Consider the following 57,671-nt stretch of genomic DNA (forward strand, 5'->3'; position numbering starts at 1 on the left):
TGACCGAAGCCAATATTTTCGTGACGGTCTTTTCCTGCACCACGGACATTTTTTGAGTCATTGATATGCAGGACTTTGATACGATCAACACCTATTAGTTTATCAAACTCATTTAAGACGCCATCAAAATCTTCTACAATATTATAACTAGCGTCATGAGTATGACATGTATCAAAGCAAACTGAAAGACGTTCATTATGTGTTACACCATCAATAATTTTAGCAAGCTCTTCAAAGGAACGACCACATTCAGTTCCTTTCCCCGCCATTGTCTCTAATGCGATTTGTACAGGGAAATCCTGTGACAACACTTCGTTTAAACCTTCAATAATCTTGGCAATACCTGCGTCTGCTCCCGCACCTACATGAGCACCAGGATGCAAAACAATTTGTGTTGCTTCCAATGCTGCTGTTCGTTCGATTTCAGTCTGTAAAAAATCTACACCTAGACGGAAAGTTTCAGGTTTTTCTGTGTTCGCAATATTTATAATGTATGGAGCATGGACAACAATATTTGTCATGCCATGCTCTTTCATGTGTAGTAAACCATTCATAATATTAAGATCAGCAATTGCTTTACGACGAGTGTTTTGCGGTGCACCTGTATAAATCATAAAGGTATTTGCCCCATATGAAAGGGCCTCTTTACTTGATCCAAGCAGCATCTCTTTTCCGCTCATTGAAACATGTGATCCAAGTAGCATTTGAATGCCTCCTTATTTTTTACCGCGAGCTTTTAAACGACGTTCACGTTTTTTAATTTTTTCCATTTCCCATTTCATATTACGCTTATAGCCTGGTTTTACTTTTTTCGGCTTACGCACTAATGCTTTAGCCTTCACATCGATTTCATTTTCTTGCTTCACACGATTTTTACGTGCATGGCGCTCTTTTAGTTCAGACCATTCGCCATCTTTTACATCTTTTTGAACAAATGGAATGCCCATTTTTTCAACACGTACTACTGCATCCTCATCTGATGGCTCAAACAACGTGATAGCCGTTCCTTTATTCCCTGCACGCGCTGTACGTCCCACACGATGAATAAAGAATTCTAAGTCCTCTGGAATTTCGTAGTTAATGACATGTGAAATTCCTTGAATATCGATACCACGTGCTGCAAGGTCTGTTGCAACGATATATTGATAGTCCAATTCTCGAATTTGCTTCATCATCCTCTTACGATCACGTGGACTTAAGTCACCATGAATTTGACCACAGCGAATTCCATTTTCATTTAAGTAGCCAGCAACGTGCTCTGCTGTTTTACGTGTGTTAGTGAAAATTACAGCTAAAAATGGATTGATCCCTTCAATAACTTCCAACAAACGTTTGTTACGAGATTTAGAACGCACTGGGACAAGCACAAAGTCAATTCCTTCTGCGACCGGTCGTTTATCGTTCATATGGATATGAACAGGTGCTTCCATATATTTTTTCAAGAAAGGCTGAAGCTTTTCTGGAATTGTTGCTGAGAATACAAACATTTCAAGGTTTTCTGGCATTTGGGAAGCAAAACCATCGATTTCCTCTATAAAGCCCATATCGAAGGCTAAATCTGCCTCATCGACAACTAAAATTGGCGCCGTATGCACAAATAACGCTTGCTCTGAAACGAGATCACGAATACGTCCTGGCGTTCCGACAACAATTTGTGGTTGCGTTTTTAACTTATCAATGGAGCGTTGTTTGTCCGTACCTCCAATAAATAGTTTCGCTTGAATAGTTGTTCCTTCTATTAATTGATTTAATGCATCAAAAATTTGTTGTGCAAGCTCACGTGTAGGTGACGTAATAACAGCTTGTACTTCCTGCTTATCAACATTAATTCGTTGCACAATCGGAATTAAAAAACTATGTGTTTTTCCCGTCCCTGTATGCGCTTGACCGATTGCACTCTTTCCTTTTAATAATAGCGGAATGATTTCCTTTTGAATCGGCGTTGGTTCTGTAAAGCCAAGTCTTGCAATTGCGTCCTGCAAAAATGGCTGAAAATTATAATCAGTATATTTTGACATAATTCGTTCCTCCTAACATCTTTCCCATTGTATCATGATTCAACTTTTAGGTATATTAACGTCCTATTATCTAAGCATGAACATAATTTTATATTTTTATCATAGCTGTAGCGAAGCCCTTATCAAAGTTACTCGAAATGCTGTAAATATGCAATAAAAAAAAGCATTCAGACCTTTAGACAAACGCTACTCCTAATTGCATAAAGCTGTTTAATAATGTAATCGAAAGACCTCGACATTCCCATTTTGTGAGGAACATCGAAATTGACTCGTTTTCTTCTAGGATGAGTTTCCAATATAATTTAGTCGATATTACTAAAAACTAATACTATTTTGATTCAGTTTGCTACTTATTATAATGATGAACTCACGGAGAGTGTCGACTCCTTCGGGATGAGCTTGCGCGAAAAACACTACTCGGAGTGAAAATCAACATTTGTTTTTTCGATACACTTTATTTATATTTTGTCGAAAAGAAGGCCAAGAATTAGTATTTTTTATGGCAATTTATTGTTAACTAATGCCTCGTAGAATTACCATATGATACGATAAAAATGTAAGATACTAGAGGAGGTTGACTTATCATGAAAGCAGCAAGATGGTATAAAGCAAAAGACATCCGAGTAGAAAACATTGAAGAACCAGTAATTGCATCAGGAAAAGTAAAAATCAAAGTACATTGGACAGGAATTTGTGGAAGTGATTTACATGAATACGCAGCTGGCCCAATTTTCATTCCAGTGGAACAACCTCACTTTATAAGTAAGGATATTGCGCCAATTGTTATGGGACATGAGTTCTCTGGTGAAGTAGTAGAAGTTGGTGAAGGTGTTACAAAAGTACAAGTTGGTGATCCTGTAGTTGTAGAACCTATTCTTGCATGTGGCGAGTGTGCTGCTTGTAAAAAAGGAAAATACAATATTTGTAAGCACTTAGGATTCCACGGTCTTTCTGGCGGTGGCGGAGGTTTCTCTGAATATACAATGGTAGATGAAAAAATGGTACATAAAATGCCAGAGGGGCTTTCCTATGAACAAGGTGCACTAGTTGAACCAGCAGCAGTAGCATTACATTCAGTTCGTCAAAGTAAATTAAAAGCTGGTGATAAAGCAGCGGTCTTTGGTACAGGTCCAATCGGTCTTCTTGTTATCGAAGCATTGCGTGCTGCTGGAGCATCTGAAATTTACGCAGTAGAACTTTCAGCAGAGCGTGCTGCCAAGGCTTTAGAGTTAGGCGCAACAGCAGTTATTAATCCTAAAGACGAGGATGCAGTAGCACGCCTACACGAATTAACTAATGGTGGCGTAGATGTTGCATTTGAAGTAACAGGTGTCCCTGTAGTATTACAACAAGCAATTGATTCAACAACATTCGAAGGTGAAACAATTATCGTTTCTATTTGGGAAACTGAAGCTTCTATTCTGCCAAACAATATCGTGCTGACAGAGCGTTCTGTAAAAGGGATTATTGCTTATCGCGATATTTTCCCAGCAGTTATGGAATTAATGAAACAAGGTTACTTCCCTGCTGAAAAACTTGTTACGAAACGAATTGCTCTTGATGAAGTCGTAACAGAAGGCTTCGAAGCACTAATGAAAGAGCGAAACCATATTAAAATCCTTGTAAATTCACAAGCGTAAAATAAAGTCAGGTAGAGAAAATAAAGAAACTTTTCTCTACCTGTTTTTGATTTGTTCATTGTTATCCTTTTTTACTCATCACCATAACATGGGGGCGACTACGCTTTAACATATGTCATCCCAACTTTTATTGATGGGCCTCATTTCCCTCCATTTTTTTCATAATATCTAGATTGGCCATTAGGAAGTTCACCTTATTTTCTCCAAAAACCCCAAATGACCGTTTTTCGGTATTTGCATTTATAATTTTTTCAACCTCTTCCTCAGAGAGTCCACTTGCTTGGGCAATACGTTTTACTTGTATTTGTGCAGCTTTTACACTGATATGGGGATCTAACCCTGAACCAGAAGCAGTCATTAAATCTGCAGGTATGTCTTGTCGTTCAACGGTTGGGTTTGCTTGTAAAAACTTCTCGATATCTGCTTCTATTCGCTTCTTCAATTCTGGATTTGATGGTGCATAGTTAAAAGTCCCTGAGCTAATGCCGCTATAATTCACCTGGCCATTTTCATCTGGTATCGTATCCTCTTCCGTATAAACATTGTAATTAACGGATGAAACACGTCCCCAGAAGTACTCGGGTGCTGTAAAAGCTTGACCTATTAATTCTGAACCAACAGCTTCACCATTCTTTTCTATTAAACTCCCATTTGCTTTATGATGAAATAACCCTTGAGCTAATGCAGTCACAGCAAACGGGTATATAAAACCGCATAGAACAAACATGGTCATTGTGATTAATAATGCTTGCTTTGAGTTCTCAAAAAATTTCCGCATATACTTTCCTCCTATAACCCAAACGTTCGGAATAATGGCCCAACTAGTAAATCAATTAACTTAATGCCAATAAAGGGAGCTATTATTCCTCCTACACCATAAACAAGTAAGTTTTTATTTAATAATTTTGCAGCACTCATCGGCTTATATTTTACGCCTTTCATTGCAATTGGAATTAACAATGGGATGATGACCGCATTAAAAATTAATGCAGATATAATAGCACTTGAAGGTGAATTGAGATTCATAATGTTTAATGCACTCATCTCAGGTACAGCGACCATTAGCATAGCAGGGATAATGGCAAAATACTTTGCAATATCATTGGCAATACTGAAAGTCGTTAGTGCTCCCCGAGTCATTAGCAATTGTTTCCCAATCTCTACAACTTCAATAATTTTAGTTGGATTTGAATCTAAATCGACCATGTTAGCAGCTTCCTTCGCTGCATTCGTACCTGAGTTCATAGCAAGCCCTACATTCGCCTGTGCTAGTGCTGGCGCATCATTCGTACCATCACCAGTCATAGCTACGACTTTCCCTTGTGCCTGCTCATCTTTAATGACTTGAATTTTGTCTTCCGGCTTACTTTCTGCAATAAAGCTGTCCACTCCAGCTTCCTTTGCGATAGATGCTGCAGTAAGTGGGTTATCTCCTGTACACATGATCGTTTTAATACCCATTGCACGAAGCTGTTCAAAGCGTTCCTTAAGTCCGGCCTTTACAACATCCTTTAAGTAAATAACACCTAAAATTTTGTCGTTTAACGTTACTACAAGCGGTGTCCCGCCAACAGAAGATACTTGATGGATCAGCTGTTCCAAATTTGCAGGAATGCTATAACCTGCTTTCATACTTTCTTTTTTTATCGTATCGTAGGCTCCTTTTCTAATTTTTGTGCCATCCTTCATATCCAATCCACTCATCCGTGTCTGTGCAGTAAATGGGATATGTTCACTTGACTTGATAATATTTTCTTCACCGTCAGTATTTACTCCTAATTCGCAAGCAAGTGATAAAATAGACTTTCCTTCAGGTGTATCATCTGTTAAGGAACTGAGCCATGCAGCTCGGATTAAATTTTTACTTTCCACGCCTGTTACTGGCAGAAATTCAGCTGCCATACGATTGCCATAAGTAATCGTTCCGGTTTTATCTAATATTAATGTATCCACGTCTCCACACGCCTCTACGGCTCTTCCAGACATCGCAATTACATTAAACTGTGTAACCCTATCCATTCCTGCAATTCCGATCGCCGACAATAATCCACCAATCGTTGTAGGAATTAAACAAACTGTCAGGGCAATTAACGTTGCGATAGAAATCGGTACATTTAAATAAGTTGTCATTGGATAGAGTGTCACAACAACTAATAAGAAAATAATTGTTAAGCTTACTAAAAGTGTATTGAGCGCTACTTCATTTGGCGTTTTTTTACGACTAGCTCCTTCGATGAGCGATATCATTTTATCTAAAAATGATTCACCAGGCATTGAAGTAATTTCGATCATCAGCCAATCACTTGTAACTGTCGTACCACCTGTAACTGATGAAAAATCACCGCCCCGCTCCTTTACAACTGGTGCAGATTCACCCGTTATCGCAGATTCATCGACGGTAGCAATTCCATCAATGACTTCTCCATCGTTCGGAATAACCTCTCCTGCCTGAACTAAAACGATATCGCCCTTTTTTAACTCATGTGCCTGTTTAAGTATTTCAGTGCCATCACTAAGCAAAACGCGAGCCTGTGTCACTGTTTTCGTCTTTTTTAACGTTTGAACCTGTGCCTTCCCTCGTCCTTCCGCAATCGACTCAGCAAAATTAGCAAATAGAATCGTTACAAAAAGAATAACGGCGACGATCGTATTATACAATCGGTCATGTCCCCCTACTTCGTTACCAAATATATTCGGAAAAAAGGTTAATAACAGGACAAACATAAATCCGATTTCTACTACAAACATAACAGGATTTTTCACCATATAAACTGGGCTAAACTTCTTTAAAGCGTCTATTATCGAGCTTTTAAACATTTTGCCCGTAATAAAACTTTTTCTTGTTGTTTCCATAAGTGTCTCTCCTCATTAAAAATCAAATTCACCTTGGCGTAATTGCCGCTGTCGCTTCGCTTTCGCGCAGAAAACATTTGTAGCTGACGCTTCGCTTTCGCTACAGAAAACATTTGCCGCTGTCGCTTTGCTTTCGCTAAAGAAAACATTTGTAGCTGTCGCTTTGCTTTCGCTACAGAAGACATTTGTAGCTGTCGCTTTGCTTTCGCTACAGAAAACATTTGCCGCTGTTGCTACATCCGTATTCATCTCACCACACTAAAAGGTGGGAGTCTTAAGATGAATGAAGATAAAGTTGTAAGTGCTCTGTAATTGGCCCAAGAGCTAATGCTGGTAAAAATGTAAGAGCACCAATCATTAAAACGATAGCAACAAGTAAAAATGTAAAAATAGTATTGTCCGTTTTCAATGTCCCCACCGAATCACTATGAAACATCTTTTTAGCAAGTAAAGACGCTATAGCTAGTTGAATAATAATCGTTAAATAACGTCCAAAGAACATGGCAAGACCTGTCGTCACATTCCAAAATGTTGAATTGTCAGCTAATCCTTCAAAACCGGAACCGTTGTTTGCAGAGGCCGATGCAAATTCATATAGAACCTGTGATAAACCATGTGCACCTGGATTCGTTATTCCCGCTACCCCTGCTGTTGTTGCAACTGCAAGCGCTGAAAATAGTAGAATAATAGCAGGGTGGATCAATATACAAAGAGCAATTAGCTTCATTTCCTTCTCTTCAATTTTCTTACCTAAAAACTGAGGTGTTCGACCAATCATTAAACAGGCGATGAATATCGTTAGTAACACATACATCATCATGTTCATCAGGCCAACTCCCTTGCCTCCAAACACAACATTAAGCATCATATTAAACATCGGTACAAGGCCACCAAGCGGCGTTAATGTATCATGCATATTGTTGACAGACCCCGTTGTAAAAGCAGTAGTCACTGTTGTAAATAACGCTGATTGCGCTACCCCAAAGCGCATCTCTTTGCCTTCCATACTTCCCAGCTCCTGCGATATTCCGAGCTCACTAATGATTGGATTACCAGCTTTCTCCGCTACATACACAGTCGCAAGTCCGACTAGGAACAGCACACCCATTGCCGCAAAAATGGCTAGCCCTTGTTGCCCAAATATAGTTTTCTTTTTTCTATATGCGACCATTAAACTAAATGCAACTACACAAGCACCTGGTAATAACATCATAGATAGCATTTCCACAATATTAGAAATGACCGTTGGATTTTCAAAAGGCGTCGTTGAATTCGCTCCATTAAAACCACCACCATTAGTGCCTATATGCTTGATGGATTCAAGAGAAGCTACAGGTCCAATGGCAATATCTTGTAATTTACCTTCTATTGTTTGGACAGTTTTATTCGCACTAAGGGTCTGCGGAGTACCTTGTGCTACTAAAAAAATGGCAACAATAATAGATAGGGGCATTAACACACGTGTAATAACACGAATGAAATCCACAAAGAAATTTCCTAAAGTGTCAGTTTTAGCAACTAGACGACGGCAGAACGCCATACACGCGGCATAACCAGTAGCTGCAGATGTAAACATCATAAAGATAATGACTAGCATTTGTGATAAATAACTGAGTCCTGATTCGCCACTATAATGTTGAAGATTCGTATTCGTCATAAATGAAATAATGGTATTAAATGAAAGTGTTGATTCCATATTGTCAATATCGTTTGGGTTTAAAAACAGCATCGTTTGAATGCGTAATAGAATATATCCAATAAACACCATAAAAGCATTTGAAAGAATTAATGAAAATACATACTGTTTACCAGTCATATCGTCTTGTTTAATACCGCATAACTTATAAATAACTGCATCAAATCTATCCATAATTGGATCAAGCCATGTTTTTTGTTGCATCATCACCCGAAAAAGATAGTGCCCAGTTAAAATCACGAGCGGTAAATAAATAATTAATACAATGGCGATTTGCCACATACTGTAGTACCTCCTACCAGCCTATTAATAGTTTTCAGGATATAGTAATGCATGCCCTAGATAACCGAAAAGGAACACAAGTACAATCCCCATAATGATCCACATTTTTATTCCCCCTTACTTTTCTTCGACAAGCTTGAAACACCAAGCTGTCAACGCATACAGACATGCAAAGCTTATGATGAGTAAGCCAATCATATAAAAGTCCATCAATCGAAACACCCCTCTTCCAATTAGGATGCTCTCATCATACTGACTTTCAAATTAATGTAGTGTTAGGAAATCGCTTTTTCTATTAAGAAATTATAAAGAGCGAAAATCTTAACACTTTCTTAATGGCAGATAACGCTATAATACAAATGAGGTGAAAGAGGATGGAAAATACACGTCCAACTCCAGAGACGTTTTTAGCAAGGCTTCAACAGGAGGAACAATTTGCAGGAAAACTAAAGATCTTTCTCGGTTATGCTGCTGGAGTAGGTAAAACTTATGCAATGCTAGATGCAGCACATCAAGCACAGAAACTTGGTAAAGATGTGGTAGTTGGCTATGTAGAACCACATCCTCGTCCAGATACGTTAGCTTTACTCGAAGGGCTTGAGCAAATCCCTACGAAAAAAACAATTTATAAAGGGAAACCTTTTCAGGAATTAGATATTGATGCAGTGCTGAAGCGCAAGCCGGAAATTATCCTTATTGATGAATTAGCACATACCAACGTTCCAACGATGCGTCACAAGAAACGTTTTGGAGATGTAGAGGAATTACTTGCAAAAGGTATTCATGTCTATACAACAGTAAACATTCAACATATTGAAAGTCTACACGATTTAGTAGAGGAAATAACCGGAATAAAAGTACGAGAGCGTATTCCGGATTATTTAATTGATCAAGCTGCACAAATAAAGATTGTCGATATTGAACCAGATGAGTTAATCCAACGCTTACAAGAAGGGAAAATTTATGTAAAACAACAAGCTGAAAAAGCGTTGCAATCTTTTTTTCGTAAACAAAATTTAGTATCCCTTCGAGAAATTGCACTACGGAGAGCTGCAGATACGATTAACTATAAGCAGGTTAACAGCAGTGAATCTATGAAGCAATCTGTACAAATCGAAGAGCATTTACTTGTTGGAATTAGTAGCTCTCCTACTAATGCCAAGGTTATTCGAACTACCGCGCGACTTGCACAGGCATTACATGGGAAATTTACAGCTCTTTACGTTCAAAACGTACAGGAGCATGATAGGAATAACGCTAATTCTGAACGGCTTCAGCAGCATATAAAACTTGTTGAACAGCTTGGCGGCCATGTCGTAATAGTTCAGGAAGATGATGTAGCTGCTGCTCTAGCCAATTATGCACAAATTAGTGGTGTCACTAAATTTGTCATTGGTAGAACTAGCATGAGAAAAAAATGGTGGCAATCAAGCACAAAAATCAGCGATCGACTGAACGAATTAGTACCGAATTTAGCAATACACATAGTACCAGATCAGGAAAATGAACAATTTTACTTTCCTAATGTGAAAAATAAGTTGTCAATTGAATGGCTTGATATATTTAAAATGATCATTGTGTTTGCGATAGCATCAATTATCGGGTTGTACTTCTATACAATTGGTGTAAGTGATTCGAATATTATCACGATCTATATTTTAGGTGTCTTAATTCTTGCCATTTGGTCATCTGGATGGCTGATGAGCATCATTAGCTCCAGCATAGCAGTACTGCTTTTTAATTATTTATTTACAGAACCACGTTTTTCATTTGAGGCCTATCATCGCGACTATCCGATAACCTTTATTATCATGTTCCTTTCAGGAGTGATTACAAGTAGCTTAACAAAAAAAATAAAGGAGCAAACCATTGTAGCTGTTCGTAAATCTTATCGAATGGAGGTGCTCCTTGATACAAATCGCAGGCTTCAACATGCTAAGTCAATAGAAGAAATTATTACCGAAGGCATGTCACAAATCGTTAAATTAGTAGAAAAACCAGTACAATTTTTTGAAATAGAAAATAATTTAGTTGTGAAATCTATTTTTTTCCGTTCCGAGAGCATGTCTAGCATTGAAAATAAAAAGAAAGCTTCCCTATTTGAGAATCCGAATGAACATGGTGTAGTTAGCTGGGTCATAAATAATAAGCATGTAGCAGGAGTGTCTACTGATATATTTCCTGAAGTGAATGCCTATTATTTACCTGTTATTTCTAACGGAAATGTTAAGGGTGTTATTGGCATTGCACTGTCAAAACAATTAGCATTACCTGCATTTGAGCGTAATATTTTGCATGCCATTATCAATGATTTTTCTTTCGCACTTGATAAATGGTATTTACAAAAACTCAATGAAGAAGTAGCTAGAGAAGCTGAAATGGAACAAATGCGAGCAAACCTTTTGCGCGCAGTTTCTCATGATTTAAGAACACCACTAACTGCTATTTCTGGTAATGCAGATATATTACTATCCAATGCATCACAAATTCGAGAGGATGAAAAAAGCAAAATATATGAGGATATTTATAAAAATTCGAAATGGCTTGTACAAATGGTTGAAAATTTACTTGCTGTGTCTAAGTTAGAAGATGGACAATTTGCTTTGGAAATGCAATTAGAACTTGTAGAAGATATTATTCAAGAGGCACTGACCCATGTCGTTCGTCTAAACAATACACATGAAATATCCTATCATATTGAACCAGAATTTTTATTTGCTTTAATGGATGCGCGACTGATTATTCAAGTTCTAATTAATATTATTGATAATGCATTGACTTACACTCCCTCAGGTAGTGTTATTAGTATAAAGGTAAAAGAATCTGAACGTTTAGTACACTTTAGCATTTCTGATGATGGACCCGGCATTGATGATGCTATAAAAAACAGCCTCTTTGAGCCATTTACTACCGGAAAAGTACAGCGTAGCGATAGTCGAAGAGGCTTGGGTTTAGGCTTAGCGCTATGTCAAACTATTTTAAAATTACATGATAGTGAAATAACAGTTTCAGATAATAAACCAAAAGGAACGATTTTTAACTTTACGCTGAAAAAAGGTCCATTACCAAAAGTTAGGAATGACATTTATTAAAAATATGTCGTGTATATAAGTTGAGTGGAGAATGGGCGACTCCTTGGGGGTCAGCGATTTAGAGGAACGAAGGCTAAGAGCATCACGTCCTGTGATAACGCCTTCGTGACCAACATCGTGTCGGCCCAAGACCCTGGAGCGAGCCAACAGAGGAACCCCTTTTGCTGTCGCTTCGCTTTCGCACATAAAATATTTGTTGGCACAAGCCGCTCATCGGACGCCCCAGGGAAAGCGCCCATTCGGAACGGAAATCAACCTCACGTTATGGTGATGCACCAAAAGGAGTAATGAAATTTGATGAATAAACGAATTCTTGTAATAGAAGATGATGTAGCCATTGGCAATTTAATTAAAATGACTTTAGCTACACAGCATTATGAATTCGATATTGCACGAGACGGTAGCAGCGCACTGCAAAAGGCTCTCGTCATGAAACCAGATGTTTTTATTTTGGATTTAGGACTACCAGACATAGACGGTGTCGAGCTTATAACGAAAATTAGAAGCTGGACTCAAACACCTATTATCGTAGTTAGTGCACGCGGCGAAGAGCACGATAAAATCAATGCTTTAGATGCCGGTGCAGACGATTATGTTACAAAGCCTTTCAGTGTTGAAGAGCTATTAGCCCGAATTCGAGTAGCTTTGAGAAGGATGTCTTTTGAGCATCAGTTAGATAATGAACACTCTGTCTTTGTAAATGGTCATTTACAAATAAACTACGCAGCAAATACAGTGTTTGTAAATGGAAAAGAAGTACATTTAACACCTATTGAATATAAACTCTTAGTTATTTTATCAAAGCATGTCGGTAAAGTTTTAACACATAATTTTATTTTAAAGGAAATTTGGCACAACGCACTTCAATCGGACGTTCCAAGTCTAAGAGTTTTTATGGCTACTCTTCGAAAGAAAATAGAGGACAATCCAGCTAACTCAAAGTTGATTCAGACACATGTCCGCGTTGGGTATAGGATGCTTCGGTGTCATGATGAAGAATAAGGTTTGATTTTGCTTTAACTTTGCTAATCCAATATTACTTTAAACCGTAAACTTCTTATTGATAGACTGGATAAAAAATGATACTATTTATTTGATAATGATTATCACTCACAATGAAAGTAGGTAGATCTTATGAACCTTCACGCGGTTCAATTGGGTGAAAAAGTTAAAGTGAAAGATCTTCATCAAATTGACACTCTTTTATGTAAACGATTAAATGCTTTTGGTATAAAGGAAGGCTGTCAAATTTGTATGGTCCAAAAAGGATGGTTTTCTGGAGCTTGTATATTGGAATGTCAAGGACAGAAAATTGGACTTAGAAAAAAAGATTTAATGGATATAAAGGTCGAACAAGTATGAGTAGATTAGCTTTAATAGGAAACCCCAATATCGGTAAAACATCATTGTTCAATACGTTGACAAATTCATATGAATACGTTGGCAATTGGAGTGGTGTAACCGTTGAAAAAAAAGTAGGACAAGTAAAAAAACTACAAAAGGAAATTATTGATTTACCTGGTGTATATACTCTTAACCCCATTTCAAGAGATGAAAGTGTTGTTACTACATTTTTACTTGAAGATCAGGCAGATGGAATTTTAAATATTATCGATGCCTCTAATTTCGAACGAAATATGCAATTAACTGTGGATATACTTGAACTTAGGAAGCCTGTTTTCGTTTGTTTAAATATGATAGACGTTGCGAAAAAGAAAGGCATATCAATTGATGTCGAGAAATTACAGAGTTCTTTGGGAGTACCTGTTATTCCAATAAGTGCTCGTACCGGGAAAGGTGTCGAAGGTATTTATACCGCGATTCAAACCTCAGATAGTACTCAACAACGTTTTACATTAACCTACGATGACCTAATTGAAGAAGGTATCGCAAAAATGGAAGCCTTGTTACAGTATATTCCTGAGGAACAAAGAAGATGGTGTACCATTCAATTTTTAATGGGAAATGAAGCTGTTGACGCTTATTTGAAAGAAAAGGAATACTTTGAACAGCTTGCTGCAATGCGAGATGCTTTAGAGAAGCAAATAGGTGAACCATTAAATAAGGCTATTGCTAAAAAACGTGATTTATATATTTCTAATATTTACAGTGAAGTAATCATACAAGAGAAAAGTGAAACACAATGGTCAGAGAAAGTTGATAAAATTCTAACACATCCGATTTTAGGTATTCCGATTTTCTTAGCGCTTATGTTTTTAATGTTTCAAGCAACGTTTGCATGGATCGGTACCCCGCTTTCGGATTTCTTGGATGGCTTTGTTGGTGGCCCTCTAACAGATACGGTAACTCAAGGCTTAGAAGCTATTGGTGCAGCCCCTTTTATTATTAATTTAATATGTGATGGGATCATTGCAGGTGTTGGCGGCGTCTTAGTTTTCATTCCACAAATCTTTGTCTTATTTTTCTTTATTTCACTATTAGAAGATTCAGGATATATGGCACGAATTGCTGTTGTTATGGATCGTCTTATGGAATTTTTCGGCTTAAATGGCAAGGCTTTTATTCCGATGATTGTAAGCTTTGGATGTAACGTTCCTGGTGTAATGGCTGCGAGAACAATTGAACAGCCAAAAGAACGACTATTAACAATTCTTGTTGCACCGTTTATGAGCTGCTCAGCAAGGTTACCTGTATATGCTTTATTCGGTGCAGCATTCTTTTCTGCACATCAATCGTTAGTAGTATTCTCCCTATATGTTATGGGTATTGTGGTAGCGCTTATTGTAACAAAAATATTATCTATGACAATTTTAAAAAATGAAACTTCTGTTTTTATTGTTGAATTACCAGCCTATCATGTACCACAGCTTAAAACACTTTGGCGTTCCACTTGGGAAAAAGGAAAAGGATTTTTCCGCAAAGCTGGTACTATAATCTTTGCTGGCTCCGTTATTATTTGGCTTCTTTCTTATTTAGGACCACATGGTGCTAATGTCAATATGGATGACAGCTTTTTAGCAATTATTGGAGGCGCTTTTGGTGTGTTGTTTATCCCACTTGGCTTTGGAACATGGCAAGCCGGTGCATCCCTTATTGCTGGATTCCTGGCAAAAGAAGTAATTGTTTCGACAATGGCGATTATTTATGGCGTAAGTGAAGGTGTCTTATCGTCTACAATGACAACTCATTTTACTGCTTTAAGCGCCTATACATTCTTGGCCTTTGTGTTACTTTATATGCCTTGTTTAGCCACTGTAGGTGCAATAAAAAGGGAAACACAGTCTGTGAAATGGACTCTATTTGCAACACTTTATCCATTTGCTGTAGCTTATATTATTGCACTTATAATTTATGGTATCGGGAATTTATTGATGTGAGGTGTAGAGAATGACTTTATTGATTAATATTTTAATCGGTTGTATTATTTTTGGCTATGCTGGTATTACCTTATATAAGAGCATTAAAAAGCAGAAGAAGGGCAAATGCGCAGCATGCTCCTTACAGAAGAGTTGTTCTTCTAACGTCTGTGCCCCTCCTTCTAAACTGAATGATGTTACCCATAAATAAATTTGTAGAAAATAAAGCGAGGTAGTTCCAAATCCTTTGAAGGCTACCTCGCTTTTTTAAATTTTCTGTCTAACGTACTAGAGTATGATTAAAAAGACTATAGTGTCTTGTTCACTATAGTCCCCTATCGTTAAATCTTAAATTTATTGATTTCTTCCTTCACGGACACCGCTTCGTCACTTAATGTTTTTGCAACTGCATTAATTTCTTGAATGGTTGCAGCTTGCTCTTCTATTGTCGATGCAATTGTATCAGATTGCTCTGCGGCATGAACCGCAGAAGAAGACATTTCATTGACCGATGCTGCCATTTCTTCAATACTTGCTGAAATTTGTTGTGTAGAAGCTGACACGTCCTCGATTTGAGATGTCATATCACCAATCGCATGTAAAATTTCATCAAAGGAATTTTGCGCATTTTGAATAAATGTGACACCCTCATCCACATTCACTACAGTAACACTTACCGCCTTTTCTACTTCTTTCGTTTCTTGCTGAATAAGTGCGATTACATCCACTATTTGATTAGCAGATGTTTTGGATTCCTCAGCTAATTTGCGAACTTCATCTGCCACGACCGCAAAGCCTTTTCCATGCTCTCCTGCACGAGCCGCCTCAATCGCAGCATTTAGTGCTAGAAGATTTGTTTGCTCAGTAATCTCAGTTATTACTTTCGTTATATTAACGATTTCAGCCGATTGTGTGCTTAGCTTCTTAATACGTTCATTTGTTGTATTTGAAGATTGTTGGATAATCGACATTTGGTTTTCTGCGATATGCAACGTTTGTTCTCCATCGTTTGCAATAGATTGTGTGTCTACTGCTTTAGAATGAAGCATTTGAGTAGCCTCTGCTATACGTTGAACCCCTTGTGCTGTTTCATCCATTGCTACCGAACTTTCACGACCAGTAGAAGCTGCTTGATTATCACTGATGGCCATTCTCTCTACGAGGTTTGCAATATCATGAGATGAATGTGAAATTTCATCTGTACTTGCTGCTAATTGTTCTGCTGCTGATGTTGTATGTTCAACATTTACGGTCATGCTATGTATTAGTGAATGTAAATTAGACTTCATCACATTAAAAGAATCTGCCAAATCTTTAATTTCATCCTTTGCCCTGACTTCAATATCCTTTTGACATAAATCTCCTTTAGCAATTACCTTAGCTGCAGAAGTTAGCTTTTTTACAGGAACAACAATGGAACGTGCAAATACAACCCCAACTACTATACAAATAATTACAATAATGATGAACATCCATAAGAACCACTGCATATTATCATCAATGAGTTTTTCAACATTCGCTAAAGAGTTTTGTATTTCTGTAATGTTTTCTTGCTGAAACATATCTACTTTTTCATTAATCTCAACCGATGTAGTGTCAAATTCTAGCATAATTTTATTCCCTAGCTCAGGTCCACCTTGAATATAGCTATTAGCCATTTTCTGACCAGTACTATAATACTCATCAAACGCTACTTTAATCGATTCTAATCTTTTCTGATCTTGCGGATGCAAATTTTTCAGTTTCTCCAAATTCTGATAAAAAACTTTGCTATATTTTTCTGCTTGCTCAAATCCATCATCTAAATTATTGAGTGCTCTTGAGGCACTAATATCAGTCAAATACTGCTGAACCTGTACTACCGACAACTTCATCTCATCTGCTAGTAATGTCGTTTGAAGTGTTTTTTCTTTCATTAAATGTACTTGCTCAAGTTGGGATTTGGCATTTTGTTCTTGGAAAATCCCCATTATTAAAACTAATATTACAATAAGACCAAATGACACTATACTTCTAACTTTAATTGTCACAGAATACCTCCTATTTTTAACCTCTGCTATTTTAGTCTAGCAAGAATATTTTAACAATTTATTTACATTAATGTAATATATTTCACTTAATTAACTTACAAAAATCATCTTTTTCAAAGATAATCTTACCAACATAACATTATACCCTTACGATCGGCCAAAAAAGTGAAATAAATGTGTAGTTTTTAAGAATTTCAACTACATATTGACTACAATATGAAATAAGTAAACCTTACAGGATATAGTGAGGTGCATTTACAATTGCCCTAGTTATTAATTTGTGTGTGTCGAACGCTAACTTACCCTTCTGCATATCATATTTATAATCAGGTATGTCATCAATGATAAATCACTATCGAAAGGAGATCGTTATGGTATTTAGACCACAGTTCCCGATGTATCCTGGTGGCATGAGAATGCCCATGCAAATGCCCATGCAAATGCAAATGCCCATGCAAATGCCCATGCAAATGCCAACACCTCCACAAATGTCACCGCAATCCTTTTTCCCGCCTGGAGGCTTCCCAAATCCACGAATGCCGGGTGGCTTTCCAATGTCTAGTGGAATAGGATCATTTGGAGGACAAATGCCAGTACAGGAACCTTCAAAAATCGGTTCATTTTTACAGCAGGCGAATAACTTATTTAACTCAGCGAAAACATATACTCCTTACATTCAGCAAGCAATGCCAATGGTAAAAAATATTCCGTCACTTTTAAAATTGTATAAAGGATTTCAAGGTCTCCCTGCTGCAGGAGCTGCCGCAGGGACAGGAGCAGTAGCAGCTGGAGCAGCGGCTAGCGAAGGAGCAGCTTCTACTAAAAGTCGAAGAGCGTCGCGGCAAAGTGCAGCATTTAATCCTCCTGACCCACTTCCATCCAAGCCACGTATTTTTCAGCCACCTATGTAGATGAACGTTTCTTTGTATTCGCCGTCCCTGTCCGTTATAATGTAGATAGGTACGCTTGAAAGGAGTCACAACCATGCAAGTATTAAAAATTAATCCACGTGGCTATTGCTACGGTGTTGTTGATGCGATGGTCATCGCTCGAAACGCCGCACTCGATAAAACATTACCAAGACCTATCTACATTTTAGGTATGATTGTGCATAATAAACATGTCACGGATGCCTTTGAAGAGGATGGCATCATCACATTAGATGGCGAGAATCGTTTAGAAATTATTGAACAAGTTGAAACTGGCACTGTTATTTTCACAGCGCATGGTGTTTCACCCGAAATTCGTGAAATTGCGAAGCGAAAAGGCTTAGTATCCATTGATGCTACATGTCCTGACGTAACAGTTACACACGATTTAATTCGTGAAAAATCAGCCGCTGGTTATGATATTATTTATATCGGTAAAAAAGGCCATCCTGAGCCTGAGGGAGCAATTGGCGTTGCACCAGATCATGTACATTTAGTGCAATCATCCATTGATATTGATGCTTTAAATTTAACGAATGATAAATTACTAGTAACGAATCAAACGACGATGAGTCAATGGGATGTTGCTCATCTAATGGATAGTTTAAAAGAGAAATTCCCACATATTGAAGTGCATAAGGAGATTTGTTTGGCAACACAGGTACGTCAAGAGGCAGTTGCTCAGCAAGCTGGGGAAGCAGATTTACTTATTGTTGTTGGTGATCCAAAATCCAATAACTCGAATCGTTTAACGCAGGTGTCTGTTGAAATAGCAGGGACACCATCCTATCGAATTGCAGACGTTTCTGAGCTAAAAATTGAATGGTTAAAAGGAATTAATTCCGTAGCTGTTACAGCAGGGGCTTCAACGCCAACACCAATTGTAAAAGAGGTTATTTCATTCCTAGAGCAATTCGATGAAAATGATGAATCAACACATATCATTAATCGTACAGTTACATTAGATAAAATTTTACCTAAAATTAAAACGCCAAAGCCTGTTGAAAAAATTATGCCTTACTAACTGAAAAAATCCTGATTGCAAAACTGACAATCAGGATTTTTTCATTATTTACTAAAATAATAATTGATTGGACGACCAATGCCACCATAATGAACATCCATTGTAATTTCCTCTTGTTTCTCTAAATAATCTAAGTATCGTCTCGCTGTTACGCGCGCAATACCAATGCCACTAGCAACTTCTTCTGCAGATGCTCCTTCTACAGATTGCAAATAGTGCACAACTTTCTCAAGTGTTGCACGATTAAAACCCTTTGGTAAATTTTTTTCTGACCGTAAGACATTTGATTGCTGAACCTCATTATGCCCACCATGATAATGGAATAACTGATCAAGCTCGCCTTGTGTTAGCTCACGTTCAGTTTGCATTTGTTTTTTAAAGCGCAAATAATTTTCAAGTGTTCCTTGTACTCGTTCAAATGAAAAAGGTTTCATAATATAATCAAAGACGCCAAGATGCAGGACCTGTTTTACAGTCTCCATATCATTTGCAGCAGTTACCGTAATTACATCTACTGGTAACTTGAGTTCACGAATTTTGCGTAAGCTTGTCACTCCATCCTGTTCTGGCATGAAAATATCCATAAATACTAAATCTGGTTTAAGTTTCCGAATTTGAGCAATCCCTTCAACTCCATTTGAAGCCTGTCCAATTACTTCAAATCCAGCTATCTTTTCAATAAATTGGCGATTAACCTCTCTCACCATTGGATCGTCCTCTATTAATAAAACCTTTGTTTGTGTCACTATTAGCCCTCCATACACTCTGTTCTATCTCTATATGTGCAATTTTTCACTTAAGGAAGCTATCTAAGAGAGCACCACACTTTTCCCATAGAATTTCTCGCTTCTACTTCAACTATTTAAGTATGATAAAAAGTTATTAAAAAGCTTGTTCCCTTATTCGGTTCACTTATGACTTCTATTTCGCCATTTCCTTTCTGTACAATTTCTTTTATTAAGAAAAGTCCAATGCCTCGACCTTTATTTTCTTTTGTTGAATAGCCATTATCAAAAATCTGTGCCTTTACTTCATTTGTCATGCCTATACCATTATCCGTTACTAAGATGGCTAGCACATCCTCATCCTCATCAACAGAAACATGGATCATTTTTTCTTCAATTTGTACATCCCTTAAGGCATCAAAAGCATTTTCAATTAAGTTACCAAATAAAATAACGAAATCATGATGATCTAAATTGTTAGGGAATGTTGTCAAACGGCTTTCTCTGTCAATCTCCAGTAGAATTCCCTGTTCTTTTGCATAGGAAATTTTACTAAGCAATAGCCCTGAAATATTTTCATTTTTTATCCGTTCATTTAAAAAGTTTGTAATTTCATCGTGTTCTTCTTTAACTTGCGTTAAGTAAGAAAGTGCTTGTTCATGATGACCAAGCTGCAAAAGTCCAGCAATAGTGTGCAATTTATTTTTATGCTCATGTGTTTGTACGCGTAATGCTTGTACAAATGCCTTAACACCGGTTAATTCCTCTGCAAGCTTTTTCACTTCCGTACGATCCTTAAACATGGCCACTGCTCCAACCGTTTTTCCATTAACTTGTATAGGAATGCGATTACTCATAATACTGTTGTCATTAATATAGAGCTCACGATTGAAAATGGGTTGATCTAGCTCCAAAATTTCTGGTAATCGTGTATCAGGTAATATGTCAATAATTTTCCTCCCTATTAATGTGGACGGTTGTTTGTGAACACCTAATATTTCACATGCTTTTTCATTAAATATTGTGATTGTCAATTCATTATCAATGGCAATAATACCTTCATGCATCGAGTTAAAGGTTTCTGTTCGTTCTACATACATTTTAGCAATTTCATGGGGCTCTAGCCCAAACATTTGCTTTTTCATATGGAGTCCTAAAGTTTGAGCCCCCCATGCACTAAAGAAAAGAGACAATAAGATAGTAATCATTAATTCTGTTTGAATAGAATGTAGTAACTCTGCAACAGTTAAAACACTATAGCCTACTACTACTACACCTATTTGTCTACCTTCTTTACTCATGATCGGGACGAATGCTCGTACCATATTTCCATGTTCACCATGTGCGATGGATGAATAATAATGCTCAGAAAACGCAGCATTTAGATCATCTGACTTCGAGATTTGTCCGATTTCCTCTGTATTTGGATGTGAGTACTTGCGCCTTTGCATATCAAGTACAACAATATACTGTGCGCCATTTATATCTCGTATTTCATCCACTACAGGATTAATATGTTTAGTGGCCTCGTTAAAATTATTATTTGAAATGTAAGTTTTCAGCTCAGGAAGTTGCGATACTGTTTTTGCCACAAGTAAAGCCTGATTTCCAAGCTTATCCTTTTGTTCATTCATTACGAACCCTAGCAAAAATGTACCACCTATACTAAAGGAGAGCATAAGAATAAAAAAAGTCAGAGACATGATTTTTCTCTTCATCGATAATTTTTGAAATTTCAAGATGTACGCCTCCCTCTTACTATATTTTAGCTTACTCCATATGTTAGAATAACAAAAACATCAGAAAATACGAATAAAATGGGTGTAATAGATGAAAAAATTTATTATTGGAACAATAACAACCGTTCTACTATTAACAATAGCAATTGGTGTTCAACAAGGCTTACTATTCGCCAAACCCCTCCCCTATGACGATGAACAAAAAGGCTTGGATACACAAATTACGATTCATTTAAGTCATGTTGTAGCTGAGAATACACCAAAAGGACAAGCTGCAAGTAAATTCGCCGAGCTTGTTGAAGAGAAAACAAATGGTGAGGTGAAGGTACACGTCTACCCAAACTCCTCCTTATTTAATGATGAAAATGAGTTTCAAGCTTTGCAAAATGGAGAAGTGGAAATGATTATCCCTTCTTTCTCAAAGGTGACATCCTACATAACAAATTGGCAGGTTCTTGATTTACCTTACCTTTTTAACACGGATGATGAAGTTCATGAGGTACTTACAGGTTCGATCGGTGAACAATTGTTAAACGAGCTTAAACCTTTTCACATAAAAGGACTGGGCTTTTGGCATAATGGCTTCAAACAATTAACCTCTGTCGATCACCCTATTCATAAATTTGAAGATTTAAAAGGCTTGCGTGTCCGTACAATGCCAAGTAAAACTCTTCAAAAGCAATTCGAGGCTGTTGGGGCTACACCAATCCCGACTTCCTTTAGCGAGGTTTTTACTGATTTAGAATCGAATACTATTGATGCTCAGGAAAACACATCATCAAATATTTATTCTAAAGGTTTCTATAAGGTGCAGAAGAATATGACATTAACTAATCATGGCATTTTAGGATATACTGTTTTAATGAACGAAAGGTTTTGGAAGTCCTTACCTTTAAAAATCCAAAAACAGATTATAGAGGCTATGAAAGAAACAACAGACTGGCAATTTAAACAGGCTGTAAAAATGAACGAAGAAGATTTGCAAAAACTTGAACAGCAGGATAATTTCGAGATTTATACGATGAGCAATAAGGAACGCCAACGCTTTAAAGAAAAACTAGCGCCTGTCTATGATTTTTATAGAAACAATGTACAAAATAACGATGTTTTATCGGAAATTGAAAATATAGTTTCCCGTTAACGTGCAACTTTAATCAGCGGGATTTTCTACATTCCCTATTATTATGGAATCGATACTTTTGTTCATTAATGATAAAATCCTCACTAGCGTGGGGATTTTTTTCTTTTGTATTATAATAGATCCCAAAATTACAAACTACTATAAAACAGCCCCTAACCCTTGCTATTCCTAAGTTCATTCGCCATCCGACTAAAAATGAACAAAATGAACAATAGAAACATTACGGTCATAAAAACTATTGTCGGAAAATTTCAGCTATGATAAACCTCATGAAAGCGTTCACATAATATTCATAAATAGAGTAAGGGGAGAACTTCATGCGTATAAATTTTAAAAACTTAACTGTACAAGTACTGATTGCCATTGTGCTAGGTATTATTGTAGGTGCTACGTTTCCAGAGTTCGGAGCGAAGTTAAAAATATTAGCAGATATTTTTATTAAATTAATTAAGATGTTAATAGCTCCTATCATTTTCTTAACAGTTGTTATTGGAATTGGTAGTATGGGCGATGTAAAAAAAGTTGGTAAAATTGGCGGGAAGGCATTAATTTATTTTGAAATTGTCTCTACATTCGCACTAGCAATCGGCTTAATCGTTGTCAATATTGTAAAACCTGGTAAAGGCTTTAATACAGCTGCTGCAAACGGTGCAGATATTTCCCAATATACACAGGCGGCGGCCGCTACAGAGCATGGCTTTGGTGCATTTATTATGCAAATTATTCCTGATAATGTTGTCGGCGCACTTGCAAATGGAGAGTTATTACCCGTATTATTCTCAGCTGTTTTATTTGGCTTAGCGGCTGCTGCTATTGGTGAACCAGCTAAACCAGTTATTAAATTTTTCGAACAAGTAGCAGATATATTCTTTAAAATTGTTAATATGGTCATGAAGGTTTCCCCAATTGGTGCATTTGGTGCAATGAGCTACACAATCGGAAATTTCGGTCTTAAATCTCTTGGAAACTTAGGATTTTTAATGTTATCCGTTTATGTTACGATGTTTATTTTTATCGTAGTCATCCTCGGCCTAATTACAAGTTACTTCGGGTTCAATATTTTTAAGTTTATTAAATATATTAAAGATGAAATTTTTATCGTTATTGGGACATCGTCATCAGAGTCTGCACTACCTTCGATGATGCGTAAATTAGAAAACTATGGTTGCTCTAAACAGGTCGTTGGTCTTGTCGTTCCAACAGGGTACTCCTTTAACTTAGATGGTACGTCCATTTACTTATCCATGGCGGCTATCTTTATCGCACAAGCTTATGGGGTTGATTTGGATATATGGCATCAAATTACATTGCTTGCTATTTTAATGCTAACCTCTAAAGGAGCAGCCGGTGTAACAGGATCAGGCTTTATTACGCTCGCAGCAACATTAGCAGCATTCCCTATGATTCCAGTGGAAGGGATTGCACTTTTAATCGGGGTCGACCGCTTTATGTCAGAGGCTCGCGCCGTTACAAACTTAATTGGTAATGGGGTAGCAACAGTTGTCGTTTCAAAAATGGAAAAAGAATTCGATCCAGAGCAAGAAAAACGTGCTCTTGCTGGAAAAGTCACACCTCAATAAAAAAAATGAAAGCTGGCCATACGTGAAAAATTCACATTCGGTCAGCCTTTTATTTTTCCTTTTCAATATGAAACCTCCAGTGCTGCTTACTCGTATAGTAAGTAAATTGGAGGTTTATATATGTCTACATTTACCCTTACTTACCCAAAAGCATTCGAAAGCTTTTCAAATATTCCTATTGTGAATGAACAAAATGAGACTGTTTGTGTGCTACAAAAGGTAGAACGTTCATCCGTTGGAAAGGTAATCAACGCGGTAATGTTAGTTGCTGCACAACAGTCATTACCACATCGCTATGAAACTCGCACTACTTTAGGTGCACCACTTTTTCAAGTTCAATCTACACTATTAACAAAGGGTGTTAGCCATCAACTTATTATGCCAGATGGATCAATTTTACCGATACAACGGAAGACGGTTCAATTACTTGAATCCTCTTACTCTTTTACAATGGATGGACTCGCTTTTCGCTTTGAAAAGGATTTTACTTCGACTGCCTATTTATATTGTAACGATGAAAAAATAGCAAGCGCCAGTAATATAGAAACTGAACTTGTACGTACTGGTGTATCTTTTAAGCTTTTTAACTCAGATGATTCGCTTTTTGTTGCTTTGCTTGCAACTCTGTATCAGGCATTATTTTCAATGAGTAATTAGGAGGCTTATCGTCATAGAATGAGGTTGATTTCCGTTTCGGCTTTAGCGGCGGAAATAGCAGTTTTGGCGGCGAAGTGGACGGCTCTAGCACGGAAAACAAAGTTCTATCAACAGAGAGTAAGCTTCTAAATAACATAAATACATACCGGTTTAAATAGATAATGAAAAATTTTTTAGCTATTACTTGTCTTCCACTACTGCTAGAATCTTTCAATATATTCCGGGACACGAAATATTTTCGCTTTGTTTTGACCATTTTACGCCGTCCTTCTAAAAAAGGAGTACACTAAAGAGGTAGAAATACTATACTTTGGAGGTATTTAAAATGGATACAAAAGCAGCGGACATTAAAAATTTAATGACATTAGATCTACTTGTACAAATCTTAGAAGAACGTGGTATTATGACAGATAGAGAATTAAAAGAACGTCTCACAAATAACGTTAAACTTTCCTCTATGGATGCAGATTTAAAAGAAAAAGTCATTGAAGAAATAAAACATTAATGGAATGGATGACATTTCAGAAAAAATGGCCGCTTCTTAAGTGATGAAAATACTTTAAGCGGCCCTTCTTATTATAATTGCACCTTTAGTTCCTTCACATGCACAGCAGTTCCCGTGATCGAAATATTCAATTTCCCCTCATCACTATTTACATGAACAAGGACACGTCCATCCTTGCCAAGTTCCTGACCTTGTTCGACGATTAGCGTTTTCGGTAATTGTGCTTGTCGTTGAATATACTCTGCAAAATACGCTCCCATAACACCAGAGGCAGTACCTGTAGCAATATCTTCAATTGTCCCAGAGTAAGGAGATGAAAAATGCCTTGCATGCATATCAGCATTAATATCAAACGCCTCTAAGCAAAAAGGATGCAAAGATGCTTTCGGCATTTCTTCTAGGATGGTTGGAAAATCTTCGGATTGCGGCGTCATTTTTTTAAAGTATGATAAATTTTTAATAGGTATGAGCAATGTCCATATCCCCGTACTTCCATAGACTATTGGTAAATCAGGGTGTATTGCTTGCTCTGATAATCCTATTGATTGTGCAAGCTTAGCTTTTGAACCATTAAATTCTTTAAACTGAGGTGTTGCATGTTGCAAAGTAATGTAAATTTCCCCTGCTTGTTGTTCTTTTATCTCAATTGGAAGAATTCCCGCTTTTGTCTCAATAGTTATTTTTGGCTTATCTACTAGTAATCCTTTTGTTTTTAGTGCATAAATCGTTGCCATTGTAGCATGTCCACATAAATTCACCTCATGGCCTGGCGTGAAATAACGTATACGTAAATCTGCTTTATCCGATTTTAGCGCAAAAGCTGTTTCATTAAAGCCTACTTGCATAGCAATCGCTTGCATTTCTATTTCACTATATTGATCTCCCTCTATGACGACACCCGCTGGATTTCCCATATTAGGTATCACGCTAAACGCATCATAATGATGCACAGTAATAATTTTCATATGCATTTCCTTTCCCTTTTAAATCTGTCCCATTGCATTAAATCATACTCAAAATTCATTCTTAGTTTTTTTGTATCACACATTACACTCCAATCCTTCTTCTCTAATACCCAATTCACTTACATTAATGGATACGAATTTCCACTTGAAAAGTTTCATAAATTCAAAGCATCGTAGCTGAGACAAAGCTCATAAAAAAACCTAAGTAATTCTAAAACGTTTTTCCATTTAAAAAATTGAAAGAGAGTGATGTTCGATCTCTATGTTTTAAAAACAGTTAATAACAACCAATGCGTTTTTCCATAAAAAAAGCAATATGCACTCTTTACTGTACATACTGCTTAAAACTCTTATCGAATTGTTTTCAATGCTGTTGCCCAAGGGATAAGTTGATCTAACATTTGATTTACTGAATCTGTTTGTACATCCTTTGGTTTAATCGCGCCGTTTTCGAAGTCTGTAAATAATGATAAAGCAGGATGTACACGAACATCAGCTACTAATAATTCACCAAGAATACCACGTAAATGTTCAGCTGCTCTAGCACCACCAACAGAGCCGTAAGAAACAATACCTGCTGCTTTATTATTCCATTCGTTACGTAAATAATCTAAAGCATTTTTTAATGCACCCGTAATGGAATGGTTATATTCTGCAGCGATAAATACAAAACCATCACAGGCAGCTACCTTTTCTGACCAAGCAGCTACTCCAGAAGTATCTCCTCCTGGCTCACCTAGAAGTGGTAATTTAAAATCAGCGATATCAATTATTTCATATGCTGCATCACCGCGTTTTTCTGCTACTGCCTGTACCCATTCTCCAACTTGTGGACTTAAACGTCCTTCACGTGTACTTCCTAAAATAACCCCAATTTTTAACATATTACTCCTCCTTCATTCATCCCTCATATTGTGACCGAATCATTCATTTGAATTTAAAAACGGTTCTCCTAGCCATGTTGTACAGGAATCCATTCCTTTATTCATTGCATGGATGGTTAATTAAAATCATTATTTTTTACTTTGAATCAAATTATCTTTAATCCAAGATAAAAATATCATATAATTATAAAAATTGCCAATTATTTGATTCGAGTAAAATTATTTTATCTTAATAGGTCTTTCTAATGCTGCAAGCTCATCCTCAATCGATGCATATTGTCTTTCTACAACATATTTTGCATCCGTGATAGCCGCATTATATATATGCGGAGAAATATTTTCCTTTATAAAATCAAATACTCTTTCTGCTTCAAATTCTGTAATATCCTCATCACGATTATTATAGAAATATCGTTGAATATCAGCTATTATTGTTTCCTGTTGTTCTTTTGTTAATCGAATAAACAATTCAAAACTCTCCTCTCATAGCAATTTATACTTACCTATCATAACATTCTAAAATTAATGCATGCATACACAAAAAGACTGAATTATATCTAATACTATAATTCAGCCTTGTTATTATTACTGTTTACATTTAAATGAATAGTTTGTTGATAGAAAATTCTTTTCCTTTGAAACAATGGCTTCTCCACCATCTTTTTCACATTGCTCGGTCATAGCATCAATTTTTTTGGCATTCATCGTATTCGTCATGAATGTCATACCTACGCCAAACACAGCAATTAGCAAACCAATCATAATCCATAACTTGCCAGCTTTATTGCCAGCAGGTCTTTCAGTCGCCACAGCCTATTCCCCTCTCTTACACGAATAAAAATGGTTCTGTATGAATAGTAGATTGGACAAATTCAACAGAATATTTTTTATCCTCACACATTCTTGCCATCTTTTTAGCTACTCCTGCAATCATCACTTTCTCAACATGATGACCTGGATCTACGATTTGTAGACCAATTGCTTGAGCGTCCTGGGCAGTATGGAAATACATATCTCCCGTTAAAAATACATCTGCCCCAGCACGTTTCGCAGAATAGATATATTTATTGCCGTCGCCACCAACAAGCGCGACTTTTTTCACCTTTGACTGTAAATCACCAACAACTCGGACAGCAGGTACATCTAGCTGTTGCTTAACAAATTGTGTAAATTCATGAAGTGTCATTTCTTGTGGTAAATAACCAACTCGTCCTAAGCCCATTTTATTCGTTTGCTGGTCTAGGCGAATGATATCATAGGCAGGTTCTTCATATGGATGTGCGTTTAACATTGCCTTTAATACACGATTTTTTATGGGTTCCGGAAAAACCACTTCTACTTTCACTTCTTCTTCAACATGTAATTCACCAATAGAACCTACATGTGGATTTGCACTTGCCAGTGCACGGAAACGTCCTTCTCCTAAAGTAGTATAACTACACGCTTCATAATCTCCAATACGACCAGCACCTGACTTTGCTAATGCCGCACGTAAATCATTGGCATTTGCAGTCGGTATAAAAACTGCCATCTTCAACATATTTTCCGCATATGTTTCTTCCAAAATAGAACGGTTTTCAAGCTGTAGAGCATCTGCTAGTAAATCGTTGACACCACCTTCAGCCACATCTAGATTCGTATGTGCTGCGTAAACGGCAATATCATTTTTTATAAGCTTTTCATATAAACGCCCTGCTGGACTGTCAGTACGAATATTCGAAAGACGTCTAAAAATCGGTGGATGATGCGCTATTATTAGCTCGCATCCTTGAGCAATAGCCTCCTCAGCTACTGCATCATTAACATCTAATGTGACTAATACTTTACTTACAGGTTTATTTAATGTACCGATTGCAAGACCAATTGGGTCATTTTCCATACAGGCCAGCTTTTTAGGTGACCATGATTCGAATAATTGGATAATTTCCTGACCATTTACTGTTTTCATCTCACAGAACCCCTTCTACTATATTGAGTAGAGCCACTAATTCTGCCCGTTTTTCTTCAATTTCAGGTGTTTGATCTGCCCCTTCTATGGACTGTAATACACGCTGCCAATTTTCTTTTTCACGTAACCACTTTTTAATAAATGCTGGTGATTTTCGTTGCATTAATTTCGGCCCAAATAAAATTTCTGGTTCCGTTAACGTCATTGAGCTTCTTTGCAATACAAGAATTTCATAAATTTTTTCGTCTTCCTCTAAAATTTCTTCGTCTTGTATTGCCCAATTATGTGCTAGTGCCCATTCGCGAATCACTTTAGCATGAATATTTGGTTGCAAAATAAGCCTTGTTACCCCTTGCAGTTTTTCAGGATGCTTCTCCAAAATGGAGACAATAAGAGGTCCACCCATCCCAGCAATAGTAACTGTATCTACGTGATCAGCTTCTTCCACTGCCGCTAAGCCATTCGCAAGTCTTACTGTAATTTTTTCTGTTAAGCCTTCCTTTTGTACCTGTCCTACTGCTGATTCAAATGGTCCTTTCACAACTTCCCCAGCTATCGCATAAGAAGCAATACCTTTATGAATTAAGTAGCATGGTAAATATGCATGGTCGCTGCCAATATCAGCTACAATCGCACCAGAGGGTACATATTTTGCTACTGTTTCTAATCGCTTTGATAATTTTTGTGCATTCATTTTTTTACCGCCTGTCTTAAATAGTGTCCATTCTTAGTATGTATGATGTCGTGAAAAAAAACAAATGGAGTTGACTCAAATTTTTGAGCAACTCCATTTTTTTCATGAATTGAAATGAAGGTAAATAAATTGTAGCTGTACCGATTACGCTTAAACGCTTTCAGTACAGCTACATTTTTAGACTATTTTAGAGTTGAAATGTACTTAGCGATTGCTTTTGCTTCCGCTTCGTTTTTCATACCAGGCTCCATTGGAGTTCCTGGGATACCTTTTGTTAAAACTTCTACGATACGAGCTTCATCTTTGCCGTGTAGATTTGGACCATAAGCCCCTTTTAAGTCAGCACCGTGACAACTAATACAAGATTGTACTAATGCAGCACCGTCATCAGTAGCTTCTGTTTTTTCGCCACCACCTTCTTTTTCAGCAGCGATTTCTTTTTTGTTCTCTGCGCCTGTTAAAGACATGAAGAAAATAAGGCCAATACCAAATGCTAAAATTAAGATGTAAGGAACGACTGGATTGTTTTTCATATGTTTCCCCTCCTCATTTTAAATCTACTTCTATGATAATATAGAATCAGTCAACATCTAATATTGTACTTCATTAACCATGAAACGAAAAGCCCTATTCGCTAAGTTTTCCTTTGTTTGTAACAAATTCGACATTTCTGTAACTATTGGATAAAATATGTCTTGAAATCTCCAATATTTGGACTAACCATTACCTTTTTAACAATTAGATTCTTTACATGCTTTTATCTTTCCTCTCTTTGCACATTCATATACCAAGAAAATAAAAATATCTTTTTTTTACATTAGCTAAATTATTATCTCAAAATACTAGTGGGTTTTCTTCATCTCACTGATTATTAGTCTACAATAAGGCTTTTAGGGGAAGTTAATGTAAGATCATTTCAAATACAAATTTTGATATAAAAAGAATCCGTAAGCTTTTTAAAAGCAAACAGATTCTTGTCTTGTCAGTGAAACTAATTTACGAAGTGAATTTCTTATAATAAGTTTATGATATAATAGCCAATCAGTGCTAGTAAACCTAGTACACCTGAGACCGTGAAATAAAGTAGCTTCATTTTTATACCTGACCAAAGCCAAACCCCACAGTTTGCTGCAATCAAGCAAAACAAGGCAATATTATTTCCATTAAAATATGTAGTGTAAATACGAATAGACATACTAAACAATAAAATTGCAGCTAATAAATGGAAAACAGGTGCTAATAAATCATTTTTTTGTGCCGTTCGAAACGCCATTAGAAATAATATCAAGGCAGCTATTCCAACGACAATCGTTAAAATTAACGTTAACGTTACAGATGATATTGTAAAATAAATAGTTAACAGCGCAATCATTGCAATACATATACTTGCAATTAAAAGTAACAACTTTCTTTTTTCTGAAGGCAATATGGCTTGTTTATGATGTACTGGTTCTAACTCCTCTAGATCTTCCCCCTCTGCATAAAGAGCCGCTAAAAAGTCACAGTAATGCTCTGGTAATAGCTTATTCTGCTTCCAAAACAAAATCTCATTCAAGATTATTTTTTTTCGAGGATTTGTCATAGTGTTTACTCCAAACATTGCTTTATAATGGTTGTTATTACAATTTTATCTCAAAATATAAAAAAACACATCTGTATAAAGTAGCAAAAATATTTTGATTGTCTAACTCTAATACACGATATAAATATTTTCTAAACAATATTTTCTTTTGATAAACTTTGCTTATTCGCGTATTCTCCTGATTCTAAAGAAGCATAAAAAGGGCTACCCAATTAGTCATCCTAATTAGATAGCCCCAACCTATTTATCTTTATTCTAAGAAGTCTTTTAAACGTTTGCTACGAGAAGGGTGGCGTAATTTTCTAAGCGCCTTAGCTTCAATTTGGCGAATACGCTCACGTGTTACACCAAATACTTTCCCTACTTCTTCTAAAGTACGTGTGCGACCATCATCTAAACCGAAACGTAAGCGAAGGACATTTTCTTCACGGTCAGTTAATGTATCTAACACATCCTCTAATTGTTCTTTTAACAATTCATAAGCTGCATGGTCAGATGGAGATTGAGCTTCAGAATCTTCAATAAAGTCCCCTAAATGTGAATCATCTTCTTCTCCAATTGGTGTTTCAAGAGATACTGGTTCTTGCGCAATTTTTAGAATTTCACGTACTTTTTCAGGTGTTAAATCCATTTCTTCCCCAATTTCTTCTGGAGATGGCTCGCGACCTAAGTCCTGTAATAATTGTCGTTGTACTCGAATTAATTTATTAATTGTTTCTACCATATGCACTGGAATACGGATTGTACGTGCTTGGTCCGCAATTGCACGTGTAATTGCTTGGCGAATCCACCATGTTGCATAAGTGGAGAATTTAAAGCCTTTACGGTAATCAAATTTCTCAACAGCCTTGATAAGCCCCATATTCCCCTCTTGAATTAAATCAAGGAATAGCATACCACGGCCAACATATCGCTTCGCAATCGATACAACAAGACGTAAGTTTGCTTCTGCTAAACGTTTACGTGCTTCTTCGTCACCTTGCTCAATACGTTCCGCTAATGCGATTTCTTGCTCGGCAGAAAGTAAATCAACTCGACCAATTTCTTTTAAATACATTCGTACAGGGTCATTTATTTTAACACCTGGTGGCACACTCAAATCATTTAAATCGAAAGTCTCTTCATTTGCTTCTTCTTTCATTAAGCTCTCTTCTTCAAATTCTTCTTTTCCGATGATTTGAATGTCTTTATTCTTTTCAAGATCTTCAGCAAAATGGAAAATCTCTTCATTCTCCAATTCATAAGGCGCTAGTTTCTCTGAAATTTCTTTCATAGAAATTTCACCTTCTGTTTTTGCTTTTTCTTGTAGTAATTTTTTTGCTTCATCTAATGTAATTTCTACTTCTACCTCTTTTGAACGTTCTGACTTGTCCGCCATAAACCTTCCTCCTTCTAACAACCGAATCGGGTTAAATCGCCGATAACGATTTTCTTAAATGAATAATCTGTTGGGCGATTTCAAGTGCACGCACATACTCATGCATCTTCTCCGCTTCCTTTGACTCATGCATCTTTTGTTGAATTTCTTGCTCAATTCTATATTTTTGCAGCTGACGTATTGAATCTGCGACCTCAGCCTCTGCTTGGTCGGGATCCCGTTCCGCTAAAGCCGCTTCCATTACAATCTTTCGTAATTCAGAGTCATCTAATATCTCAACAAAACGCTGATAATCAGGATGACCATATTCCTCATAAAATCCTACTAAGCGAACAAAAACTGCCATATAGGCATCTCGTACAAACGGATCTTTTTGCTCACTACGTAATACCCTGTCCACTACATCTATATTATGAAGCATATGAGCCAGTAATAAACGTTCGGCACGTTCGGCTGCGTCCATAGGCTTATGTTGCGGAGTGACCGGCATCGAAGGCGGTTGAACAGGCATTTCTACTTTTGCAGAACGGACCTGATTTGCCTCTAGCTTTCGGAATTGAGCATAAATCGCTTCTTCCGAGATATTTGTTTCATTCGATAGCTGTCTTATATACAAATCTCGTTCAACTGGTGATGATCTTCCTACCAGTTGTTCAAGAACCTCTTGAATATATTGAAGCGTATCATTTTCAAACTGAAAGTTCTTATTTCGTCTAGCATGCATCATCATAAAAGCAATATACGCATGAGGGTTTTCCAAAATTTGTTCTTTAAATGCTTGTCCACCTAAACTACGAATGTATTCATCGGGATCTAGCTTATCTGGTAACACCGCAATATTAACTTTCATACGTTCCGTTTGAAGTAACTGTGCCGCTCTTTTTGCCGCATCAAAACCTGCATTATCACCGTCATAGCAAATCGTAATCTGCTCTACTAAGCGCTTTAGCTTTGTGATATGCTGATTCGTAAGCGAAGTGCCCATTGTTGCTACAGCATTCGTTACACCAACAGAGGTTGCTGCTAAAACATCCATAAATCCTTCCATCAATACTACTTGACGATTTTTTCTAATTGAGGTTCGTGCTTTATCTAGGTTATATAGCACTTCACTCTTTTGAAAAATCGGTGATTCTGGACTATTTAAATATTTTGCCTCTTCACCAGTCGATGCAAGTATTCGTCCTGAGAATGCTATAATCTTACCGTTCTCATCACGAATGGGAAACATAATACGCCCTCTAAAACGATCAAAATAGCGTTCTTCCCCTTCTCGCTTGATTATTAAACCACTTTCCGCGATTTCTTGTAAGTTATAACCTTTTCTTTCAAGCAATATCGTTAATGCATCAAAGCTTGGAAGAGACCATCCAATGCTATTAGATTCTATAAGTTCCCTTGTAAATCCTCTTTCTAGCAAATAATTTAAAGGTTCTTCACCATCTTCCGTATTTAACAGTAAATGATGAAAGAAATCTGCAGCAAAAGCGTGTGCTTCTTTCATCCTTTCTTCTGCTTTAGATACCTTTTTCGTTACTTCAGGTAAACTTGGCCCCACATCTAAATGTATGCCAACACGTTCACCAAGTTTCACGACTGCGTCAGGAAAAGAAACGCCTTCTATATCCATGACAAAAGTAATAGCATTACCACCTGCACCACAACCAAAGCAATGAAAAATTTGTTTGTCTGATGACACAGAAAAAGATGGCGTTTGTTCTCCATGAAATGGACAGAGACCAAACCAATTGCGCCCACGCTTTGTAAGCTGCATGTATTCGCTTATGACATCTACAATATCTGATTGTGTGCGAATCTGTTCAATCACTTCTTCAGGAATCTTCCCTGCCAAATCCATCACCATCTTTAAATAACGTTCTAAAACACAATTCGCTATCCGATTTAAAAATCCTTTATTTCTCGACAAAAAAATAGGATTTTTCTCTTAATAAATATTTTTACCACAATTTTATTATTATAAAACATAAATTAGTTTTAATCTATACTATTTTCAAAACCGACTCAAAAAAACCGCCTCACAACCGAGGTGGTTTATCATCATTCGTTTCTTATTTACAGTTCGAGATATGCTCAATAATGACGTTTGCTGTTTCTTCAACAGCTTTGTTTGTCACATCAATAACCTTACAACCAATTTTAGCGACAATTTTTTCAAAATGCTGGATTTCTTCTAATATCCGATTATGCTGCGCATAGATAGCATCGTCATTCAATCCAAGAGACATTAATCTCTCTTTTCTAATTGAGTTTAATTTATCAGGAGAAATAATTAAACCAAAACATTTTTTTGGATCAATTATTAATAGTTCTTCGGGTGGCTCCACTTCTGGTACTAAAGGTACGTTCGCCACCTTATAGCGTTTATGTGCTAAATATTGTGATAACGGTGTTTTAGAGGTGCGTGAAACACCGACTAACACAATATCAGCTTGTAATAGACCACGTGGATCTCTACCATCATCATATTTTACTGCAAATTCAATAGCCTCAATTTTTTTAAAATAATCATCATCTAGCTGGTGAACGATCCCTGGTGCTTCTAATGGGAATTCTTCCACAAATGTTGCCATAGTTTTTAAAGCAGGTCCTAAAATATCGACAGCATATATCTTTTCTTGCTCACACAAATCATGTAATAACGATCGCATATCCTGTCGAACAAGCGTGTACACAATAAATGCCTTCTGTTTTGCTGCAAGGCACACAATTTTTCGAATGAGCTCCTCTGATTGTATATGAGGAAAACGACGAATTGCCGTGTTTTCCAAACCAGGTCGAAATTGGCTAATAACTGCTTTCGCTACTTGATCGCCAGTTTCACCGACTGAATCAGATACAACAAAAACCCGTAGTCTTTTCATGCTGCTCTCCTTCAAATATTTAGACATTCTGTGCAAGTGATAAGAATGCTCGTGTAATCGTCGTTTTTGTAAGTCGACCAACTATTGTCAACCCACCATCTTGTGGCTCTACTACTGGTAGCGAATCAACTTCTCGTTCAATTAGTTTATTCGCTGCGACAACTAAAGAATCTGATCTCTCACAGTACGAGATATTTGGCATACGTGTCATAATAATATGTACAGGAATTTTGTTTAAATCCTGTGTCCCAATACTTGTACGTAGTAAATCCTTACGAGAAAGTACCCCAGTCAAAAATTCATTCTTATCTACGACAAAGAGTGTTCCTACATCCTCCGAAAACATGAAGCAAATCGCATCATAAACAGTCATTGTTTCCGGTACAACAACAGGTCCTGAATGAAAATCTTTCACCTTTAAATTGTGAATACTATCTATCAATGTAACGGATGCTTTTTTACCTGAATAGAAATAGCCAACACGAGGTCTAGCATCTAAAAAGCCCGCCATTGTGAGTATAGCTAAATCTGGTCTTAAAGTCGCTCTTGTCAGATTGAGACGTTCTGCAATATGTTCGCCTGTAATTGGGCCGTTTTCTTTCACAATTTGTAAAATGTCTTCCTGACGTTTATTGAGTTCGATTGGACTCACCGCCTCAAATCTAATAGTGTTATACTTATGCTCAATTATTATATACTATTTTAATAATTATTGCGAAGAAAAGAACTACATGCTACAATATTGACACATACGCTTGCTCTAAATGTATTTTCGAGCGATTTGCGTTATACAGGCGATGATGGGAAAAAAGTATCTGTTCCATTTTAAAGCGAGTAGAAGATAGTGAAAGTCTACACAGCAACAGAGAAAAGGCACTCCTTGAGCTAACTTTTTGAAAAGAGGTTTTAAACAACTCGTTTAAAACAATCAGGGTGGAACCGCGGGTCTTAGCACTCGTCCCTGGGCATTCATTGTGCCCGGAGACGGGTGCTATTTTTAATTTAGTTCTTACTAAATTAAAAATTATCTCTGGCGAATTTCATCAATTATTTGTATAAATTCGCTAAAAAATATTCACTCTTTGAAAACTATGAAGGAGGCTATTTTTATGGCTAACAAATCAATGGAAACAATTGTATCATTAGCGAAGCATCGTGGCTTTGTCTTCCCTGGTTCTGAAATCTATGGAGGCTTAGCAAACACTTGGGATTACGGTCCACTAGGTGTTGAATTAAAAAACAATGTTAAAAAAGCATGGTGGCAAAAATTCGTCCAAGAATCGGAGCACAATGTTGGAATAGATGCTGCAATATTAATGAACCCAAAAGCATGGGTGGCTTCTGGTCACGTTGGTAACTTTAATGACCCAATGATTGATTGTAAGGCATGTAAAGCGCGCCATCGTGCTGATAAAATCATCGAGGATGCTGCGCTAGCTAAAGGCGATGAAATCATTGTTGATGGTATGACATTTGACCAAATGAAAGAAACGATGATTAAGTATGATGTAGTGTGCCCAGATTGTGGTAAAGCTGATTTTACAGATATTCGTCAATTTAATTTAATGTTTAAAACATTCCAAGGTGTAACAGAATCTTCTACAAACGAAATTTATTTACGCCCAGAAACAGCACAAGGTATTTTCGTGAACTTTAAAAACGTACAACGTTCTATGCGTAAACGTACACCATTCGGTATTGCTCAAATCGGTAAATCATTCCGTAACGAAATTACTCCAGGTAACTTCACTTTCCGTACACGTGAATTTGAACAAATGGAACTTGAATTTTTCTGTAAGCCAGGCGAGGACCTTGAATGGCACGCATACTGGAAAGAATTTTGTAAAAATTGGTTATTAAATTTAGGCATGAAAGAAGAGTCTATGCGCCTTCGCGATCATGAAGAAGACGAATTATCTCACTACTCAAATGCTACAACTGATATCGAATTTAAATTCCCATTCGGTTGGGGCGAGCTTTGGGGCGTAGCGGATCGCACAGATTTCGATTTAAAACAGCATATGGAGCATTCTGGTGAAGATTTCACTTACATCGATCCAGTATCAAACGAACGTTACGTTCCATATTGCATCGAACCTTCTTTAGGTGCAGACCGTGTAACATTAGCATTCCTTTGCGATGCATATGATGAGGAAGAGCCTGAAGGCGATGATAAGCGTACAGTTTTACGCTTCCACCCAGCTCTAGCACCATTTAAAGCTGCAGTCCTACCACTTTCTAAAAAGCTTTCTGATGAGGCTACTGATGTTTGGGCAGAGCTCCGCAAAGCATTCCCAGTTGACTTTGACGAGTCTCAATCAATCGGTAAACGTTACCGTCGTCAAGATGAAATTGGTACACCGTTCTGTATCACATACGACTTTGACTCAAAAGAAGATGGCCAAGTTACAGTACGTCATCGCGATTCAATGTCTCAAGTTCGTATGCCAATTACAGATGTTAAAGCATACATTGAAAAACATCTTCAATTCTAAATTAATAAGTATAACAAAAGGGAGTCGCTTAAATGCGACTCCCTCTTGTTATGCCTTCAATGATGTAAACAAGCGCTCTTGCATCTTCTCCTCAAATGAAAACCTTTTCATATTCATACCGACTAAGCTAATGAGCAATTCCTCAATATCTGCAAGCGAATAATAAAGGAATGTCCCTTCTCTCATTGGACGAACTCGTCTATCAACTGTCAGCTCATCCTCTATAAAATAAGCTATATTTACGTTACAATGTTCCATTAATTGTGTAATACGCTGGTCATCATCTGGATTAATAAAGAACGGTACAATTTTGTCAATATACAAAATACTTTGTACAAGTTTAATGAAGAAATTTTCACGAAGTGAAGATTCCACAACTAATATAGTTGTTTGCTCATGCTGATAATCCATATACAATACATTCAATTGCTCTTCTAATAATTTCTTTAGAATATTAATAGAATTCCTATATTTTGTCATATCCGTTTGAATTTCTCTTGTTAATAAACGTAGAATTCGAAAGGCAGGTAAAAATATTTTTAAAACAATTTCTTTAGGATGTAAATGATCTATTAGTTTATTAAAGTAGACTCTTAAACTATTTTCGTCACAACGAATTAACTGTTCTATAAATAAGTTAAAAATTTCTTCAAAGCTGTTGGCACGATAATCAATCATTTTCGCAATTTTCACACTATAATTCAAAGGTAAAATCATAGATTTTTGTTCATCCAACAATTTAACTTTAGGTAACGTTGGGAATAAATCATAGACAAGTTCCACTTGTGCACTTCGATTATCAGATAATTGAACAACTGAGTTGACAGGATAAATTCCTAAGCACTCTACAAATTTATGCATATATTTCTCGTTATATAAATGTCGATCACGATATAAAACAGCTAATGCATCTGTTGCAGCATATCCAGAATGATATACACGCTTTGATGTCAATGCTGAATAAACATCAATAATTTGCAGTAATTGAACGCCCTCACACATATCATCCTCACAAAGCTGATTCGGATAACCCTGACCGGCAAAGCGCTCATGATGATCCCGTGCAAAATAGGCAATATCCTCTTCCCCATTTTCTATTAGCAGTTCATAACCTTTAGTCGTGTGAGCTTTGACAATGTCAAACTCATCTTCTGATAATTTTCGTTTTAAATTCAATATTTCTTGCGGAATAAATACTTTCCCAATATCGTGGAACAAATAGCCCCTTGCTAGCGTTTCAATATCCGTTAAACCTAAATAACGCGCAAAAATTGTACCTAAAACGAAAACATCAAATGAATGAATAAAAGAATATTCATCCCATTCTTTTAAGCGTATGAGTAATTCATAGCGATGTTTTTTTTCTAAAATTCTTTCAAAAACACCTCGTACATAAGCAGTATCTTGCATACTTTTTAAAATTTGACCATAGCGCAATTCATGCACAACATTCTCTAATGTTGTCATGAAAAGGTTACTTATTGTTTCTTTATACTCATCTACTTCATCCTTTGTATCCATTAGTGGTGCAAATACATCTTCGTACTCCTTTGTACGCTGAACACTTAAATCATGAACAATTCGGACTGAATCAGATGGTAAAAAAACAGATAATTCATCTACTTTTCTAAGTTTAAGTAAGGCAATAATTCGTTCCGTTAAAACTAGATCTTTTTTAGCTAGTAAACGATACTCAGAAAAAATATCTTCAGCCAATATATCATTTGCTTCAACTTCATCAATACTTAACGTCACTTTTCTTAGCATATTTTCTGCCACATACGCAATGTTCAAGCATTATGTGACTCCCTCCTTCTTTCATAAGACTGCGTTGCTCTTAAAACGACGCTTTTGCTGATAGAGGCATGTTTTACATTTTATATGCATGTCAGATGTATATAATTTGGCTTAGTTTCAATGGGTACAAAATATATACGAATACAAGAATAGTTTAAATATCATCTATATCATTTACAATATCATAGATTAAAATGCCTTTTCAACTAGTATATGGCACTAGAATGAATAGTTACTACTATGTTTATATTAAAAACTCTTTTAAAATTAATACTTTATACTTAATAAATTCAATTAATAACAGATATCAATCGGAAATCATAAAGATATAAAGACCTATATTTCAAAATGTAAAAATGTATATTTATAAGTATCAGCTAATTTTTTATTATAAATAATATTTCTGTAAAATCTAAAAGATTAATCAATTTGTCCTAAAGCTATTAATAAAAAATCAATAAGAGTATAGAATTATTAACATTTCGACAAAAATAACCACTTAATATCTATATGGAAATACCTAGAAATTAATCATTTTTTTGTATCATACCTAACTTTTGGCTCATCAATAAAAAGTTAACGATGGTATTTGTTCATTATGCATGCCATTTGTTGATTGGAATAGAGTCAGAGTGATTCCCTGAGGATCAGGGTCACTGATGCCCCCTAGATGACCGAAGTCTAATAAGCATCAAAATTAATGATAGCGCCCTCGTGATTAACCTCCTGTGCAGTCGCTTAGCTTTCGCACAATAAACACATGTTGTCCCAAGTAACTCATCAGACGCCCTAGCAAGTGGAATGGAAATCAGCCAACTTCATGGTGAGATACAAGTTTTTTGCATTTACTTAGGTTCATAGGATAAAATTCCCTCTATTCTCATCTTCATCATTTTGATATAGTAGATTTTAAATGTTAAATAACAATTATTTAACATTTAACGGAGATTCCAACCTATTAACATTCAATCGTTCTTAAATTTGAAATTGAAATCAGGAGGCTCCTAGCTATAAAATTTTTATTACTTACTTTGGAGGAAATAATTTGAAGACTCATCGTTTTTATCAAATCGCAATGGCCTCAGCACTTGCAACAAGCGCTATTGTCATTGCCCCCCCAGCACATGCTGCATCGGTATTCCCCGATATAAATGCGTCAACAGAGGAAGGCCAAGCTGTTATTAACTTAGCCGAACGCGGCATTATTTCAGGCTACCCAGATGGCACATTTAAACCTGCGAATCCCATTACTCGTACACAAGCTGCAAAAATTTTAGCTGGTATATTAAAGCTAGATACAGTTCATGTAAAAAACCCTAATTTTAAGGATATAAAACCTGGCGATGAAAATTATGGTGCAATCGCTGCTTTAGCAAACGCAGGCATTATTAGTGGCTCCAATGGCTATTTCTACCCTACAAAAAATATTACACGTGGACAAATGTCAAAAATGATTGTGAAAGGCTTTAACTTATCAATCACAAACGGCATTAACATCCCTTTCAATGACGTCAAGGCAGGCAATGAATACGAACCATATATAAAAACGCTATTTGCCAACAGCATCACAAAAGGTACAACTCCTACTACCTTCGGACCACAAAATAATGTAAAACGCTCTCAGTTAGCATCTTTTGTTGTACGTGCTGAAAATGCTCAAGGTAACGCTACCGTTCATGCTAGTCAATTTAATCAAGATTATATTTTTGCTTCTTATGGCGGCGTTAAACCTGCAAATGATATTTTTACATGGGATGAAGATGAAGAAGATTTCATGACGGAGTCCATTACAGTTAAACCGCTAAAAGAAGGCACAGGGAAATTAGTAATTTCAGGCTTCGATGAAGATACTCAAGAATTTACTGATTTCTTTTACTTAGTGCATGTGAAGAATGTAAATGGAAAGCTGCAAACAACACTTCAAAAAGTGAATGAAGAGGATTATGTAGAAAACTTGCCGCTCAATTTAGCAGACAGCGATTTAAAATTTGTTCCTACAGAGGTGAGTATTCAAACTCTAGATGGTCAAGATTTATCTCCTGAATTATATAATTTTAAATCAGCAAATAATACAGCTACACTTTCTATCTACAAAAATGGTCAATATATAATAACATTCACCAATGGTACACAACAACAAATAATGGTTGCTGATGTCGATACGTATGATTTCGTGCGTAGTATTGATTTGTATCAAGTTACAATGACAGATGAGTTAACGTTATCGAGTAAAGATCTATCGTTCGAGCCAGCAAATGTTGCCTTGGAAAAATTAAATGCTCAACCAGCAACTGTGAAAGCTTCAATAAAGGATAACAACGTAAATGTTACACCAATAGCAGAAGGTCCCGCTATTTTACATATTACAGGTAAAAATGGTGAAACTGCCTACCTCTATATTGAATTTCTAAAAATCGGTAGTAAATGGGCTACTTATCATGAATTCATGGATGATCCAGAAGAATTTAATGGAATGTAGTGAGTGAAAAATAAAATGCCAGAAGATCATTAATGGTCTTCTGGCGTTTTTTCTTGATCAGTACTTCTTAACTGAAATTCAGGCGTTCTCTCAAGCTGTTCGATAAATTTTTTAGTCTTAAAACGAATTCCTGTTTGTTCCTCGTAAATTGTTGTAATTATTTTTTTTATAAAATACTTTGTTTCCTTTTTCAATTCTAACTTCCCAATCTGATCAATCGGTACTGTATAAAACATTCGGATAAGCTTAAGTTGGATCGGTGTTAATCGAATGATATAAGGATCATGCTGATAACAACGATGACACAAAAAACCTCCCTGAGCAAAAGAAAATGCAAATTCACCGTCTACCGAACCACAAGCAGCACAAGCATGTAATATAGGCTGCACACCTGTATAGGGTAGCATTTTCCATTCTACGAACAATGTAATCGCCTCTGGATCGTAACCTTCCTCAATTGCTTGTAATGCTTGAAGAAGCACATCAAATGCAAGTGGCTCAGCTTTTCCCTCTTCTACTACACGCTCGACAAGTTCCATTATATAACTTGCATATGCAGTTGCCATTATATCCTCACGAATATGGCGCATTGAATTAAGATGCTCACCTTGTTGCAATGTCCCCATACCAGTATGATGTTGTACCATAAACATGCCATACGTGAATGGCTGTGTCACAGAGGCCAATCTACTGGAAGGCTTTTTGGCACCTCGAGCCATCGTAGCAACCTTCCCCGCTTCTCTTGTTAGTAATGTCACGATTTTATTTGATTCTCCATAGGCACGTACCTTTAGAACAATCCCTTCCCATTTATAAAGCACTAGTCCTACTCCTTTCTACTAGCTTTGCATGAAAATAGAGCTCTCCAAAAACTTTGGACAGCTCCATTTAAAACTACAGAGATACATGGTTATGATGTGAAGTCGTTTCGTAACATAACAGCATTACCTATTAATATTCATCATCACGGAAACCGAAGTCACGTAAATGTGTTGATTTATTTCGCCAATCCTTTTGTACCTTTACCCAAAGCTCTAAATACACTTTTGAACCAAGAAGCATTTCAATATCTTTTCTTGCACGTATCCCAACTTCTTTTAATAGCGCTCCACGTTTACCAATGACAATCCCTTTTTGAGAATCCCTTTCCACGATAATCGTTGCTGCTACACGAATTTTATCTTCATTTTCTTCATCACGGCGAATCTTATCAATAACAACAGCAATCGAATGAGGTATTTCTTCACGCGTTAAATGTAACACTTTTTCACGAATTAACTCTGAAATAATAAAACGCTCAGGATGATCCGTTACTTGATCTGCTGGGTAATATTGTGGACCCTCTGGTAAATATTTTGCTAGTGTAGTTAATAAATTTTCTACATTATTCCCTTGTAATGCAGAAATCGGTACTATTTCTGCAAAGTCATATCGCTCTTTGTAGCTTTCAATAATCCCTATTAGTTCATCGGGATGGATTTGATCTATTTTATTAATTACTAGGAAGACAGGCGTTGGGTTACCTGCCAGCATTTCAAGGATGAATTCGTCACCCTTCCCAAGTTTCTGCTCTGCATTTACCATGAACATAATAACATCCACTTCACGCAATGTATTTTTCGAAACCTTTAGCATAAAATCCCCTAGCTTATGCTTCGGCTTGTGGATTCCTGGTGTATCTATAAAAATCATTTGGCTATCATTTGTTGTCAGTACACCTTGTACTTTATTTCGTGTTGTTTGTGGTTTATCACTCATAATCGCGATTTTTTGACCAATGACACGGTTTAAAAATGTTGATTTCCCTACATTTGGTCTACCGATTATCGAGATAAAACCTGATTTGTAGCCATTATTATTTTCCAGCATTCTCTAAATCCTCCGTTGTAAATGCAAACGGTAGTAATTCGCCTACAGACGTTACCGTGACATCACCTTTTAAGTTTGTTAAATAAACAGGCATTGATGGTTTGCAAAATTCCATCATCACTTGACGACAAGCTCCGCATGGCGCACATGGTCCATCCGTATCAGCAACAATAGCAATCGCCTCAAAATCATAAATACCTTCTGACACGGCTTTGAAAAACGCTGTACGCTCAGCACAATTGGTCATACTATAGCCAGCATTTTCAACATTACAGCCATGAATAACCTCTCCATTTTTCGTTAAAATCGCCGCGCCAACTTTAAATTTAGAATAAGGTACATAAGCCTTTTCACGAGCTTTTTTTGATTCCTCTAGTAATGCATGCATATCAATTGTCATTAATGTTGTCCACCTCTACATAAAAATAGCTCATCACCATAACGTGGGTTGATTTCCGTTCCGGCTGGGCGCTTTTATCGCTGCCGCTTCGCTTTCGCACAGAGCAGAGCTTCCTGGGGGCGTCCGATAAGCCGCTTCGCTTGCGCTCCAGGGTCTCGGGCCAACAGATGTTTTTTGCGCGAAAGTGTAGTGTTAACGTAGCGGCAGCAAAGTGTTTTTGTCTGTGCGAAAGCGTAGTGCAACGTAGCGACAGCAACGATGTTGATCACGAAGGCGTTATCACAGGACGTGATGGTTTTAGCCTTCGTTCCTCTAAATCGCTGATCCCCAAGGAGTAGCCCAGCCTCCACTTCAATCAACTTATTGCATGGATTAACAAATGTCCCCGCTTACCTTTTGGTGACGAGCCCAATAATCATAATTCTCCAGCACAATTGTTACCACTTCATGACCGAGTAATAATTTTTAAAACCATTTCGGTATAAATATGAGTAATCCGATTATAGCACTGAATATCGCAAATACAAGTACTGCGCCTGCTGCAAGATCTTTAGCCTGCTTAGCAAGTGGATGGATATTAGGTGAAGCTAAATCTACTACTCGTTCAATTGCAGTATTAATCATTTCGAGTGCAAACATTAGCGCTATTAATAGAAACACAATATACCATTCTATACGTGATAAATCCGTAAAATAGCCAGCAATCAAAACAATTCCCGCACTTAGCAAGTGAAATATAAAATTTTGCTCAGTACAGGCTGTAATGATACCTTTAAAGGCATACCCAAAAGAGCGTACAAATTTGCGAACATTCATTTATTCTCGTCCTAAGCCGAAAGATTGTAAAATCTCATCCTGCTTACCGAACATCACCTTTTCATCTTCTGGCACCATATGATCATAGCCAAGTAGATGCAAGAAACCGTGGACCGCTAAAAAGCCTAATTCTCGCTCAAATGTATGCCCATATTCCTCTGCTTGTTCTTTAGTACGATCCGTTGAAATAATAATATCTCCTAAGATACGAGGCATTCCTTCAAATGTTACTTCCATTTCTCCCTCACCTAATTCCTCCAGGGCAAACGAGATAACATCTGTTGGTTGATCCTTATCACGATATTCTCGGTTTATTTCTTGAATCGCTTCATTTGAAACAAACGTAACTGACACTTCTGTTTCCGGCTCAATATTCTCTAGTTTCGCAGCATGCTGTAAAAGCTTTGCAACGAGCTCCATATGCTCAGCAGCCACTTCATTTGTTTCATCTGTAAAATCAATTGTTAAAATCATAGATCCTCCTACTTATCTGCCTTTGGATATTCTATTCGTGAGTGGAAAATTCCATTCAACGTTTCACAAAGTACTCGCTCTATACATTTTAACTCTTTTATTGAAATATCGCATTCATCAAACTGATTGTCTTGTACTCGATCATCAATAATTGCTCGTACCAGCTTTTGAATTTTCTCTGCATTCGGTTCCTTCATTGATCGAACCGCTGCTTCAACGCTATCTGCAACGCTAATAACTGCTGCTTCCTTCGTTTGTGGCTTCGGACCTGGATATCTGTACTTTGTATCATCTAAACATTTTCCTTCTTCCTTCGCTTTAAAGTAGAAGAATTTTAACAGACTAGATCCGTGATGCTGCAATGCAATATCAATAATTTCCTGTGGCATTTTATAACGTTTTAGCATTTCAGCCCCGTCGGTTGTATGTGCGATAATAATTTCCGCGCTTTTTTCTGGAGGCAATGAATCATGTGGGTTAATACCAGACATTTGATTCTCAATGAAAAAGGCAGGACGCTTCGTTTTGCCAATATCATGATAATAGCATCCTACACGAGCCAGTAATCCATCCGCTCCAATTTCCTCACACGCTGCCTCTGCTAAGTTTGCCACCATCACACTATGATGATATGTTCCTGGAGCCTCCACTAGTAATTTTTTTAGCAATGGATGGTTTGGGTTCGATAATTCAATTAAACGCAACGACGACAATAAACTAAATGCTGATTCAAAGAATGGTAAGAGCCCCATTGTAAGAGCCCCTGATAAAAGTGCCGACATCATTGCCGCGATAAAGTAAAACGACAACTCTGACAAACCGTAAGAAGATTGTGTCATCAATAAATAAAATGCGATAAACGACATATTTACTAGCCCTATGACACCTACAGCATGTAGAATATGCGAACGCTTTTCCACACTCCCCAAAAAGAATATGCTCGCAAAGCCTCCAAAAATTATATACAGTGTAATTTCCATCTGCATGACAGACGAATAACCCTCTTGAAAAATAACTCCCGCAGATGCCGCTGTCATAACAGTAATAAGAATCGCAGCACGATCATCTGCTAATAGCCGTACAAGCATTGTTGCCAAAGCTGTTGGGAAAAGGAAAGCAACAGTAACATCGAAGCCACCTGAGACTAGGCTAATAAATTTCATGAGCAGGATGGATAAACTATAAACAATTACTGTAACCAGCAAGGCATTACGTTTCTTGTGCTCATCAGCATCCCAACGTTCAAATAAAACAAACATGAACATCATTTCCAGAAGTATTAAAATAATCAGCCCTGCAATCGGTTTCATAGATGCCTTATTACTCACCATACCTAGAAGCTCTAATTGACGGAACGCCTCATTATCAATGATTTGACCTTCTTGTACAATGATTTGACCTTGAAGAATTCGAGTTGGTTCAACCGAATCCTTCGCTTGTTGCTTTCGAATTTTCGTTTGTTCCTCGTTTATCGTTTCATTTTCGATAATACTCGTTCGACCGATTAATACTACTGTATTAAATATTTTATCTGGATAGCCTCGTTGTCCACGAATTTTTGTTTCAAAAGCATTTTGATCCGCAAACACATTTTCTGGTCGAATGGATTTTTGTAAATATTCCTGCACGAGTTTTGATAATTGCGTACTTGTTCTTTTTAAATCTGCTTCACTTTGTACTAACAATCCTTCTAGCTGTGAATCGGTAAAGATAATTGGCATTTGCTCTGAATCTATAGATTCAAATTTTTTGCGGAGCTGCGCCACTTGATCGGCAATCGGAACAGGTTCTTTGTTACTCTCAACATCCGCCTTTACGTCAAGAACATAGTCAAATAAAGACGTTACAATCGCAGCTCGCTGTTTAGCAACATCCTCAGAAAAATGATATACTGGTTCAACCGCATTTGCTGCTTTTTCTCGTTCCTGTTGCGTTTTATAAGTATCTTCTATCGTTTTAGTAGATCGTACTGTTTCAGGCGCTAGTTGTAACGGTTTAAAATCATATGTAACACCTTTAACATTGCCATACATTAAAGCAAATTGTAGGGCTCCTGTTAAGATGAGAACGACAATTAAAAAGTAGCGGAAGCCAATAAGTTCTGTAATTTTTTTTAATTGTTTTTCCATCTGGCACCTCCTCTATCTACCTACTATCATACCAATTCAAAAAACATTTTTCCCGAAAAATGTATAAGAAAGCAAAAAAACAGCTATACAAATTGTATAGCTGTCACAAATTTTCCCATTTTACAACCATTTTCATGTTTGTGAAGTTTTGTATATCTCGTTACTTTGTTACCTTTTAAACCCTGTTGCACCTGCCGTTCCGTTTCACTTCACTTTCGGTGCAGACTTTAATATGACCGCTTAAGCGGTCATATTAAAGTTGCTGTTCTTCGTAGGCTTGGATGATTTTTGCTACTATTGGGTGACGTACTACATCACCTTGTTCTAAAATTTGGAAATGTATAGATTTTACATACTTTAGTGTACGTTCCGCAACTATTAATCCAGATTCTGTATTTTTCGGTAGATCCATTTGTGTTTTGTCACCAGTAATGACCATTTTTGAGCCAAAGCCTAGTCGTGTTAAAAACATCTTCATTTGCTGATGTGTCGTATTTTGGGCTTCGTCTAAAATAACAAAGGCATCATCTAATGTACGGCCGCGCATATACGCTAAAGGTGCAATTTCTATCGTTCCTCGTTCAATAAGTCTTTGCGTTTGTTCTGCCCCGTAAATATCATTTAGAGCATCATAAAGAGGGCGTAGATATGGATCTACCTTTTCCTTCAAATCCCCTGGAAGAAAGCCTAGAGACTCGCCTGCCTCTACTGCAGGGCGTGTTAAAATAATACGCTTAACGTGCCCGTTTTTTAGCGCCTGTGTTGCCATGACTACCGCTAAATACGTTTTCCCAGTACCGGCGGGTCCGATACCAAAAACAACGTCTTTATGACGGATTGCTTGTATGTATTCTCGTTGACCTATTGTTTTTGCACGAATAGACTTTCCTTTCGTCGTGCGTGCTATTTCTTCATCATAAAGTTCTGCAAAATATTCAATCGTTCCTTTTTGTGTCATTTCAATAGCTGTTGCAACATCACGCTGATCAATATTAATTCCTTTACGAATGACCTTTAAAAGAGCATGTAAAAGGAATGTAGCTTGTTCCTTTGAATCCTCTTCACCAGCAAGCTGAATCTGTTCACCACGTGTAATAATGTGGACTTGTAGAGCCTCTTCGATTAACTTCATATTTGCATCTGATATTCCGAGTAGCATGACCGCTTCGTTAGGATTATCCACTTGTAATACAGTTAAATGTTCTGACATAATCATTCTCCTTGTAGGCCTTGTATTGGACTGGCAATGTTTTCATTGACTAAAAATAGAACTTTCCCTTCAACTGTACCATTCCCCCACTTTACCTGTAAAAGGTTTTCTTTTTTTATAACCGTTTTCGCAGGTAATGAACGTAGTACCTTTTCATGAAGCAATGGTATGAGTAATGAATCTTTTTTGGACTCATCAAGCTCTACTTGTATTTTTTTAGTGTTCTGCTCCTCAACAATCGAAACATATGGATCGAGCCAAATAGGTAAATCTTTCTTTTGCACATAGTCAACTTTTTCTTTTTCTTTATGAATGCCTTTCACTAATACACGCCACTGCTTCTGTTGTAGCGTTTCCATCGTTAGCTTTGTCGGAATTTTAAATGAACATTCAAGCCAATAATCAGCGTAGACCTCTCCCTTTGCACCAACAAAGACTTGATCTTCACCACTTTCAATTACACCACTTACGAGAACATCACCTTCGTAAGCAGTATCATTCACTGATATTTTCCGTTCACCATTTTGAATATTAAAGTGAGTAATAACACCACTTTTTGTTGCCACTAAATGCGATGCTAACTTTTCATTTGTTTGTTTAGTTTGTTTCGGAGACTCCTGAGGTCGTAAAATTACACGTCCGCCCTGCTTTTCAATATGCACCCATGAAAGATCTCGATGCTCCTCTAATAGCTTCTGACGAATGACAGCATCTGAGGGTAGTGCTTTTTTAGACATGGGCGTTTCTAATTGAAATGTATCTTGAAAGGTTTTTCCTAGACGTTCCTCTAACTCTGGAGATGCCGCTTCAATATCGACACGCCAAATAATCTGTGCACATAGCAATGGTATTAATATCATTAACGCTAAACCAAGCAAAGTCCAAAGCTGTGCTCGAAAAACGTGAAGCTCATCAGCATAATAAACATCCATTTTAAGTCGATAACGCCTACGTACGCGACGAATTTTCGGTAGATAGTGCATAGTTGTTTCAAAGCTAACCTCTTGCTCACGAAAGACAACATGTTTTAATGGTACATGTTGTGCATGCAATGCTTGAATAAAAGGATGAACATTTTCGTGGCGCTTTATACGTATGATAATTGGCCGATTATTCCACATTATCGCTCACACCCATATCCTTTGTCATTTTCATATGAAGCTCTTGTAAACCCTCTACAGAAAGATGAAGCATTTCTTCTTTAAGCGCATTTATTTCCACTGATTTTCCACGCACAGTAATATGATAGCCTGCATAGATAAAAGAGCATGACGAAGCATCGGCATGTAGAAAACGATATGGACCAATAATTTTTAATGTTTCATATTGTAATAATTCAAGTAGCGGCGTTAATTGAAATAGTTTTCTCATAAAAAAATGCCTCCTTCTTCGGCAATATATGCTTCGAAAAAGGAGGACATGCTAGTTATTTTCTTTTTGCTTTTGGAGGACCTAAAACCTCTGCCATTACAATAGCCTGCATTAATGATTTTTTTGATTTTGGTAATTGAAAAGCCGATTGTGATTCAGATCCTACCACGTTTTTTTTCTCAGCTGCCAAACGACCTATACTTCCTCGATTCGAAGTACGGCTCACTTTCTCAGTTGGGATTAACGGTGGTGCTACATAGCTTGGCGCTTTCTCATTTATTGTTTCTTCGACAATTTTTTTCGGCTCTTCAACTTTAGGCTGTTCATTTTTCCATTCACCTAAAAATTCACGTGCAAAATCCTCAAAGCTTTGCGGTTTAGAAGTAGGACGTTGCTTTGGAGTCATCTCTTCTTTTTTTATGACAGGAGGCTCAACATGTGAATCCTTATTAAATGGTGGCATTGGTTTTTGTTCTTTCTTATTTTTTGATTTCCCGAAAATAGAGCTGACTATGGCAATTATCGCAAATATAATTAATTGTTCCATTTATTAGTACCGCTCCTTTCCGTTTTTTTATGCGTTAGGTTCATTTGTATCAGACTTATCTGAGCTTACTTTTGAAATGGAGTCTCGCATTGCTGTATCAGCTTGAATATTACGGTAGTTCATGTAATCCATAATACCAAGATTACCCGAACGTAAAGCTTCTGCCATCGCCTGTGGTACTTCAGCTTCAGCTTCCACTACTTTTGCCTTCATCTCTTGTACACGTGCAATCATTTCTTGCTCGTTCGCTACAGCCATTGCACGACGTTCCTCAGCTTTCGCTTGGGCAATGTTTTTATCTGCCTGCGCTTGTTCAATTTGTAATTCAGCGCCGATGTTTTTGCCTATATCAACGTCTGCAATATCGATCGATAAGATTTCAAATGCTGTCCCAGAATCTAAGCCTTTTGCTAATACAGTTTGAGAAATCATATCAGGATTTTCAAGAACGGTAGTATGACTAGAGGCGCTACCAATTGTAGAAACGATCCCCTCACCTACACGGGCAATAACCGTTTCTTCACCAGCACCACCGACTAAACGCTCGATGTTTGCACGCACAGTAATACGTGCTTTCGCTTTTACTTCAATCCCGTTCATAGCAACACCTGCAATAAATGGTGTTTCGATTACTTTAGGATTAACAGACATTTGTACAGCTTCTAATACATCACGACCTGCTAGATCAATGGCTGCACAACGTTCAAATGTTAACTCGATATTTGCACGGTGAGCCGCGATTAGCGCATTTACTACACGGTCAACATTACCACCTGCTAAATAGTGACTTTCTAGTTGATTAATCGTCACAGGTAACCCTGCTTTATGTGCTTTAATTAATGGGTTCACAATTCGTGATGGGATTACACGACGTAAACGCATACCGATTAATGTGAAAATACTAACTCGGACACCTGCAGCAAGTGCAGAAATCCACAGCGCCACTGGTACAAAGGTAAAGAATACCGCGACAACAATGAATAATAAGACTAGCCCTACAATTGGACCTATTAAAGCTAAATCAAATCCCATTTGCTATTCCTCCATCTCTTTTTCTGTTTGTCTCACAACAATACGTGAGCCCTCTACTTTAATAACTTCTACATGTTTCTCAGCGTCAACATAGCCACCTTCCGATACTACATCAATGCGTTCATTACCAAATAGCATTGTACCTGCTGGACGAAGTGGTGTAATCGTTGTACCCACTTTCCCAAGCAGCTCTGTGCGATTCACGTTAGATACATAGCCCTCTTCCGTCGTTGTCGCATCCATCAAGACCAGCTTGTTTAAAACATGCAATTTTTTACCGAAAAATTTCATCAGGATCACCATTCCTATTATCGCTACAACAAGCGCAATGAAAATCGCTATAATCATTTGCATCATGTTTGCACCTGCCAGTATTAGACTTAGTAATATTAGCACACCACCCAAAATACCAACAATACCTCCGGGGACAAAAAATTCCGCAACTACAAGCGCTAAGCCTACAATAAATAAAAGTAATGTTTCATAACCTGCAAAGCCCGCTACCATATGACCGAAGAAAAATAATCCAAGTGCTGACAATCCCATTATACCTGGAACACCAAAACCTGGTGAATAAAGCTCAACTACAAGTCCCAAGCTTGCAATCGACAATAAAATTGGAACGATGATCGGATTCGTAATAAAACGAGCAAGTTTTTCAGCAAAAGTAGGTTCAATTGGTACAATATCACTTCCATTTAATTGCGTTGCTTTTAAAAGATCCTGGAAATTCGAAACCGTCCCTTCAGAATAACCAACTTTTTCTGCCTCCGAAGCAGATAAAGTTAATAAATTCCCTTTTCCTGCTCGAAATTTTGGTAAATCAACAGATGCATCAGCCATTGCTCGTGCATATATTGGTTTGCGTTTTTTAGATTCTGCAGCTGCTTCCATTTGAGCAACCCATGCACTATGAGCCTTTAAGTCTGCCGCATTTCCTACTGAGTCAATAACTGCAGCCGCCCCGATCGTTCCATTTGGCACCATATAGATTTCATCCGCATGTAAGGCTAAAAAGGCACCTGCAGAATGCGCGTCTTTGTTAATATACGCAATCTTAGGTATATCCGTTGCATCCATAAGCATAGCAATATCACCTGCTGCATTCACGAAACCGCCAGGCGTATGAATGTCTAAAATAATCGCCTCTGCATCGTTTTCTTCCGCCTCTTTAAAAGCTCGTTCTAAAAATGCGTGAAGTCCTCGTTCTACTTCATTATGAATAGGTATGTGGTAGACCTTGCTACTTGCAAAAGCCGACGTTAATGGAAACGCTAACAAAAATGTCACCCAAATAACTAATAAATAACTGAGGAATCTCCATCTCCGCATCTTTTTCCCTCCCTTCTAACATGCTTCTCTACTGTATATACGACTGACTATGCAAAAAGTTTCACAAATCTCTTAATAATTTTATTATACAGTGAATTTTTAATCTGCGGGCTTTAATAACCGTATTTAGCTTGTACAATCTAAACAGCTATGCAAACATAAAAGCCGAATGAATCGCAAGGATTACATTCGGCTTCTCAATATGTACGTAAATTTGAGCTTAATGTAAAATACCTGAAATTAATCAAAATGTGATTAATTTCAGGTATATTTTTGTCTGCTCAGTGAATCATACAATTGCGTGTTATGAACGTAGGGATTTTTAATGGGAAATTAAATTACCACTTACGTTTACGTGCAGCTTCTGATTTCTTTTTACGTTTTACGCTAGGTTTTTCGTAGAACTCGCGCTTTCTAACTTCTTGAATTGTACCACTTTTTGATACAGTACGTTTGAAGCGGCGAAGAGCATCTTCAAGCGATTCGTTTTTGCGAACGACAGTTTTTGACATCTCTCTTTCCCTCCCTCCGAACACACGTCAATACACAAATAGGCTAATAACCATCTGCTGTGTACTAAAGAATTATAACGTATTGTCTAAAAATGGTCAATAGAAAGTGTACGAATTAATATCGAGAATTTTTGGTGTTATTTCTTTAGGAATTTTCGGCTTACATTTTGTCCACAATAAACAATAGTATTGTTACCTAAAAATTTAGGGTTTACAAAAAATAGAATATGGGCGTAGAATTATCACATTCAATTGTATAGTAGCCAAATCTCAATTATTTATGAGAACGGAGGACCCAGTATTTTGGGGTTAATTTTGCATTTGCAGAAGGAATGAGAAACTCTTTCGCCATTCTACCCGTCAGCTAACTTCGTCGGCTCAAGCGAAGGAGGTCATATTAGACCGCTTATGAGTATGTTTATTTTTATGCCTTGAAACATACAAAAACAGTTGGTCTTTTTATTATGTCAATTTAACATTTTATAAGTGATTAAAAAAAATCTTTATCCAATCATTGAGGAGAATACGATGAAAACAGTGAAAAATAAATTAAATCCTCCTAAAATACTTGTTTTGGGCTTTGCTACTATTATCCTAATTGGAACGTTTTTGTTAACTCTTCCTATTGCAACGGAGAATGGTGAGGGACTTTCTTTTTTAGACGCCTTATTTACCGCTACTTCTGCAACGTGCGTAACAGGACTGATTGTTGTAGATACTGGTGATACATTTTCTATATTTGGAGAATTAGTTATTTTATTTCTTATCCAAATTGGTGGATTAGGCTTTATGACGTTTGCAACACTATTCTTTTTACTATTAGGAAAAAAAATTTCCTTAAAAGAAAGACTTTTATTAAAAGAAGCCTTCAATAATATTACAATGGCTGGTCTTGTTAGACTGGTTAGAAGGATACTACTATTTACTGCACTAATTGAATTAATAGGTGGTTTAATTTTATCTATTCGTTTTTCGTTCGATATGCCTGTAGGTAAAGCTATATATTTTGGCTTCTTTCATTCCATCTCGAATTTTAATAACGCTGGATTTGATTTAATGGGAGGCTTTAATGGGTTGACCGCATATGTAGACGACCCGTTTATCGTTTTAACTATTTGTGCTCTTATTACAATTGGTGGCTTAGGGTTTATCGTCATCAATGAACTATATGAATATCGGGAAACAAAACGCCTTTCCGTGCATTCAAAAATTGTATTAACCACAACGCTTATTTTAACAGTTGGCTCGACGGTTTTAATTTTCTTATTTGAATATGGAAATAGTAAAACACTTGGACCTTTGTCTGAATGGGGCAAAATTCTTGGTTCATTATACCAAGCTGTTACTCCAAGGACTGCTGGTTCAAATACTCTTCCTATAGGAGACTTAGCACAATCAACACTATTTTTAATCATCTTGCTGATGTTCATTGGAGCAGGTTCCGGTTCCACTGCTGGGGGAATAAAAATAACAACCTTCTCGCTTTTAGTTGCTACGATGTGGTCACAAATTAGAGGAAAAGAAGATGTTGTTCTCTTTAGACGTAGAATAGTTAACGAAACAATTTTAAAGGCTTTGACAGTCACAATGTGTGGAATGATGATTGTTATATTCGTCACGTTTGTCTTAAGTATTACTGAGCAAGGACATAGTTTTATGATGTATTTATTTGAGGCAACCTCTGCGTTTGGTACAGTAGGACTTTCTATGGGGTTAACTCCTGAGCTATCACCTGGTGGTCGACTAGTCATCATATTGACAATGTTTGCTGGTAGATTAGGTCCATTAACAATTGCTTTTGCCATAACAAAACGACGGAAATCTGAGGCATTCCGTCATCCTAAGGGAAATATTATGATTGGGTAATCACATAAAGGAGAGTGGAGTGCAATGGCTATCAAACAATATGCTGTAATTGGCCTAGGTAGATTTGGAACAAGTATAGCTCGCAGATTACATGAGGCTGGGCAGGAAGTTTTAGGAATCGACATTAATGAGGAAAGAGTCGAAGATGCTGAACTATATGTGACACATGCAGTAGTCGCTGATACGACAGAAGAAAAAGCTCTTACCTCTTTAGGAATAGGCAATTTCGATTATGTCATCGTGGCAATAGGCAATGATATGCAATCGAGCATTTTAACCGTATCATTATTAAAAGAACTTGGAATCAAAAAGGTGATTGCAAAGGCTCTTGGAAAAAGACACGGGCAAGTTTTAGATAAAGTAGGAGCTGACTGGATTATCTATCCTGAAAGAGATATGGGAGAGCGAGTTGCTAATCAGCTTCTCTCACCTAATATGTTAAACTATATTGAATTATCAAAAGAATACAGTATAGAAGAAATTATGATTCCTTCAAAGATGGCTGGACAAAATCTTCGAGATTTAGACCTTCGTGCGAAGTATAGTGTAAGTGTCATTGCCATTGTTCGAGAAGGGGACATTATCATTTCTCCTTCCCCTGAGCAGATTATTGAAGAGGAAGATTTATTAGTAATGATCGGTAACAGGAAGGATATTGCTTTATTCGCAAATATTGAATAATCAAATAGGCTGTGTCAAAAGGAGTTTTCTCTTGACGCAGCCTATTCACCTCTTTTAAAAGATCTTCTTACTATCCCTATCATCTTTTAAAATCTCTACAGCTTCTCTAAAACGCAGAGAATGGACGATTTCTCGTTCACGTAAAAATTTCAAGCTATCATTCAGATCAGTGTCATCAGATAAATCAATAATCCACTGATATGTCGCTCGCGCTTTTTCTTCAGCAGCAATATCCTCATATAAATCAGCAATCGGATCCCCTTTAGCCTGAATATATGTTGCCGTAAACGGTGATCCAGCTGCATTCTGATAAAATAATGCCCTGTCATGATTGGCGTAGTGTTCTCCAAGACCTGCTTCCTTTAGCATCTCTGGAGTGGCATCCTTCGTAAGCTTATAAACCATCGTAGCAATCATTTCTAAGTGAGAAAACTCCTCTGTTGCTATATCTGTTAACAACCCAACTACTTTATCGGGAATAGTATAGCGCTGATTCATATATCGAAGTGCTGCTGCTAATTCTCCATCTGCACCACCATACTGCTCAATTAAATACTTAGCTAGCATAGGGTTACATGTACTCACCCTTACTGGATATTGGAGTTTCTTTTCGTAATACCACAAAAATAATTCCTCCTAGTTACTCATAATCAATTAAGCCTCGCTATAATTGCGTCTGGAATCGGCTTTGTGCTTGCACAAAGAACGTCTAAACCTAGCTGAAAGAAATTAAACTTGCCATGGCCAAGGTGTATCCACCCAATTAAAAGGATAATTTGAATAACTTCTCCCAAAATTCATAAGCGGACCAAATTTTTGCTCAAATTCAACCTTAAGTCGCATACTTATTTCAGTGTTCTCATTAAATTGTTGAATGGCATCATAATCGTGAGGATGGGTATCTAAATATAGATTTAATTCCACTATTACAAAATCAATGGCTTGTATTTCTTCAAGTAGCTTATAAAATTCGGGTGGCATCTCTTTACTCACTCTTCATCCCTCCTTCTTGGGGATTTGGATAGGGGCTAAATAATTGAGGCCATAACGTACCTGATCTGAGCGCTTCTCTAGGGGTTTGATATTGTGGTAGCCCAGGT

At 37.1% G+C, this 57,671-nt stretch carries 54 protein-coding genes and 1 riboswitch (2 of these 55 only partly in view); of the genes, 16 read left to right on the forward strand and 38 right to left on the reverse strand.

The features are described 5' to 3' along the window. Positions 1–704 carry the 5' portion of a deoxyribonuclease IV gene (locus tag ACQKNC_RS01865; RefSeq protein ID WP_427423193.1) on the reverse strand. It extends 190 nt beyond the left edge of the window, so only the first 704 of its 894 coding nucleotides appear in the window; it begins with the start codon at positions 702–704; the stop codon falls past the left edge of the window. A 12-nt stretch (positions 705–716) separates the two neighbouring features. After that, the gene (locus ACQKNC_RS01870; RefSeq protein WP_427423194.1) at positions 717–2,018 is read right to left on the reverse strand and encodes a DEAD/DEAH box helicase; all 1,302 of its coding nucleotides are present in this window, start codon (positions 2,016–2,018) and stop codon (positions 717–719) included. Between the two features lie 584 nt (positions 2,019–2,602). Here ACQKNC_RS01870 and ACQKNC_RS01875 point away from each other — a divergent pair. Next, positions 2,603–3,658 carry a 2,3-butanediol dehydrogenase gene (locus ACQKNC_RS01875; RefSeq protein WP_427423195.1) on the forward strand — a complete coding sequence of 352 codons (1,056 nt, stop codon included), beginning with the start codon at positions 2,603–2,605 and terminating at the stop codon, positions 3,656–3,658. A gap of 127 nt (positions 3,659–3,785) precedes the next feature. Here ACQKNC_RS01875 and kdpC read toward each other — a convergent pair whose 3' ends face one another. The 4 genes from kdpC to kdpA are packed head-to-tail and all read right to left on the reverse strand — an operon-like array spanning position 3,786 to position 8,489. After that, the gene (gene kdpC / locus ACQKNC_RS01880; RefSeq protein WP_427423196.1) at positions 3,786–4,436 is read right to left on the reverse strand and encodes a potassium-transporting ATPase subunit KdpC; all 651 of its coding nucleotides are present in this window, start codon (positions 4,434–4,436) and stop codon (positions 3,786–3,788) included. A gap of 11 nt (positions 4,437–4,447) precedes the next feature. After that, a complete protein-coding gene (gene kdpB / locus ACQKNC_RS01885; RefSeq protein WP_427423197.1) occupies positions 4,448–6,511 on the reverse strand; it encodes a potassium-transporting ATPase subunit KdpB in 2,064 nt (687 codons plus the stop codon). A gap of 15 nt (positions 6,512–6,526) precedes the next feature. Then, complete coding sequence (locus ACQKNC_RS01890; RefSeq protein WP_427423198.1) at positions 6,527–6,760, reverse strand: hypothetical protein; 234 nt, start codon at positions 6,758–6,760, stop codon at positions 6,527–6,529. 25 nt (positions 6,761–6,785) lie between these two features. Continuing rightward, entirely contained in the window at positions 6,786–8,489 is a 1,704-nt protein-coding gene (kdpA, locus tag ACQKNC_RS01895) for a potassium-transporting ATPase subunit KdpA (protein WP_427423199.1), read from the reverse strand. 374 nt (positions 8,490–8,863) lie between these two features. Between kdpA and ACQKNC_RS01900 the strand changes: the two genes are divergently transcribed. The 5 genes from ACQKNC_RS01900 to ACQKNC_RS01920 all read left to right on the forward strand — a co-directional run bounded on the left by ACQKNC_RS01900 (position 8,864) and on the right by ACQKNC_RS01920 (position 15,109). Beyond that, positions 8,864–11,581 carry a DUF4118 domain-containing protein gene (locus ACQKNC_RS01900; RefSeq protein ID WP_427423200.1) on the forward strand — a complete coding sequence of 906 codons (2,718 nt, stop codon included), beginning with the start codon at positions 8,864–8,866 and terminating at the stop codon, positions 11,579–11,581. A 297-nt stretch (positions 11,582–11,878) separates the two neighbouring features. Next, on the forward strand, positions 11,879–12,583 hold the full coding sequence (locus ACQKNC_RS01905; protein ID WP_427423201.1) for a response regulator transcription factor: 705 nt from the start codon (positions 11,879–11,881) through the stop codon (positions 12,581–12,583). 132 nt (positions 12,584–12,715) lie between these two features. Next, entirely contained in the window at positions 12,716–12,943 is a 228-nt protein-coding gene (locus ACQKNC_RS01910) for a FeoA family protein (RefSeq protein WP_427423202.1), read from the forward strand. Then, entirely contained in the window at positions 12,940–14,919 is a 1,980-nt protein-coding gene (feoB, locus tag ACQKNC_RS01915; RefSeq protein WP_427423203.1) for a ferrous iron transport protein B, read from the forward strand. Before ACQKNC_RS01910 ends, feoB begins: the two co-directional genes overlap by 4 nt. Before the next feature lie 10 nt (positions 14,920–14,929). Next, positions 14,930–15,109 (forward strand): FeoB-associated Cys-rich membrane protein, encoded by a 180-nt coding sequence (locus tag ACQKNC_RS01920; RefSeq protein ID WP_427423204.1) that lies wholly within the window; start codon positions 14,930–14,932, stop codon positions 15,107–15,109. Between the two features lie 130 nt (positions 15,110–15,239). Here ACQKNC_RS01920 and ACQKNC_RS01925 read toward each other — a convergent pair whose 3' ends face one another. After that, entirely contained in the window at positions 15,240–16,928 is a 1,689-nt protein-coding gene (locus ACQKNC_RS01925; protein ID WP_427423205.1) for a methyl-accepting chemotaxis protein, read from the reverse strand. Between the two features lie 371 nt (positions 16,929–17,299). Between ACQKNC_RS01925 and vrrA the strand changes: the two genes are divergently transcribed. Both vrrA and ACQKNC_RS01935 read left to right on the forward strand, forming a co-directional pair. Next, positions 17,300–17,839: a VrrA/YqfQ family protein gene (vrrA, locus tag ACQKNC_RS01930; RefSeq protein ID WP_427423206.1), complete on the forward strand. Its 540-nt coding sequence runs from the start codon at positions 17,300–17,302 to the stop codon at positions 17,837–17,839. A gap of 73 nt (positions 17,840–17,912) precedes the next feature. Next, positions 17,913–18,881: a 4-hydroxy-3-methylbut-2-enyl diphosphate reductase gene (locus ACQKNC_RS01935; protein WP_427423207.1), complete on the forward strand. Its 969-nt coding sequence runs from the start codon at positions 17,913–17,915 to the stop codon at positions 18,879–18,881. Positions 18,882–18,925: 44 nt separating this feature from the next. On the opposite strand, the gene ACQKNC_RS01940 is transcribed toward ACQKNC_RS01935, so the two are convergent. Both ACQKNC_RS01940 and ACQKNC_RS01945 read right to left on the reverse strand, forming a co-directional pair. Continuing rightward, entirely contained in the window at positions 18,926–19,627 is a 702-nt protein-coding gene (locus ACQKNC_RS01940) for a response regulator (protein WP_427423208.1), read from the reverse strand. Positions 19,628–19,743: 116 nt separating this feature from the next. Next, positions 19,744–21,324, reverse strand: a complete 1,581-nt coding sequence (locus tag ACQKNC_RS01945; protein ID WP_427423503.1) for an ATP-binding protein — start codon at positions 21,322–21,324, stop codon at positions 19,744–19,746. Between the two features lie 112 nt (positions 21,325–21,436). Here ACQKNC_RS01945 and ACQKNC_RS01950 point away from each other — a divergent pair, with 112 nt between their 5' ends. From ACQKNC_RS01950 to ACQKNC_RS01965, 4 genes are all read left to right on the forward strand, one after another. Then, positions 21,437–22,486, forward strand: a complete 1,050-nt coding sequence (locus ACQKNC_RS01950) for a TRAP transporter substrate-binding protein (RefSeq protein WP_427423209.1) — start codon at positions 21,437–21,439, stop codon at positions 22,484–22,486. A 317-nt stretch (positions 22,487–22,803) separates the two neighbouring features. Next, entirely contained in the window at positions 22,804–24,066 is a 1,263-nt protein-coding gene (locus ACQKNC_RS01955; RefSeq protein WP_427423210.1) for a dicarboxylate/amino acid:cation symporter, read from the forward strand. Between the two features lie 120 nt (positions 24,067–24,186). After that, positions 24,187–24,723, forward strand: coding sequence for a tubby C-terminal domain-like protein (locus ACQKNC_RS01960; RefSeq protein ID WP_427423211.1), 537 nt, complete (start codon positions 24,187–24,189; stop codon positions 24,721–24,723). A gap of 325 nt (positions 24,724–25,048) precedes the next feature. After that, on the forward strand, positions 25,049–25,228 hold the full coding sequence (locus ACQKNC_RS01965; RefSeq protein ID WP_049663817.1) for a hypothetical protein: 180 nt from the start codon (positions 25,049–25,051) through the stop codon (positions 25,226–25,228). Positions 25,229–25,299: 71 nt separating this feature from the next. On the opposite strand, the gene ACQKNC_RS01970 is transcribed toward ACQKNC_RS01965, so the two are convergent. The 12 genes from ACQKNC_RS01970 to ACQKNC_RS02025 all read right to left on the reverse strand — a co-directional run bounded on the left by ACQKNC_RS01970 (position 25,300) and on the right by ACQKNC_RS02025 (position 36,213). Next, positions 25,300–26,193 carry a PhzF family phenazine biosynthesis isomerase gene (locus ACQKNC_RS01970; RefSeq protein ID WP_427423212.1) on the reverse strand — a complete coding sequence of 298 codons (894 nt, stop codon included), beginning with the start codon at positions 26,191–26,193 and terminating at the stop codon, positions 25,300–25,302. A 350-nt stretch (positions 26,194–26,543) separates the two neighbouring features. Then, positions 26,544–27,077 (reverse strand): NADPH-dependent FMN reductase, encoded by a 534-nt coding sequence (locus tag ACQKNC_RS01975; protein ID WP_427423213.1) that lies wholly within the window; start codon positions 27,075–27,077, stop codon positions 26,544–26,546. Between the two features lie 219 nt (positions 27,078–27,296). Continuing rightward, positions 27,297–27,545 (reverse strand): DUF2164 domain-containing protein, encoded by a 249-nt coding sequence (locus ACQKNC_RS01980; RefSeq protein ID WP_427423214.1) that lies wholly within the window; start codon positions 27,543–27,545, stop codon positions 27,297–27,299. A 117-nt stretch (positions 27,546–27,662) separates the two neighbouring features. Then, positions 27,663–27,887: a hypothetical protein gene (locus ACQKNC_RS01985; protein WP_427423215.1), complete on the reverse strand. Its 225-nt coding sequence runs from the start codon at positions 27,885–27,887 to the stop codon at positions 27,663–27,665. Between the two features lie 16 nt (positions 27,888–27,903). Continuing rightward, entirely contained in the window at positions 27,904–29,025 is a 1,122-nt protein-coding gene (locus ACQKNC_RS01990) for a Nif3-like dinuclear metal center hexameric protein (protein WP_427423216.1), read from the reverse strand. 1 nt (position 29,026) lies between these two features. Next, positions 29,027–29,719: a tRNA (adenine(22)-N(1))-methyltransferase gene (locus tag ACQKNC_RS01995; RefSeq protein WP_427423217.1), complete on the reverse strand. Its 693-nt coding sequence runs from the start codon at positions 29,717–29,719 to the stop codon at positions 29,027–29,029. 182 nt (positions 29,720–29,901) lie between these two features. Continuing rightward, the gene (locus ACQKNC_RS02000) at positions 29,902–30,252 is read right to left on the reverse strand and encodes a c-type cytochrome (RefSeq protein WP_427423218.1); all 351 of its coding nucleotides are present in this window, start codon (positions 30,250–30,252) and stop codon (positions 29,902–29,904) included. A 479-nt stretch (positions 30,253–30,731) separates the two neighbouring features. After that, on the reverse strand, positions 30,732–31,301 hold the full coding sequence (locus tag ACQKNC_RS02005; RefSeq protein WP_427423219.1) for a hypothetical protein: 570 nt from the start codon (positions 31,299–31,301) through the stop codon (positions 30,732–30,734). 250 nt (positions 31,302–31,551) lie between these two features. Further along, entirely contained in the window at positions 31,552–32,679 is a 1,128-nt protein-coding gene (gene rpoD, locus ACQKNC_RS02010; protein ID WP_427423220.1) for an RNA polymerase sigma factor RpoD, read from the reverse strand. A gap of 31 nt (positions 32,680–32,710) precedes the next feature. Further along, positions 32,711–34,543 (reverse strand): DNA primase, encoded by a 1,833-nt coding sequence (gene dnaG / locus ACQKNC_RS02015; RefSeq protein ID WP_427423221.1) that lies wholly within the window; start codon positions 34,541–34,543, stop codon positions 32,711–32,713. A 205-nt stretch (positions 34,544–34,748) separates the two neighbouring features. Further along, complete coding sequence (locus ACQKNC_RS02020) at positions 34,749–35,561, reverse strand: pyruvate, water dikinase regulatory protein (protein ID WP_427423222.1); 813 nt, start codon at positions 35,559–35,561, stop codon at positions 34,749–34,751. Positions 35,562–35,580: 19 nt separating this feature from the next. Continuing rightward, positions 35,581–36,213, reverse strand: coding sequence for a helix-turn-helix transcriptional regulator (locus ACQKNC_RS02025; protein WP_427423223.1), 633 nt, complete (start codon positions 36,211–36,213; stop codon positions 35,581–35,583). 457 nt (positions 36,214–36,670) lie between these two features. Between ACQKNC_RS02025 and ACQKNC_RS02030 the strand changes: the two genes are divergently transcribed. Further along, positions 36,671–38,056, forward strand: coding sequence for a glycine--tRNA ligase (locus tag ACQKNC_RS02030; protein ID WP_427423224.1), 1,386 nt, complete (start codon positions 36,671–36,673; stop codon positions 38,054–38,056). A gap of 48 nt (positions 38,057–38,104) precedes the next feature. On the opposite strand, the gene ACQKNC_RS02035 is transcribed toward ACQKNC_RS02030, so the two are convergent. Then, positions 38,105–39,850 (reverse strand): HD-GYP domain-containing protein, encoded by a 1,746-nt coding sequence (locus ACQKNC_RS02035; protein WP_427423225.1) that lies wholly within the window; start codon positions 39,848–39,850, stop codon positions 38,105–38,107. A gap of 1,048 nt (positions 39,851–40,898) precedes the next feature. Between ACQKNC_RS02035 and ACQKNC_RS02040 the strand changes: the two genes are divergently transcribed. Next, complete coding sequence (locus tag ACQKNC_RS02040) at positions 40,899–42,332, forward strand: S-layer homology domain-containing protein (RefSeq protein WP_427423226.1); 1,434 nt, start codon at positions 40,899–40,901, stop codon at positions 42,330–42,332. Between the two features lie 29 nt (positions 42,333–42,361). Here ACQKNC_RS02040 and recO read toward each other — a convergent pair whose 3' ends face one another. The 13 genes from recO to rpsU all read right to left on the reverse strand — a co-directional run bounded on the left by recO (position 42,362) and on the right by rpsU (position 54,024). After that, positions 42,362–43,153, reverse strand: a complete 792-nt coding sequence (recO, locus tag ACQKNC_RS02045; protein WP_427423227.1) for a DNA repair protein RecO — start codon at positions 43,151–43,153, stop codon at positions 42,362–42,364. A gap of 130 nt (positions 43,154–43,283) precedes the next feature. Then, on the reverse strand, positions 43,284–44,201 hold the full coding sequence (gene era / locus ACQKNC_RS02050) for a GTPase Era (RefSeq protein WP_427423228.1): 918 nt from the start codon (positions 44,199–44,201) through the stop codon (positions 43,284–43,286). Further along, complete coding sequence (locus ACQKNC_RS02055) at positions 44,188–44,601, reverse strand: cytidine deaminase (protein ID WP_400722965.1); 414 nt, start codon at positions 44,599–44,601, stop codon at positions 44,188–44,190. The genes era and ACQKNC_RS02055 overlap by 14 nt, the downstream gene beginning before the upstream one ends. Positions 44,602–45,066: 465 nt before the next feature. Further along, complete coding sequence (locus ACQKNC_RS02060) at positions 45,067–45,417, reverse strand: diacylglycerol kinase family protein (protein WP_427423229.1); 351 nt, start codon at positions 45,415–45,417, stop codon at positions 45,067–45,069. Next, positions 45,418–45,891 carry an rRNA maturation RNase YbeY gene (gene ybeY, locus ACQKNC_RS02065; RefSeq protein ID WP_427423230.1) on the reverse strand — a complete coding sequence of 158 codons (474 nt, stop codon included), beginning with the start codon at positions 45,889–45,891 and terminating at the stop codon, positions 45,418–45,420. It abuts the gene before it with no gap. Between the two features lie 8 nt (positions 45,892–45,899). Next, positions 45,900–48,020 (reverse strand): HD family phosphohydrolase, encoded by a 2,121-nt coding sequence (locus tag ACQKNC_RS02070; protein WP_427423231.1) that lies wholly within the window; start codon positions 48,018–48,020, stop codon positions 45,900–45,902. Between the two features lie 253 nt (positions 48,021–48,273). Continuing rightward, a complete protein-coding gene (locus tag ACQKNC_RS02075; RefSeq protein ID WP_427423232.1) occupies positions 48,274–49,230 on the reverse strand; it encodes a PhoH family protein in 957 nt (318 codons plus the stop codon). A 2-nt stretch (positions 49,231–49,232) separates the two neighbouring features. Next, the gene (locus ACQKNC_RS02080; RefSeq protein WP_427423233.1) at positions 49,233–50,351 is read right to left on the reverse strand and encodes a sporulation protein YqfD; all 1,119 of its coding nucleotides are present in this window, start codon (positions 50,349–50,351) and stop codon (positions 49,233–49,235) included. Continuing rightward, the gene (locus tag ACQKNC_RS02085; protein ID WP_427423234.1) at positions 50,341–50,601 is read right to left on the reverse strand and encodes a hypothetical protein; all 261 of its coding nucleotides are present in this window, start codon (positions 50,599–50,601) and stop codon (positions 50,341–50,343) included. The genes ACQKNC_RS02080 and ACQKNC_RS02085 overlap by 11 nt, the downstream gene beginning before the upstream one ends. A gap of 55 nt (positions 50,602–50,656) precedes the next feature. Continuing rightward, complete coding sequence (locus ACQKNC_RS02090) at positions 50,657–51,148, reverse strand: hypothetical protein (protein ID WP_427423235.1); 492 nt, start codon at positions 51,146–51,148, stop codon at positions 50,657–50,659. Between the two features lie 27 nt (positions 51,149–51,175). Further along, positions 51,176–52,180 carry a flotillin-like protein FloA gene (gene floA / locus ACQKNC_RS02095; protein WP_427423236.1) on the reverse strand — a complete coding sequence of 335 codons (1,005 nt, stop codon included), beginning with the start codon at positions 52,178–52,180 and terminating at the stop codon, positions 51,176–51,178. Positions 52,181–52,183: 3 nt separating this feature from the next. Further along, positions 52,184–53,512, reverse strand: a complete 1,329-nt coding sequence (locus ACQKNC_RS02100; RefSeq protein WP_427423237.1) for an NfeD family protein — start codon at positions 53,510–53,512, stop codon at positions 52,184–52,186. 338 nt (positions 53,513–53,850) lie between these two features. Next, positions 53,851–54,024: a 30S ribosomal protein S21 gene (gene rpsU / locus ACQKNC_RS02105; RefSeq protein WP_004227078.1), complete on the reverse strand. Its 174-nt coding sequence runs from the start codon at positions 54,022–54,024 to the stop codon at positions 53,851–53,853. 251 nt (positions 54,025–54,275) lie between these two features. After that, positions 54,276–54,418: riboswitch (cyclic di-AMP (ydaO/yuaA leader) on the forward strand. Between the two features lie 134 nt (positions 54,419–54,552). Here rpsU and ACQKNC_RS02110 point away from each other — a divergent pair. Both ACQKNC_RS02110 and ACQKNC_RS02115 read left to right on the forward strand, forming a co-directional pair. After that, complete coding sequence (locus ACQKNC_RS02110; RefSeq protein WP_427423238.1) at positions 54,553–55,890, forward strand: TrkH family potassium uptake protein; 1,338 nt, start codon at positions 54,553–54,555, stop codon at positions 55,888–55,890. Positions 55,891–55,914: 24 nt separating this feature from the next. Then, positions 55,915–56,571: a potassium channel family protein gene (locus tag ACQKNC_RS02115; RefSeq protein WP_427423239.1), complete on the forward strand. Its 657-nt coding sequence runs from the start codon at positions 55,915–55,917 to the stop codon at positions 56,569–56,571. Between the two features lie 54 nt (positions 56,572–56,625). On the opposite strand, the gene ACQKNC_RS02120 is transcribed toward ACQKNC_RS02115, so the two are convergent. From ACQKNC_RS02120 to ACQKNC_RS02130, 3 genes are all read right to left on the reverse strand, one after another. Continuing rightward, a complete protein-coding gene (locus ACQKNC_RS02120; RefSeq protein ID WP_427423240.1) occupies positions 56,626–57,195 on the reverse strand; it encodes a manganese catalase family protein in 570 nt (189 codons plus the stop codon). A 105-nt stretch (positions 57,196–57,300) separates the two neighbouring features. Further along, the gene (locus ACQKNC_RS02125) at positions 57,301–57,564 is read right to left on the reverse strand and encodes a spore coat protein CotJB (protein ID WP_134018446.1); all 264 of its coding nucleotides are present in this window, start codon (positions 57,562–57,564) and stop codon (positions 57,301–57,303) included. After that, a protein-coding gene (locus ACQKNC_RS02130) for a spore coat associated protein CotJA (RefSeq protein WP_427423241.1) crosses the window boundary here: on the reverse strand, positions 57,557–57,671 show its 3' portion. Its footprint extends 113 nt past the window's final position; 115 of the gene's 228 nt are visible here — the last part of the coding sequence; its start codon lies beyond the right edge, outside the window; it ends in the stop codon at positions 57,557–57,559. Before ACQKNC_RS02130 ends, ACQKNC_RS02125 begins: the two co-directional genes overlap by 8 nt.

The organism is Lysinibacillus sp. NPDC094177, from assembly GCF_050279145.1.
GTDB lineage: Bacteria > Bacillota > Bacilli > Bacillales_A > Planococcaceae > Lysinibacillus.

What these genes read in the sequence shown, in the direction of transcription:
- ACQKNC_RS02070 (WP_427423231.1), bottom strand. Translation starts at nt 48,020, where the DNA reads ATGGAAAAACAATTAAAAAAAATTACAGAACTTATTGGCTTCCGCTAC.
- rpoD (WP_427423220.1), bottom strand. Translation starts at nt 32,679, where the DNA reads ATGGCGGACAAGTCAGAACGTTCAAAAGAGGTAGAAGTAGAAATTACA.
- ACQKNC_RS01900 (WP_427423200.1), top strand. Translation starts at nt 8,864, where the DNA reads ATGGAAAATACACGTCCAACTCCAGAGACGTTTTTAGCAAGGCTTCAA.
- ACQKNC_RS01990 (WP_427423216.1), bottom strand. Translation starts at nt 29,025, where the DNA reads ATGAAAACAGTAAATGGTCAGGAAATTATCCAATTATTCGAATCATGG.
- ACQKNC_RS01955 (WP_427423210.1), top strand. Translation starts at nt 22,804, where the DNA reads ATGCGTATAAATTTTAAAAACTTAACTGTACAAGTACTGATTGCCATT.
- ACQKNC_RS02110 (WP_427423238.1), top strand. Translation starts at nt 54,553, where the DNA reads ATGAAAACAGTGAAAAATAAATTAAATCCTCCTAAAATACTTGTTTTG.
- ACQKNC_RS01960 (WP_427423211.1), top strand. Translation starts at nt 24,187, where the DNA reads ATGTCTACATTTACCCTTACTTACCCAAAAGCATTCGAAAGCTTTTCA.
- ACQKNC_RS01875 (WP_427423195.1), top strand. Translation starts at nt 2,603, where the DNA reads ATGAAAGCAGCAAGATGGTATAAAGCAAAAGACATCCGAGTAGAAAAC.
- ACQKNC_RS01935 (WP_427423207.1), top strand. Translation starts at nt 17,913, where the DNA reads ATGCAAGTATTAAAAATTAATCCACGTGGCTATTGCTACGGTGTTGTT.
- ACQKNC_RS01910 (WP_427423202.1), top strand. Translation starts at nt 12,716, where the DNA reads ATGAACCTTCACGCGGTTCAATTGGGTGAAAAAGTTAAAGTGAAAGAT.
- ACQKNC_RS02020 (WP_427423222.1), bottom strand. Translation starts at nt 35,561, where the DNA reads ATGAAAAGACTACGGGTTTTTGTTGTATCTGATTCAGTCGGTGAAACT.
- ACQKNC_RS01905 (WP_427423201.1), top strand. Translation starts at nt 11,879, where the DNA reads ATGAATAAACGAATTCTTGTAATAGAAGATGATGTAGCCATTGGCAAT.
- ACQKNC_RS02100 (WP_427423237.1), bottom strand. Translation starts at nt 53,512, where the DNA reads ATGCGGAGATGGAGATTCCTCAGTTATTTATTAGTTATTTGGGTGACA.
- ACQKNC_RS02030 (WP_427423224.1), top strand. Translation starts at nt 36,671, where the DNA reads ATGGCTAACAAATCAATGGAAACAATTGTATCATTAGCGAAGCATCGT.
- kdpA (WP_427423199.1), bottom strand. Translation starts at nt 8,489, where the DNA reads ATGTGGCAAATCGCCATTGTATTAATTATTTATTTACCGCTCGTGATT.
- rpsU (WP_004227078.1), bottom strand. Translation starts at nt 54,024, where the DNA reads ATGTCAAAAACTGTCGTTCGCAAAAACGAATCGCTTGAAGATGCTCTT.
- ACQKNC_RS02085 (WP_427423234.1), bottom strand. Translation starts at nt 50,601, where the DNA reads ATGAGAAAACTATTTCAATTAACGCCGCTACTTGAATTATTACAATAT.
- era (WP_427423228.1), bottom strand. Translation starts at nt 44,201, where the DNA reads ATGCTGGAAAATAATAATGGCTACAAATCAGGTTTTATCTCGATAATC.
- kdpB (WP_427423197.1), bottom strand. Translation starts at nt 6,511, where the DNA reads ATGGAAACAACAAGAAAAAGTTTTATTACGGGCAAAATGTTTAAAAGC.
- ACQKNC_RS01995 (WP_427423217.1), bottom strand. Translation starts at nt 29,719, where the DNA reads ATGAATGCACAAAAATTATCAAAGCGATTAGAAACAGTAGCAAAATAT.
- ACQKNC_RS01945 (WP_427423503.1), bottom strand. Translation starts at nt 21,324, where the DNA reads ATGAAGAGAAAAATCATGTCTCTGACTTTTTTTATTCTTATGCTCTCC.
- ACQKNC_RS01965 (WP_049663817.1), top strand. Translation starts at nt 25,049, where the DNA reads ATGGATACAAAAGCAGCGGACATTAAAAATTTAATGACATTAGATCTA.
- vrrA (WP_427423206.1), top strand. Translation starts at nt 17,300, where the DNA reads ATGGTATTTAGACCACAGTTCCCGATGTATCCTGGTGGCATGAGAATG.
- ACQKNC_RS01970 (WP_427423212.1), bottom strand. Translation starts at nt 26,193, where the DNA reads ATGAAAATTATTACTGTGCATCATTATGATGCGTTTAGCGTGATACCT.
- ACQKNC_RS02080 (WP_427423233.1), bottom strand. Translation starts at nt 50,351, where the DNA reads ATGTGGAATAATCGGCCAATTATCATACGTATAAAGCGCCACGAAAAT.
- ACQKNC_RS02055 (WP_400722965.1), bottom strand. Translation starts at nt 44,601, where the DNA reads ATGACAATTGATATGCATGCATTACTAGAGGAATCAAAAAAAGCTCGT.
- ACQKNC_RS01890 (WP_427423198.1), bottom strand. Translation starts at nt 6,760, where the DNA reads ATGAATACGGATGTAGCAACAGCGGCAAATGTTTTCTGTAGCGAAAGC.
- kdpC (WP_427423196.1), bottom strand. Translation starts at nt 4,436, where the DNA reads ATGCGGAAATTTTTTGAGAACTCAAAGCAAGCATTATTAATCACAATG.
- ACQKNC_RS01920 (WP_427423204.1), top strand. Translation starts at nt 14,930, where the DNA reads ATGACTTTATTGATTAATATTTTAATCGGTTGTATTATTTTTGGCTAT.
- ACQKNC_RS01975 (WP_427423213.1), bottom strand. Translation starts at nt 27,077, where the DNA reads ATGTTAAAAATTGGGGTTATTTTAGGAAGTACACGTGAAGGACGTTTA.
- ACQKNC_RS02000 (WP_427423218.1), bottom strand. Translation starts at nt 30,252, where the DNA reads ATGAAAAACAATCCAGTCGTTCCTTACATCTTAATTTTAGCATTTGGT.
- ACQKNC_RS01870 (WP_427423194.1), bottom strand. Translation starts at nt 2,018, where the DNA reads ATGTCAAAATATACTGATTATAATTTTCAGCCATTTTTGCAGGACGCA.
- ACQKNC_RS02075 (WP_427423232.1), bottom strand. Translation starts at nt 49,230, where the DNA reads ATGTCAGAACATTTAACTGTATTACAAGTGGATAATCCTAACGAAGCG.
- ACQKNC_RS02060 (WP_427423229.1), bottom strand. Translation starts at nt 45,417, where the DNA reads ATGAATGTTCGCAAATTTGTACGCTCTTTTGGGTATGCCTTTAAAGGT.
- feoB (WP_427423203.1), top strand. Translation starts at nt 12,940, where the DNA reads ATGAGTAGATTAGCTTTAATAGGAAACCCCAATATCGGTAAAACATCA.
- ACQKNC_RS02090 (WP_427423235.1), bottom strand. Translation starts at nt 51,148, where the DNA reads ATGGAACAATTAATTATATTTGCGATAATTGCCATAGTCAGCTCTATT.
- ACQKNC_RS02115 (WP_427423239.1), top strand. Translation starts at nt 55,915, where the DNA reads ATGGCTATCAAACAATATGCTGTAATTGGCCTAGGTAGATTTGGAACA.
- ybeY (WP_427423230.1), bottom strand. Translation starts at nt 45,891, where the DNA reads ATGATTTTAACAATTGATTTTACAGATGAAACAAATGAAGTGGCTGCT.
- ACQKNC_RS01950 (WP_427423209.1), top strand. Translation starts at nt 21,437, where the DNA reads ATGAAAAAATTTATTATTGGAACAATAACAACCGTTCTACTATTAACA.
- dnaG (WP_427423221.1), bottom strand. Translation starts at nt 34,543, where the DNA reads ATGGTGATGGATTTGGCAGGGAAGATTCCTGAAGAAGTGATTGAACAG.
- floA (WP_427423236.1), bottom strand. Translation starts at nt 52,180, where the DNA reads ATGGGATTTGATTTAGCTTTAATAGGTCCAATTGTAGGGCTAGTCTTA.
- ACQKNC_RS02005 (WP_427423219.1), bottom strand. Translation starts at nt 31,301, where the DNA reads ATGACAAATCCTCGAAAAAAAATAATCTTGAATGAGATTTTGTTTTGG.